The sequence below is a fragment of the Neotabrizicola paludis genome (genome assembly GCF_044142105.1).
Taxonomy (GTDB): domain Bacteria; phylum Pseudomonadota; class Alphaproteobacteria; order Rhodobacterales; family Rhodobacteraceae; genus Pseudogemmobacter.
In genome coordinates this window covers 1-52,780 of the sequence record NZ_JBGTYM010000002.1, presented here as the reverse complement: position 1 = coordinate 52,780, position 52,780 = coordinate 1, and the positions used below count along the sequence as shown (strand labels likewise).

Here is a 52,780-nt window from a genome sequence, read left to right as displayed (position 1 = left end):
GGTGATCGGCAATCATGAAAAGATGCAGGCCGAGACCTGGACGGGCCTGCGCGGTGACCTTTCGATCCCGGACCTGATCGGCGCGACCGAGAAGGTGCAGGTCAATGACATCATGTCGGTCAAGGAGACCGCCGGTCACCTGATCGACGGTTTCGGCCGGGTGCGCGCCTATGTGCAGGTCCAGAATGGCTGCGACCATCGCTGCACCTTCTGCATCATCCCCTATGGCCGCGGCAATTCGCGCTCGGTCCCCGCAGGCGTGGTGGTGGAGCAGATCAAGCGCCTGGTCGACAAGGGCTTTCAGGAAGTGGTGCTGACCGGGGTCGACCTGACCTCCTGGGGGGCAGACCTGCCTGGCCTCCCGCGTCTGGGCGATCTGGTGATGCGGATCCTGAAACTGGTGCCCGATTTGGCGCGGCTGCGGATCAGCTCGATCGATTCGATCGAGGCCGATCCGATGCTGATGCAGGCCATCGCGACCGAGCCGCGGCTGATGCCGCATCTGCACCTGTCGCTGCAGGCGGGCGATGACATGATCCTGAAACGGATGAAGCGCCGCCATCTGCGCGACGACGCCATCCGCTTCTGCGAAGAGGCGCGGCGCCTGCGGCCCGACATCGTCTTTGGCGCCGATCTGATCGCCGGTTTCCCGACCGAGACCGACGAGATGTTCGAGAATTCCCTGAAGCTGGTCGAGGATTGCGGCCTGACCTTCCTGCATGTCTTTCCCTTCAGCCCGCGCAAGGGCACGCCCGCCGCCCGGATGCCCCAGGTGCGCGGCCCGGCGATCAAGGCGCGCGCGGCGCGGCTGCGCGAAGCGGGGGCGGCGGCGCTGGCGGCGCATCTGGCGGGCCAGCAGGGCAGCCTGCACCGCATCCTGACTGAGACGCCGCGCCTGGGCCGCACCGAGCAATTCACCGAAGTGGTCTTTGCGGAAGATCAGCCCGAGGGCGTGATCCTGACCGCCAGGATCACCGGCAGCGCGGGCGAACGGCTGACGGCCTGACCAAGTGGCCCTGCGGCCCTAGGGCTTGCGGATCGTGTCGCCGGGTTGCAGCGTCGGCGTCAGCTCGATCACCTCGCCGCCGATCACGCCCCCCATCGAATCCGGCGGGCGCTTGCCCGCGATGATCTCGGCAGCGCAACGGCCGATTTCCAGACGGCAGGCATCCATCGTTGCCAGACGGCGCGGCAGGCCGTCGAGCAATTCCACGCCGTTGAAACCGGCAAGGCCGATCTTGCCCGGCACGTCGAGGCCCTGTTCCAGACAGTAAAGCAGCCCGCCTGCCCCGATCATATCGTTGGAGTAATAGAGGAAATCGACATCCGGCGTGCGTTTCAGCACGGCCTCTGTCATCTCTCGCCCCTTCAGAAGCGCCGAACCGCCGGAATAGTATTCGCGTTCGACCAGCGTGAGCCCCTCTTTGGCCAGCGCCTCTTCGAACCCTTCCAGACGCTTGCGCGCGCGATGATCGTTGGTGGGCATATGCGTGCCCAGAAAGGCGATGCGGCGGTAGCCGGCGGCGACGATCGCCTCGGCCATCTTGCGCCCCGCCCGGCGGTGGGAAATGCCGACGGCGCTGTCGACCGGGTCCCCGTCGATATCCATGATCTCGACGATGGGAATCCCGGCCTGGGCCAGCATGGCGCGCGAGGCGTCGGAATGCTCGATCCCGGCGACGATCATCCCCGAGGGGCGCCAGGACAGCATTTCGTAGATCACCTGTTCCTCACGGTCGGGTTGATAATTCGACACGCCGACCACGGGTTGCAGGCCGGTATCTTCCAGCACTTCGGAAATCCCGGTCATCACTTCGGGGAAGACCATGTTCGACAGCGAGGGGATGATGACGCCGACAAGGTTTACCCGCTGGCTGGCCAGCGCGCCCGCGATCTTGTTTGGCACATAGCCCAGCTTGCGCGCCGCATCGAGGACACGCTCGCGCGTGGCTTCGGACACGTCGCCCCGGTTGCGCAGCACCCGGCTGACCGTCATTTCGGAGACGCCCGAGGCTTCGGACACGTCGCGAAGCGTCAGGGTGCGGCGCGGATCTGGAGGCATTTTCGTCACGGTCACGCTTTCGCCGGGCAATATTCTTTCTTGTTAGCGCCAAAGGTCGCGCTTGTCCAAGCCCGTTTCTGCTGATAATGTTACCGCTAACAGCCGCAAGGCTGCGAAAGCCCCGCGCGGTCCTGCAAGCTCTCTCTCCAGGACGCAAGGGATTTGGGGGGAGTGGTGGGCCAAGAACACTCCCCCCAACCTTCCCAGTTGCAAAAGCCAGATGTTGCCTAACCGCGCCCTATTGTGCATGTAAGGCACGCGTGGCCCCGTAGCTCAACGGATAGAGCGTCCCCCTCCTAAGGGGAAGGTTGCAGGTTCAAGTCCTGCCGGGGTCGCCAGCAAGCCTAGAAATCCAGGTTCTCAACGTTCAGCGCATTCTGCTGGATGAAGTCGCGGCGCGGTTCGACCACGTCGCCCATCAGCTTGGTGAAGATGTCGTCGGCCTCGGCCAGATCGTCGATCTTGACCTGCAACAGCGTGCGGGCATCGGGATCGAGCGTGGTTTCCCAGAGCTGATCGGGGTTCATCTCGCCCAGGCCCTTGTAGCGTTGCAGCGACAGGCCCTTCTCCCCCTCGGCCAGAACAGATTTCAGCAGATCCATCGGACCATGGATCATCTGCTCGCGGTCGCGGCGCACCAGGCGCGAGGGCGCCTTGTAGGTGTCGCGATGGGGCGCGGCGATCTGTGCCAGACGGCGGCCTTCGCCCGAGCGCAGGATGGCGCCATCGAGCGTGCGCAATTCCTCGACCCCGCGCAGGATGCGGGAAAGGCGGATGCCGTGATCCTGGGTGATGCGGCCGTGCCAGCCGCGTTCAAACTCGACCGCCACAAGATCAAGCCGCCGCGCGACCTGATCGGCCACGGCCTGAAGATCGGCATCGGCGCGGCCCGGATCGAAGGCCCCCACCAGCGCCGCCTGTTCCAGAATCGGGCGCGGGTAATGGGTCGGGAAGGCATCGAGCACGCGGCGGAAGCTGCGCGCGCCCTCGATCACGCGGGCCAGGTCGAGCCCGGCGATTTCCTGACCATCGGCCAGCTTCAGCACGGCACCGTCGATGCCCTGTTCGACGAGGTAATCTTCAAGCGCGGGCTGGTCCTTGAGATAGACCTCGGACTTGCCGCGGCTGACTTTGTAAAGCGGCGGCTGGGCGATATAGAGATAGCCGCCCTCGATCAGCTCTGGCATCTGGCGGAAGAAGAAGGTCAGGAGCAGGGTGCGGATATGCGCGCCGTCCACATCGGCATCGGTCATGATGACGACCTTGTGGTAGCGCAGCTTCTCGATGTTGAACTCGTCACGGCCAATGCCGGTGCCCAGCGCCATCACCAGATTGCCGATCTCCTGGCTGCCCAGCATCTTGTCGAACCGGGCGCGTTCAACGTTCAGGATCTTGCCGCGCAGGGGCAGAATAGCCTGGTTCTTGCGGTCGCGCCCGGTCTGGGCCGAGCCGCCCGCCGAATCGCCCTCGACCAGGAAGATTTCAGACTTGGACGGGTCTTTCTCGGTGCAGTCCTTGAGCTTGCCGGCAAGGAAATTCACATCCAGCGCCGATTTGCGCCGCGTAAGCTCGCGCGCCTTGCGGGCGGCCTCGCGCGCCAGCGCCGCTTCGACGATCTTGCCGACGATCTGCTTCGCGGGGCCGGGATTCTCCTCGAACCATTCGGCCAGCTTTTCATTCACCAGATTCTCGACCGCCGGGCGCACCTCGGACGAGACCAGCTTGTCCTTCGTCTGGCTGGAGAATTTCGGGTCCGGCACCTTGACCGACAGCACGCAGGTCAGCCCCTCGCGCGCGTCATCGCCGGTGAAATCCACCTTCTCGCGCTTGGCGATGCCCGAAGTCTGGGCGTAGGCGGTGATCGTGCGGGTAAGCGCGCCGCGCAGGCCCGCCATATGGGTGCCGCCATCGCGCTGCGGGATGTTGTTTGTGAACGGCAAGACGGTTTCATGGTAACTGTCATTCCACCACATCGCCACTTCGACGCCGATGCCATTGCGTTCGCCCACCATATAGATCGGATCGCTCATCACCGGCTGCTTCGAGCGGTCGAGATATTTGACGAATTCGCGCACGCCACCTTCGTAGAACAGCTCGATCTTCTGCGGCTCGGCATGGCGTTCGTCTTCGAGCACGATCCTCACGCCGGAATTCAGGAAAGCCAGCTCGCGCAGACGGGTTTCCAGAACCTTGTAGCTGTAATCGAGGTTCGAGAAGGTGCCCTCGGGGATATTGGTCTTGGCCGAAGCCAGGAAGCGCACACGGGTGCCGCGCTTGCCCGGTGCAGGGCCGACCTCATGGACATGAACCGTGCACTCGCCATGCTCGAACCGGGCATGATATTCGGTGTCGTTGCGCCAGACCGAAAGCTCCAGCCATTCCGACAGCGCGTTGACGACCGAGACGCCCACGCCATGCAGACCACCCGAGACCTTATAGGCATTGCCGCCGTCATCGGTGTTGTTGAATTTGCCGCCGGCGTGAAGCTGGGTCATGATGACCTCAGCCGCCGAAACGCCCTCTTCGGGATGCATGTCGACGGGAATGCCGCGGCCATTGTCGAAGACGGAAACGGAATCGTCGGCATGGATCGTCACGACCACTTCGGTGGCATGGCCGGCCAAGGCCTCGTCGATGCCGTTGTCGACGACTTCATAGACCATGTGATGGAGACCCGAGCCGTCATCGGTATCACCGATATACATGCCGGGACGCTTGCGGACCGCCTCCAACCCCTTGAGAACCTTGATGGAATCCGCGCCGTATTCGGCGGGCTTGCGGGCGGCTTCGGCCATGCGTCGGGAACCCTTGTATTTGTGCGCGATTTATAGCGTCCCGGGCCGGGATTGTCACGCGAAGGACACAAGATTTTGTGTCAGAGGAAGGGGATCACCAGCCCGACGCAGATCAGCAAAATCCCCGATCCGACATTCATCCGCCGCATCGCCTGGGGGCTGGAAAGAAGCTGCCGGGCGCGGTCAAGAAAAAGGGCGAGGCCCAGGTTCCCGAGCATGGGAATGGCGGCAGAGATCGCGATGATCGCCACGATATCGGGCACGGTCAGCCGGTCCAGCGCGAAGAAGCCGGGCAATGCGCCCATGTAGAACAGGATGGCCTTGGGATTGCCGATCACGGCGGCGACGCCGACCGAGAATCCGGCCCAGAGGCCGGGTTTCGTCAGCCGGCTGTCGGCGCGCATCGTGGCGGCGGGCTTGCGGATCAGCATCACCCCCATGGCCAGAAAGATCGCCGCCGCGACCCAGCGCAGCAGCGAGAGGAAATCGCCATAGGCGCTTTCGATCCAGCTGAGGCCCAGGATCGCCGCCAGGGGCCAGATCAGATCGCCCAGCGCCACGCCCACGGCCAAGGGCCAGGCGGCGGCAAACCCGCCTGAAAGCGCGCGGGCGATCAGCGCCACCCAGACCGGACCGGGCACTGCCCAGAGCCCCGCCATGCCCAGGGCATAGAGGGCCAGTTCGTGCAGGGAAACACTCATGGCAGGGTCAGGCTGCCGTCATCGGCCAGGGGCCAGAACGGGTTCATCGCCACTTCCCAGACATGACCATCCGGGTCGGCCCAATAGCCGGAATAGCCGCCCCAGAACACCTTCTCCGGCGCTTTCAGCGGCGTGCCTCCGGCGGCCAGCGCGGCCTGATAGGCGGCATCAACCTCGGCCTCGCTGGCGAAATTCTGCGCCAGGGTGATGGCGCCCGTGCCCAAGGCGGCACCCGGACAGCCCTGATCGGCGGCAAGATCGCTGACTCCGAACAGGGCAAGGGCCGCGCCGTTCAACTGGAAGAAGGCAACGCCCTCTTGGCTTTGGCCATGCTCGGCCCAGCCCAGCCGCGCGTAGAAAGCGCGGGAGGCGGCCAGATCCGCCACGCCAAGGGTGATCAGGGTCACGCGCTGAGGGGTCATTCATGCACCAAAGACAGGCCATCGCCCGCTTCGGCGACGGTGAAGCTTTGCCCGCGGGACCCGAGAGAGTCAAACAGCGCCGCTTCGGTTCCGGTCATCAGGGCCTGGGCGCCAAGGGCCGCGATCTCGTCAAACAGCGCGGCCCGTCTTGCCGGGTCGAGATGGGCCGCGACCTCATCCAGCAGCAGGATCGGCGCGGCGCCGGTCTCGGCCTTGAGCGCGCGGGCATTGGCGAGGATCAGCGACAGGAGAAGCGCCTTCTGCTCTCCGGTCGAGGCCTGATCGGCGGGCATGTCCTTGGTGGCATAACGGGCCGCCAGATCGGCGCGATGGGGGCCAAGCAGTGTACGCCCCGCCGCAAGGTCGCGCCTGCGGTTCTCGGCCAGCGCAAGGGCCAGATCGGCCCCCCAATCGTCGGGATGGATCAGCGCCAGATCGGCCCGGGGAAAGGCGGTCTCGGCCCCGTCCTGCGCCGCTGCGAGCCGTGCCAGCGCGGCGCGACGATTGGCGTCGAGCTGCAAGCCGGCTTCGGCCATCTGCGCCTCGAGCGCGCCATACCAGCGCGGATCGGCGATCTCTTCCTTCAGCAGCCGGTTTCTTTCGCGCATCGCCTTGTCATAGGCCAGCGCCGCCTCGGCATGGTCGGGAAAGAAGCTGAGCACCGTGCGGTCGAGAAAGCGCCGCCGCCCTTCGGCCGCCTCGATCCAGAGCCGGTCCATCGCGGGCACCAGCCAGAGCACACGCGCGAGCCGCCCCAGCGCAATCTGGGTTGCGGCCTTGCCGTCGATACGGACCTGACGCGCCTCATTCCCTTCGGCAAAGGTCTCGATCTCATGCGCAATGCCGTTTCCGAACAGTGATGCGGAAATCTTCCAGCCAATCGCCTCGGGCCGTCGCGACAGCTCGTCGCCGCTGGCGCGGCGAAAGCCCCGGCCGGGCGACAGCAGCGACACCGCCTCGAGAATATTGGTCTTGCCCGCGCCATTCGGCCCGACAATCGCGACCGGCCGCCCGTCGAACGAGAGCCGCGTCGCGCGATGACTGCGGAAATGCGACAGAGTCAGCGAGGCAACCGAAAGCCCCTTCATCTTCTGTTCCCAAATATCCCACGGGGGTCCGGGGGTGTGAAACCCCCGGGCGTCGTCATACGCGCATCGGCATCACGACATAGACTGCCGACGTGTCATTGCCTTCGCGCATCAGCGTCGGGTCGCCCGAGGAATTGAACAGGAAGACGGCATTCTCGCGATCGACCTGGCTTGCGATTTCAAGCAGATACTTGGCGTTGAAGCCGATCTCCAGGCGCTCGTCGCCATAGGCCACGGCCAGCTCTTCCTCGGCAGCGCCGCTGTCGGGCGCATTGACCGACAGGATCAGGCGGTCCTCGTCGAGCGACAGTTTCACCGCGCGCGAGCGTTCCGAGGAAACGGTGGCCACACGGTCGACCGCCTTGGCGAATTCGCTGGCATCCACTTCGAGCCGCTTGGAATTGGCGGTCGGGATGACGCGGCTGTAATCCGGGAACGTGCCGTCAATGACCTTGGAGGTCAGCACGATGGCCGGCGTGGCAAAGCGAATCTTCGTTTCGGAAACCGAGACGGCGATCACGGCCTCGTCGTCATCCAAGAGCTTGCGCAGTTCGGCCACGGTCTTGCGCGGCACGATCACCCCCGCCATGCCATCGGCGCCCTGCGGCAATTCGGCGTCGATCCGGGCCAGGCGGTGGCCATCGGTCGCGACGCAGCGCAGGACCGGACCGGCCTCGCCCGTCGCGACATGCATATAGACGCCGTTCAGGTAATAGCGGGTTTCCTCGGTCGAAATGGCGAATTTCGACTTGTCGAACAGCCGCCGCAGAACCGGCGCCTTGGCCGAGAAATTCGTGGCATATTCCGACGTCGCCATCACCGGGAAATCTTCCTTCGGCAGCGTGGCGAGGCTGAAGGTCGAGCGCCCGGCGGTGATGGTCAGGCGGCCCGAAGCCGCATCTTCCGACAGGTTCACCAGCGCGCCATCGGGCAGCTTGCGGACGATTTCATGCAGCATCACCGCCGAAACGGTGGTGGCGCCCGGACGCTCCACCATGGCGGGGGCGCGGTCCACGACTTCGATGTCAAGATCGGTGGCCCGGAACGAGACCGTATTGCCCTCGGCCTCGATCAGCACATTGGCGAGGATCGGAATCGTGTTGCGGCGCTCGACCACCGACTGGGCCTGAGCCAGCGCCTTGAGAAGCGTGCCGCGTTCGATCGAGAGTTTCATCGTCTTTCCCCCTGCCGGTCCCCAGGCAGGGGGGTGCCGACATTTACCCGGCAACCACCGGTTCACATGCGTTTTGACGGACTTTGAGAGGCTTTCCGGGCAGCGTCAAGGCCAGCCCTGCCCTAGCCTTGCAGCAGCCGCTTCAGAAGTTGCAGATCGTCCGCAAGCTGGCTGTCCGTGGCCATAAGTTCCTCGATCTTGCGCACGCCATGCATGATCGTGGTGTGATCGCGCCCGCCGAACCGGCGACCGATCTCGGGCAGCGACCGGCTGGTCAGCTGCTTGGCGAGATACATCGCCACCTGGCGCGGCCGGGCAATGGTGCGCAGGCGCTTTGGCCCGACCATGTCGGACAGGCGGACATTGTAATGCTCGGCCACCTTGCGCTGGATTTCCTCGATCGTCAGCTTGCGGTCCGAGGCGCGCAGGATATCGGCCAGGCATTCCTGGGCGAGATCGAGCGTGATCTCGCGCCCGACCAGCGAAGCGAAAGCGTAAAGCCGGGTCAGCGCGCCTTCGAGCACGCGGACATTGGTGGTGATGCGATGCGCAAGGAATTCCATCACCATGGGCGAGATGGCGAGGCCCTTATACTGGCTGCGGTAGAAATCGGCCTTCTGCTGAAGAATGCCCAGGCGCAATTCGTAATCGGTCGGATGCAGGTCCACGACCAGGCCGCATTGCAGGCGGCTCTTGATGCGGTCTTCCAGATCCTTGATCTCGCCCGGCGCGCGGTCGGCGGAGATCACGATCTGCTTGTTCTGGTCCACCAGCGCGTTGAAGGTGTGGAAGAACTCTTCCTGCGTCGAATCCTTGCCCGCGATGAACTGCACGTCATCGACCATCAGCACATCGACCGAGCGGAACAGCGACTTGAAATCCATCACCTGCTTTTCGCGCAGGGCCTGGATGAAGCGGTACATGAACTGTTCGGCCGACAGATACAGGACCCGCAGGTCGGGGCGGCGAAGCTGCAACTCATGCGCGATGGCATGCATCAGGTGGGTCTTGCCCAGGCCCACGCCGCCATACAGGAACAGCGGGTTGAAGGTGACCGGCCCACCCTCGGCCACGCGGCGCGCGGCGGCATGGGCCAGCTCGTTCGGCTTGCCGACGACGAAGCTGTCAAAGGTGAAGCGCTGGTCCAGCGGTGCGCCGGGGGTTTCGTCATCGGCGGCAGGCCGCGCGGCGCGCGCCGGCAATGCCGCCGCCGTGCTGGCAGGTTTGCGCAGCGGCGCTGCGGCGGTGGCGGCCCGGCCGACCGCAAATTCGATGCGCTCGACCTCGGCCCCCGAGGTCAGGAGCTGGTTGCGGATATGATCGGAATAATTGCGCTGGACCCAATCGCCGTGAAACGAGGTGGGCACTTCGAAACGCGCTACGCCATTGCGCAGCTGCGAGAGTTTCAGGGGCTCGATCCAGGTGGTGTAATTGTTCTTGCCCAGACGGCCGATCAGTCCTTCGCGAATCTGGCCCCAAGTTTCGTTTGTCATTCTTTCCAGACCTGTCATCCGCCTCTTGCCGGGTCATTGCCCGGCTTGTCGCATATACGCGGTCTGCCAGCACCCGATGGTCGCCGCGACAGACCGGAATCCGCTGCGGGCCTCAGGGCCCACTTCGCAATGGAGGCACAAACATATCGCCGCCAGCCCACAAGGGTTGGCGAGTCTATGCAGACGGGTCCGCGCGCAGGCGCGCCGAATTAACCCATTGTTCGCAAACCATGATCCGACTTCCCGGCTGGCAGTCCGTGTCTATCGTTTTCAGATCCTGGTCTGCGACCACCTGTCCCCCAAGACGAAGTGAATCGCAGGGAGACGCTAGCAAGCCTGTGCAGCCAACCGCAACCGAACATCTCGCTTGACACAATTCCGGGCAAAGCGAATCCGCGTCCATCGGCAAATTCGCAACGGCGCGCAGATCGCCATGGCGGAAGACGCGCGCAAAAGACGAAAAAGGGCGCGCAGATCGCGCGCCCTCTCAGGATTTTCGCTTTCCGGTCTTGACCCGCACACCAGCGAAGGGCGCAGGGGCGACTCGGGTAGAGATCAGGCCTTGGCGGCGCCCAGCGCCTTCACGCGCGAGGCCAGACGCGAGATCTTGCGCGACACGGTGTTCTTGTGCAGCACGCCCTTGGTGACGCCACGGGCCAGTTCGGGCTGGGCCGCCTTGAGCGCCTCGGCGGCGACGGTCTGGTCGCCCGAGGCCAGCGCCTCTTCGACCTTGCGCAGGAAGGTGCGGATGCGCGAGCGGCGCGCCTTGTTCACGGCATAACGCGCTTCGGACTGGCGGGCGCGCTTCTTGGACTGATCGGTATTGGCCATCTGGGTCGTGATCCTTGAGTGTTCAAATCGGTCGCACGAAAACCCCAAGGCCCCCAACCGTCCGGTCGGAGAATCATCACGCCTATAGCGGGCCCACGCGCATGTGGGCGGCGCTATAGGCCAAGCCCGCCGGAAAGGGAAGCCTTTATCAGCGGTCGCGGAATTGCGGCTGGCGCTTTTCCAGGAAGGCGGCCATGCCCTCGGCCTTGTCCTCGGTCGCGAAGGAGGCGTGGAACAGGCGGCGCTCGAACAGGATGCCCTCGGTCAGCGAGGTTTCCTGGGCGCGATTGACCGCCTCTTTCACCAGCATGGCAGTGACGCGGGATTTCTCGCCGATCTTCTCGGCCACTTTCAGCGCCTCTTCGACCAGGGATTTGGCCGGGAAGACGCGGGACACAAGGCCGCAGCGCTCTGCCTCGGCCGCATCCATGAACCGGCCCGTGAGGTGCATGTCCATCGACTTGGACTTGCCGACGAAGCGGGTCAGGCGCTGGGTGCCGCCCATGCCGGCGACGATTCCAAGATTGATCTCGGGCTGGCCGAATTTGGCGCTGTCAGCGGCAAGGATGAAGTCGCACATCATGGCCAGCTCGCAGCCGCCCCCCAGGCAATAGCCGGCGACGGCGGCGATGATCGGCTTGCGCGCCCGCAGGATGGCTTCGGATTCGCGGGTGAAGAGATTCTCGGTGAAGGCCTCGGAAAAGCCCTTGCTGGCCATTTCCTTGACATCGGCCCCGGCGGCGAAGGCCTTGTCCGAACCGGTGATGACGATGCAGCGCACCTTGTCATTCTGGTCGGCGGCGGTGACCGCATCGGCCAGATCGCGCATGAGCTGCGTGTTGAGCGCATTGAGCGCGTCGGGCCGGTTCAGCCGGATCAGGGTGGTGTAATCCACGATCTCGACGATCAGGGTTTCATAGGCCATCCGTCATCCCCCGGCGGTTTTGTCCGACTCCTACCAGTCCGCGCCGGGAAGGCAAGTCAACGCTGGCAGGTGGGGCAGTAGAAGCTGGAACGGCCGGATTGCACGATGCGCGCCACCGTGCCGCCGCAGCCGGAGGTGACGCAGGGCTGGCCCTCGCGGTCATAGACCCGGAAGACATGCTGGAAATAGCCCAGCTCGCCATCAGCCTGGCGATAGTCGCGCAGGGACGACCCGCCTGCGGCGATGGCCTCGTCCAGCACGTCGCGGATGACGGGCGCAAGCGCGGCGGCCTGCGCGGCGGTCAGATCGCCCGCAAGGCGCTGCGGCGCGATTCCGGCGCGGTACAGCACTTCGCAGACATAGATATTGCCCAGGCCAGCGACGAGATGCTGGTCGAGAAGCGCGGATTTTATGGGCGTGCGGCGGCCCGCAAGCGCGGCGGCCAGAAAGGCGCCGTCGAAGGCGTTGCCCAGAGGTTCCGGGCCCAGCTTGGCCAGAAGTGGATGCGCCTCGGCGGTATCGGTCGCCATCAGGTCCATCGCGCCGAAGCGGCGGGCATCGTTGAAGGTGACGCGGGCGCCGCCCTCGATTTCCAGCACGACATGGTCATGCTTTTGCGGCGCAGGGTGGTCGTGGTGGAAATCGCCCAGCATCGTGCCCGAGACCAGCATCCGCCCGGACATGCCAAGATGGATCAGCAAGGTCTCGGCGGTGGAGAGATCGGCAAGGATGTATTTCGACCGTCGCCGCAGCGCCAGCACCCGCGCCCCGGTCAGCCTTTCGGCCATGCGATCGGGCAAGGGAAAGCGCAGGTCGGGGCGGTTGACCCGCGCCTGCGCGATGACGCGGCCTTCCAGCACCGGGGCAAGGCCACGGCGGACCGTCTCGACTTCGGGCAGTTCGGGCAATCAGACCTCGCGCAGGGCTTTCTGCGCAGCTTCACTCAGAAGCCGGTGGCCTACAACATACTTATGCGCGGTGACCCGCCTGCCGCCCCGGAAGTGAAAGGTCAGGAGCCAGGGATCACGGTCGGTCAGCGCCTCCAGATCGGTCCAGAGAAAGGTTCGCTGTCCGAATGACCAGCGCGGCAGCGAAATCCTGCGGGCGTCGTAGCGGATTTCATACAGCCAGACATGCAGGGTCTGGAAGGCAAGGATCAGCAGGATCGCGGTCAGCGGCGAGACGAAGGGCGCCGCCATCTCGGCGCCCAGCCAGAGGCACAGGGCCAGCGCGCCCGGAAACAGCAGCCGCAGCCCCAGCGAGGCGCGCAGGCGGGTTTCGCCCAGCGTATGGTCGGGTTGCGCCCCCATGCCCAGAAGCGAAAGGACACGCGGAAGGAAGGCACCGTCGCGCAGATCGCCCATCCCCGGCGCAAGTCCGGGCGCGAAGCGGCCCTTCAGTACGATGGCCAGCACCACAGAAAGCAACATGGCGGCGATCGCGGCCAGCGCGCGCCAGCCGAGTTCCCGGAAGAAAGCCTGTATCTCTGCGTCCACCTGGCCCCCGGCGCGACAGTTTGCGGTTTCCTTTGCCCCGCGCCGGGCGCTATACCCCTGCGCGATGGCAATTTTCGGGCATGGGCGCGCGATGGCGGGCGAAAACGACAGAACCACCCATTTCGGCTTTCGCGACGTGCCCGAGGCCGAGAAGGCAGGCATGGTGCATGGGGTCTTTTCCTCGGTCGCCTCGAAATACGATCTGATGAATGACCTGATGTCGGGCGGTGTCCATCGGCTGTGGAAAGACGCCATGATGGACTGGCTGGCCCCGCGCGACGGCCAGCGCCTGCTGGATGTCGCGGGCGGCACCGGCGACATCGCCTTCCGCTTCCTGAAACGCGCGCCGGGCGCCAGCGCCATGGTCTGCGACATGACCGAGGCCATGCTGGTCGAGGGCCGCAAGCGCGCTGAGGCCGGGCAGATGGCCGAAAGGCTGGGCTGGGTGACAGGCGATGCCATGGCGCTGCCGTTCCGGTCGGGCAGTTTCGATGTCTACACGATCTCTTTCGGGATCAGGAATGTGACCCGCATCGCCGATGCCCTGGCCGAGGCGCATCGCGTGCTGCGGCCGGGCGGGCGGCTGATGGTGCTGGAATTCAGCCGCATCCCGAACGATCTGATGCAAAAGGCCTATGACCTCTATTCCTTCAACGTCATCCCGGCCATGGGCCAGGCGGTGACCGGCGACCGCGACAGCTATCAGTATCTGGTCGAATCGATCCGCAAGTTCCCCGATCAGGAAAGCTTCGCCGCGATGATCCGCGCGGCGGGCTTTGCCCAGGTCAGCTATCGCAACCTGACCATGGGCGTCGCGGCGCTGCATTCGGGCTGGAAGATCTAGGCGATGCGCGGCCCGCACAACATCTGGCGGCTGATCCGCACGCTCGCGACGCTTGAACGCAGCGGCGCGGCGGGCGTGGTGCTGGAAGCCATGGAGGCGCCGCGCGCGGTGCGGGTGGCGGCGCGGGTGATGGGCTGGCCCTTCGCCTGGCTGGGGCTGAAGGGCGACCCGGCGCTGCCGCCGGTGACGCGGGCGATCACCGCGCTTGGCCCCGCCTATATCAAGTTCGGCCAGATCCTTTCGACCCGGCCCGATATCGTGGGCGATGAACTGGCCGATCAGCTCAAGGTTCTTCAGGACAAGCTGCCACCTTTCCCCACCGCCATCGCGCAAGCGACCATCGCGGAAGAGATCGGCGCCCCGGTCGAGACGCTGTTCTCCGAGTTTTCCGAGCCGGTCGCCGCCGCCTCGATCGCCCAGGTCCACCGCGCGCGGCGGGCCGATACGGGCGAAGACGTTGCGGTCAAGGTGTTGCGTCCCGGCATCGAGCGCGCCTTCCGCAAGGATATTGACGCGTTCTATTTCGCCGCGCGCTGGATCGAGATCCTCGCCCCCTTTTCGCGCCGCCTGCGCCCGGTCGATGTGATCGCGCATTTCGAGGGCGTGGTGCTGGGCGAGCTGGACCTGCGGCTGGAATGTGCCTCGGCCGCCGAGTTCGCCGCCAATACCGAGCGCGACGAGGGATTGGTGGTGCCCAGACCGGTCTGGCCGCTTTCTGGCCGCCGGGTGCTGACCATCGGCTGGGCCGAGGGGATCGGACTGAACGAGGTCGCCGCGATCGAGGCGGCCGGAATCGACCGGGTGGCCCTGGGCCACAGGGTGCTAACCCTGTTCCTGCGCCATGCGCTGCGCGACGGCTTCTTCCATGCCGACATGCATCAGGGCAACCTGAAGGTGGCGGCGGATGGCAGCCTGATCGCCTATGATTTCGGGATCATGGGGCGGATCGACGAATATACCCGCCGGGTCTATGCCGAGATACTGATGGGTTTCATCCGCAAGGATTACCGCCGCGTCGCCGAAGTGCATTTCGAGGCGGGGTACGTTCCGGCCGATCGCGACATCGACGAGTTTGCCCGCGCCCTGCGCGCGGTGGGCGAGCCGATCTTCGGCATGGAGGCGAGCCGCATCTCGATGGCGCGCCTTCTGGCCTATCTGTTCGAAGTGACCGAGCGTTTCGGCATGGAGACGCGCACCGAGCTGATCCTGTTGCAGCGCACGATGGTGGTGGTCGAGGGCGTGGCGCGCAGCCTGGACCCGCATCTGAACATGTGGCAGGTGGCGGGCCCCGTGGTCGAGGATTACATCCGCAGCCATGTGGGGCCGATGGCGGTGATGCGCGATCTGGCCCAGACGCTGCGGGTTCTGGCACGGTTCGGGCCGAAGCTGCCCGCGTTGACCGAGGCCGCGCTGATCCGGGCCGGGAATCCCGACGTGTCAGCCCGTCCGGCGCCCGGGCGGGGCTGGTTCTGGCCTGCCATCGGCGGGCTTGCACTTTTCGTGCTGGGCCTGGCCCTGGGCGAGTTGCTTTAGCCCGCCTGCGGGCTGCGCAGGGCGGTGATCGCGGTGGCGCTGACCTCGATCTTGCCATCGAAGACCAGTGAAACGCCGCCATTCGCGCCCCGCGCTTCGGTGATATGGCCGTAATATTCCATCGGGTCTTCGCCCAGAACCTCGCCATTGCGGCGGCTTTCCAGCGACAGCTTGTAGCGCCCCTCGGGCAGCGGGTTGCCCTGCGCATCCTGTCCAAACCAGTGATAGGGTTCGGTGCCGAAGGGCAGAGCTTCGCGCGCGACGAGCTTGCCTTCGACATCGCGTACCACAAGCACGACCTGATCGGCGGTGGCGCGCGGATTGGGCGCCAGTTCGACCGGCTGGCCCGTATACCAGACATCGGCGGCCGCCCGCGCCTCTTGCCCAACCCAGCCCGCAAGCTGCGACATGCCCATGACCGAGAATTGCGCCGAGAGCGCCTGGAGCAGCTGGTTGGTCTGGACCTGCTGCTCGACTCCCGAAAAAGTCGCGAGCTGCACGGCGTAATCGGTGGAATCGATCGGATTCAGCGGGTCCTGATTCTGCATCTGCGTGGTGAGCATCTTCAGGAAAGTGGTGAAATCCGACGAGATCAAACCCTTGGCGGCGCTGCTGCCCGCAGGGGAAGACGAGGCGGTATAGCTGGTGGAGACATCCATTCTGGAACCTCAGATGCGGAGATAGAGACTGTTTGCGCCCCCGATTGGTGGGCGGGACGGTGCGAGCGGGGGATCGGCGGCGCGCGGCGCGGGCGGGGCATCGGCGGGCGGCGCCATGGCCTGCCCCGGCTGCCAGCCCGGCTGCCCGCCTTGCGGCTGGCCCTGCCCGGCCCAGCGCCCGAAGCTGAGGTCCAACTGCTGAAACCCCGCCGCGCGCAGATCGCTGACCAGCCGGTCGGCATGGCGGCGCATGAGATCCAGCGTGTCGGGCCGCTCGGCGCTGAGGGTGAGGATGGCCTGATCGCCTTCGGTCCGCAGATCGATGCGCACGGCGCCCAGTTCCTCGGGCGAGAGGCGCAGCTCGGTCATGCCCGGCCGCACGGTGGCGGCGGCCTGAGCCAGCTGGGCAAGGACCGGCGCGACGTGGGGGGGCGGCGCGACCAAGGGGCGCGGATCATGCGGGGGTGCAAGGGCGACCGGATGCAGCAGCAGCGCCCCGGGCGAAGGACCGGGATCCGCGCGCGGCGCAAGGGCCGGATCTGGCGGGTTCGGCCCCGGATCGGCAGCGAGAGGTTTCGCAGGCAGGCTGTGCCCCGCGCGCGGGACGCGCTTCTGCGGCCCGACCTCGGGCGGCTCAACCCGGGCGAGGCGGGAAATCGGCAGAACCTGCGTCTCTGGACGGATCGGGTCCCGGGTCAGGACCGGATGGGACAGACTCGTCTCTGTGAACGCAGTTTTTGTATTCATCAGATCGTCCGGGCGGGGCATTTCTGCCGGATTGTCCGGCGCGACCCCGGGCGGAAAGGCGGTCGGCGACATCGCGTTCAGGAATGCCAAAGGCGGGGCGCCAGTCTGCCCGGCTGCCGCAGCAGCGGCGGCGGGACCGGTGTCTGATGGCAGGGCCAGGACCAGCGGGGGCATTGGCGCGCGAATAGACGGTGTCGGCACGCCGTCGGCAGGGGCGGACGAAATCTCCGAAGGAAGCGGTGAAACCTGCGGCGGATCGGGGCTCGCAGTGCTGCGGAGCCGCCATTCGGCGCCGGTTGATGCCCGCGGCGCGGGCTGCGGCACCGGAACGGCGGGTGGCTCCGGGCCGTCTGCCGGCGTGGCGGCGGCAAGCGGCGCTGTGACCGGAAGGGCGACGGGAGTTTCCGCCTCTGGCACCACCAGCGGCACAAGAGAAACCAGCGGATCGGCTGGGACCGACAGCGGCTTGTCCGACAGGGGAATCGGAAGGGCCGGGATATTGGAGCTGGAGCCACGCGGCACCGCGGAGGGAGGCGGAAGCACGCTGGAATCAGTCTCTGTTGCCGCGAAAACTGCCTTTGGTAAGGCGGGCGAAGGCGGCACAGCCGGCAAGGGCAAGACAGGGACCGCAACGGCAAGTGCGGCGGCGGGGAGCGGCAGTGCCGCCGTATCCCCGGCGGGCTGATCCGTCCGATCAGCCTTGTCGCCCGGGTCGCCCGGCATGCCCTTTGGTCTTGGCGGCGCCACCACGCCCGGTCGGGCGAGGCTGGCCAGCAGGGCAAGAAAAGCCCCTGCCGGATCAGCGGTTCCAAGCTCGTCCGATCCGGGAAGGACGGGCGCCGGGGCGCTGGCCAAAGGAAGGATGAGGAGCGGGTGCATGGGCTGCGACTTCTGCCGGGGACGACCCTGTTCTGCCCCGGCGGCGGTTACAGATTTCTTTACTGCCACCGGAGAAGACTGTGGAAAATGCAAACGATCCAAGGAAGCCTCCGATGGACAGCCCGACCCTCCCCGCCGCCACAAACCCGGGCCCGCGCCGCGATGCGGTGCTGATGCGCAAAGCGCAGGAGCTTGAGGCCAATTTCCTGGCCGAGATGTTGGGCCATGCCGGGCTGGACTCGGACCACGAAGGCACATTCGCGGGCGGCATCGGCGAGGAACAATTCTCCTCTTTCCTGCGGGCCGAACAGGCCAGGCTGATCGTCGCGCGCGGCGGAATCGGGCTGGCGGAGACCCTGTTCCGCGCCATGGGAGGTGGCGGAGATGGCGGAGCTTGAGTCGCTGCTCGATTCGGCCCGGGACGCGCTGCTCGCGGGCGATATCCTGAAACTGGCGGCGCTTGCCGACGCGCTGGAGGCGGCGGCTTCGCCCCGCGAGCCAGCGGCGCTGCGGCGCAGCCGCGACAAGGCCGCGCGCAATGCCGCGCTGCTTTCGGCCGCGATGAAGGGCCTGCGCGCGGCCCTGCGCCGGGCCGAGGAACTGACGCAACCTGACCGTTTCTCGACCTATGATTCAAGCGGCAGGCGCGGCGCCTTGCTGGCCTCGACGGCTCCGGTGCGGCGCGTCTAGGGCAATTCTCGGCTCTTTGGCTCAAATCCGGCGCAGTTCGGCACGGTTTGGCAAGGTTTGATTCAGGGTTTGTTAGCCGCGTCGATGCATGCTGCCCCGGCATTCCAGCTCAGGGAATGGCGCCCTCGGGGTCTCCGATGCGGGCAGGGACAGAAGGACGAAACAGCCGCCGCAGGCGGCGCTTTGTTCCCGCACAAAAGTGCCGGGGAAGGAAAGGGAAGTCTACATGTCGTCCATTCTGACGAATACAAGCGCCATGGTCGCCCTTCAGACGATGAAGGGCATCAACATGAACATGAATCGGGTGCAGGCCGAGATCTCGACGGGCAAGGCCGTGGGATCGGCCAAGGACAATGCGGCAGTCTGGGCCATCTCGAAAGTGATGGAATCCGACGTCAAAGGGTTCAAGGGCATCGCCGACAGCCTGGCGCTTGGCTCCTCGACCATTTCCGTGGCCCGTCAGGCCTCGGAATCCGTGACCGACCTTCTGACCGAGATGAAGGGCAAGATCGTTGCGGCCCAGGAAGACAATGTCGACCGGGTCAAGATCCAATCCGACATCGACAAGCTGGTCAGCCAGATCAACACGGTGGTCGGTTCCGCCCAGTTCAACGGGCTGAACCTTGTCAATGGCTCGCAATCCACGGTCGATATCCTGGCCTCGCTGGACCGCAGCTCGACCGGCGTCGCCGCCTCGTCGATCACGATCAACGCACAGGACCTCTCGACCGGTGGCTATGTCGCCAATGACGTGTTCTCGGCCTCGACCGGGGGCACGATCTCGACCGATGCCGACACTTTCGTCCTGACGCTCGATCAGGGCGGTGGCACAGACGACATCACCATTGCCGATGGCACCAATGCCTGGGTTGCGGGCGACCGCATCTCGATCCGCATCGGCAACCGCGAGGCGTCTTACACGGTCACCCAGAACGATGTCGACGCCAGCAATGCCTCGCTGGCCTCGACGGTGCCCGACATGATCGCGGTGGGCCTGAAGAACTCGATCGACGCACTCGGGATCACAGGCCTGACGGTGAATTACGACAGCGCCAACCCCGGTCAGCTGGCCTTTGTGAACGACGGCGCCGTCGACCTTTCGGTCTCGGGCCAGTATCGCAATGCCGGTTCGGGCGGCCTGGGCGCGCTGGACACGATCGACGTTTCGACGGCTTCGGCGGCCGACCTGGCGCTGGGCTCGATCGAAGCGATGCTCCAGACCTCGATCGATGCCGCGGCCGAATTCGGCTCGGCCCAGACCCGGATCGATATCCAGTCGGATTTCGTGGGCAAGCTGTCGGATGCGCTGACCTCAGGCATCGGAACGCTGGTCGATGCCGATATGGAAGAGGCCTCGGCCCGTCTGCAAGCGCTGCAGGTGCAACAGCAGCTTGGCATCCAGGCGCTGTCGATCGCCAATCAGCAGCCGCAGAACCTGCTGTCGCTGTTCCGCTAAGGCGACAAAGGCCGGGGCCTTCGGGCCCCGGCCCCTTCCCCGTGATCGTCCTCAGCAGCGGAACCGCCCGACATGTCCCCCTATGCTCATACCCCCCCTTCCCAGACCGCCTATGCCCAGGCAGCCGCCGCGCCCATGCGCACGCCGCGCGATGCGGAATATGATGTGATCGCCCGCATCACCCGGCGGCTGAACCAGGCCAATGCAAGGCGCAAGCAGGATTTTCCGGCCTTCGTCGCCGCGCTTTGCGACAATGAAAGGCTGTGGTCCACCCTCGCCGCCGATGTGGCGGACGCGGGCAATGGCCTGCCGCCGCAATTGCGGGCAAGGATCTTCTACCTCTACCGCTTCACCGCCGCCCATGGCCGCAAGGCGCGCAGCGGCGCGACCGGGGCCGAGGTTCTGGTCGAAATCAACACGGCCGTGTTGCGCGGCCTGCGCGGCGACGGGGCGGCGGCATGAGCGGCCTCGTCCTGAAACTGGGCCCGCATGAGCGCGTGCTGATCAATGGCGCGGTGATCGAGAATGGCGACCGCCGCTCGAAACTGGCGATCATGACGCCCAATGCCAATATCCTGCGGCTGCGCGACGCGATCCACCCCGAAGAGGCGACGACCCCGGTGCGCCGGGTCTGCTATGTGGCGCAACTGGTGCTGTCGGGCGATGCCGATGCCGACGATACCCGCCAGCAGCTGCTGCGCGGGATCGAGCAGCTCAGCCAGGTGCTGACCGACCCGGACAGCCGGACCCTGCTGACCCAGGCCAGCCAGGCCGTGATGGCCGAGCAGCATTACCAGGTGCTGAAATGTCTGCGCGGCCTTCTGCCACGGGAGGAGCGGCTGCTCGCCGCCGGCCGCGCATGAGCTTCCAGCCGGTCTTGCCGCTGACCGGCTATGCCGGCTGGACCTTCCTCAAGCGCACCAAGGCCACGCAGCAGGCGGCGATGCAGGCCGACAGCACGCAGAAACGCGACGAAGACTATTTCCGCGCCAGGATCGGCACGATCAAGACGGCGAAAGGCCTGGTCGCGGACCGGCGCCTGTTGAACGTGGCGCTGACGGCCTTTGGCCTGCAGGATGACATCTCCTACAAGGCCTTTCTCGAAAAGATCCTCGAGGGCGGTACGCTGTCGGGCGACGGGTTGGCCAACAAGCTTTCGGACAAGCGCTATTTCGAGTTCTCCAAAGCCTTCGGCTTTGGCGACTATGCGGTGCCGCGCAACCAGATGTCGGATTTCCCCGACAAGATCCTGGCCCTGTACCACCGCCAGGGCTTTGAGACCGCCGTTGGGGCGCAGAATGACAGCTACCGCCTGGCGCTGAATGCCGAACATGCGCTGGCCGATATCGCCACCGGCAGCGGCGGCGTGAACACCAAATGGTTCAGCATCCTGGGAAGTGCGCCGCTGCGCGAGGTGATCCAGGGCGCGCTTGGCCTACCGTCAAGCTTTGCCTCGATCGATCTGGACCAGCAGCTCAAGGTCGTGAAACAAAGGGCGCAGGCGGTGTTCGGCAGCAGCGACCCCGCCACATTCGCCCACCCGGACCAGGTGGACAAGCTGGTCCGCAGCTACCTGATCCGGACCGAGATTACCGGGACCGGCCAGCGCCACAGCCCGGCCTCGATCGCGCTGCAGATCCTGGGCGCCTGAGCCAGCAACAGACCTGCGAAACGCCGCGCAGCCCGCGATGCGCGGGCGGGGTCAGGCGCCAAGGCAGGCCCTCAGCCGCGCGAAACTGGCGGGTGGCCCCCCCGCGGGCGCATCTTCGGCCAGATATCCGTCGAGCATCGGGTAAAGCCGGATCGCCCGGTCGATCAGCGCATCGCTGCCCGGCGCATACAGCCCGGCCTGGATCATCATCTCGGCGCGGTCATAGGCGCCCAGCACCCGCCGCGCTTCGGCGATCTGGGAATTCTCGGCCTCGCTGGCCGCGCCGGGCAGCGCCCGCGAAACCGAGCGCAGAAGATCGACCGCCGGATAGCGCCCGCGTTCGGCAATCTTGCGCTCCAGCACCACATGCCCGTCCAGCGTGCCGCGCAGGATGTCGGCCACCGGCTCCTCCATATCGGAGCCGGCGACCAGCACGGAAAACACCGCCGTGATGTCTCCTTGCCCCGCTGCCCCCGGCCCCGCCCGCTCGGCCAGGCCCATGATCGCATGCGAGGTCGAGGGCGGATAGCCGCGCAACGAGGCCTGCTCGCCCGAAGCCAGTGCCACTTCGCGATGCGCCTCGGCGAAACGGGTGACGGAATCGACCAAGAGCAGCACATGCAGGCCCTGATCGCGGAAATATTCCGCCATCGCCATGGCCGACAAAGCGCAACGCCGCCGCATCAGCGGCGACTGGTCGGAGGTCGCGGTCATCACCACCGAACGCGCCATGCCTTCGGATCCCAAGACGCGCTCAGTAAAATCGCGCAGCTCGCGGCCGCGTTCGCCGACCAGCGCGATCACCGCAATATCCGCCGCGACGCCACGGGCGAACTTGGCCAGAAGCGAGGATTTCCCCACCCCCGATCCGGCGAAGAGACCGATCCTTTGCCCGCGGACCAGGGGCAGCAGCGTGTCAAAGACCGCGATTCCGGTCGAAAGCCTTTCACCCAGCGCGCGTCGCCCGGCCGCCGGGGGCGGCGTGCCGGTCATGGCGCGGCGCTGCGTGCCGGGCAGGAGCGGGCGGCCGTCGAGCGGCTTGCCGAAAGGGTCGACGATCCGGCCCAGCCAGCTGCGATCCGGCGCGATGGTTGCAGGGCCCAGCCGTTCGACCCGGCTGCCGATGCGCAGGCCTTCGGGATCGTCCTCGGGCAGGACGACCGCGCCCCGGCCCGAGAGATGCACGATCTCGCCCCCCAGAGGCCCGGCCCCGGTTTCGGCGAGGACGCGTTCGCCCAGGGCCGCGCGCGACAGCCCGGTCACAAGAAAGGTGCCGCGCGTCGATTCCGCCACCCGGCCGATGTCGCGGGCGGTCTGGATCGTCGCGATTTCCGCCTGCAGGGCATCGAAGACGCCGGTCACCGGATTCCCTCTTTGTTCGCCAATTACGGTTTCTAAAGGAATCACCCTTAAGCCTTGGTGAAGCAGATCGAGGGAGAAGCCCCGATGTTCGAAAAGCTCGAATTGACCAGAATGGCGCAATCGCTGGCCGCCCATGCCGGGGCGCGGATCGGGGTAATTGCCCGCAATGTCGCCAATGCCGATACGCCCGGCTACAAGGCCCAGGACCTGCCCGACTTCGCCTCGGTCTATGCAGGGCAGTCCCTGCCGATGCGCGCCACAAGACCGGGCCATCTGGGCGGCCAAACCCTGCTTGCCGCTGGCGAGACGGTGGAATCGGGCGGCGCGGAATCGCCAAACGGCAATTCGGTTTCGCTGGAAAAGGAAATGGTGAAATCGGTCGAGGCGCGGCAGGAGCATGAAATGGCCCTCGCGATCTATCGTGCCACCTCCGAAGTGATCCGCGCATCGCTCGGCATCCGGCGCTAGGGGGCGACAGATGAACGATCTTTCCACATCGCTTGCTTTCGCGGCCTCGGGGATGGAGGCGCAGGCCAACCGGCTGCGGCTGGTCTCGGAGAACATCGCCAATGCCGATACGCCCGGCTATCACCGCAAGCTGGTGACTTTCGAAAACGCGATGGAGACCGGCCTGGTCAAACTGGGCGATGTGCGGCTTGACCGCACCGATCTGCCCAAGATCTACGATCCCGGCCATCCGATGGCGGATGCCAAGGGCTACTATGACGGCTCGAATGTCGACATGGTGATCGAACTCGCCGATGCGCGTGAGGCGCAGCGCTCCTATGAGGCCAATCTTCGACTGTTCGATCAGGCGCGGCAAATGACGCAAAGCCTGTTCGAGCTTCTGCGGCGCTAGGGGGCAACCGGAATGGATGTCAGAACCTCGCTTGTCGCGCAGAGCTATGCGCAGGCCAGAACGGCCGCGGCGCCCAAACCCTCGGAAAGCGGGGGCGGTGGTTTCGCCCAGCTGGCGGAGAATTTCGTCGATGCGCTGGCGAAACATGAACAGACGGCCCGCGCCGCGATGACCGGCGGCGCGGACCCCCATGCTCTGGTCGAAGCCCTGGCCTCGTCGCAGCTGGCAGTGGAAACCGTCGCCACGGTGCGCGATCGCGTGGTCGAAGCCTATCAGGAAATCCTGAGGATGCCGATATGACCGAGAACGCCTTTTTCGACGTGCTGCGCCAGGGGCTTTGGGTGGCGGTGACGATCTCGGCGCCCCTGCTGATCGTGGCGCTGGTGGCCGGGGTGGTGATCGGGCTTTTCCAGGCCCTGACCTCGGTGCAGGAGATGACGCTCACCTTCGTGCCCAAGGTCGCGGCGATGCTGGCGGTGTTCTGGGTTTCGATGTCCTTCATGTCGGGCGCGCTGGTTTCTTTCTTCAAGGATCTGGTGATCCCCATGGTCGCGGGGGGCTGACCATGGATGCCGCAGGCTATGTCGCCCTTGGCCGCCAATCGGGCCTGATGCGCGAGATGCAGACCGTGGCGAACAATATCGCCAATGTCTCGACCACCGGCTTCCGGCGCGAAGGCGTGGTCTTTTCCGAATTCATCGACAGGCTGGCGAACGAACCCTCGATCTCGATGGCCTTCGCCACCGGCAAGGTGGTCGACCTGTCGCAGGGCGGCGTCGAGATGACCGGCGGCAGTTTCGACTTCGCGATCCAGGGCGACGGGTTTTTCCAGCTCCAGACGCCCGCCGGCAACCGGCTGACCCGCGCCGGGGCCTTCACCCCCGATCCGAACGGGCTTTTGGTCACGGATGAGGGCTACAGCCTGCTCGACGCGGGCGGCGCGCCGGTCTTTGTGCCGCCGGGGGCGAAGATCGCTGTGGGCAGCGACGGCACGCTCTCGGCCGATGGCGCGGCGATCGGGCAGATCGGTCTGTGGCAGCCGGTCGATCCACTGAAGCTCTCTTATGTCGGCGGCACGATGTTCGATGGCGGCGAGATTGAGCCCGCCGAGGGCGCGACGGTGATGCAGGGCTATCTCGAGGACAGCAATGTCAACCCGGTGACCGAGATCGCCCGCATGATCGAGGTGCAGCGCGCCTATGAGATGGGCCAGAAATTCCTGGATGCCGAGGATAGCCGCGCCCGCAATGTCATCCAGACGCTGGGGAGATAGCGATGAAGGCGCTGTACATCGCCGCCACGGGCATGGCGGCCCAGCAGATGAAGGTCGATGTGGTGTCGAACAACCTCGCCAATATGTCGACCACCGGCTACAACGCCCGTCGCGCCGATTTCGCCGATCTGCATTACCAGCAGGTCACCCGCCCCGGCACGGTATCCGCCACCGATGGCACGCTGCTGCCCACCGGGGTGCAGATCGGCCTTGGCGTGCGCCCCTCCTCGGTTTCGGTCGTACTGGCGCAGGGCACGCCGACCCTGACTGGCGGCGATCTGGATGTCGCGATCGAGGGCAATGGCTATCTTGAGGTCACGCTGCCCTCGGGCGCCTCGGCCTATACCCGAGATGGGGCGCTGAAACGCTCGCCCGACGGGCTGATCGTCACCTCGGATGGCTATCCGGTCGTCCCGGGCATCACCATCCCGGCCGATGCCCGCTCGGTCGCAATCAATGCCCAGGGCGAGGTCTATGCTTATTTCGACAATCAGGTGCAGCCCCAGCTGCTGGGCCAGTTCACGCTTGCGGATTTCGTGAATGAAAAGGGGCTTGAGGCGATCGGGTCGAACAATTTCCTGGAAACCACCGCCTCGGGCGCGCCGATTGTCGGCGTGCCCGGCACCGATGGGCGCGGCACGCTGCGGCAGGGCTATCTTGAGGAAAGCTCGGTCGATCCGGTGCGCGAGGTGACCGAACTGATCAAGGCCCAGCGCGGTTATGAACTGAACGCCAAGGTGATCACCGCCGCCGACCAGATGCTGGCGGCCACCACGCAGGTGCGCTGATGTGGCGGGCGGTCGGTCTAGTCCTGCTACCCACACTGACCAGCGCGGAAAGCCTGGTCGCGGCGCGCATCATCCCGGCGCAGGGCCAGATCGCGGCGGGCGACGTGATGCTGGTCGATGCCGAGATCCCGGGCGCCGTGACCAGCGCCGCCGCCGCCATCGGGCTTGAGACCCGGGTGGCGATCTATCCGGGCCGCCCGGTGCTTGCCGCCGATCTTGACCCGCCCGCGCTGGTGGAACGCAATGGCATCGTCACGCTGATCTACCAGTCCGGCACTCTGACCATCCGCGCCGAGGGCCGCGCCCTGCAACGCGCCGGCCCGGGTGAAAGCGTGCGGGTGATGAACCTTGCCTCGAAAGCCACCGTCACGGGCCTGGTCGCGCCCGATGGCACCGTCATTGTCGGAGGAAAGTCTTGACCCGCCCCATTCGCACCCTTTGCGGCCCGATCCTCGCCGCCACGCTGCTGGCCGGTTGCGAAAAGCTGGACATGGTGGGCCGCGCCCCGCCCTTTTCGCCGCTGGAGGGCAGCAACCAGCAATATGCGCTATACTCCACCAACCTGCCCGAAACCGCCGGCCCAGACACACCCGGCGAGGCTTCTTCGCTGTGGTCGGGCAATGACGATTCGCTGCTGGGCGACCGGCGGGCGGCGCAACGCGGCGATATCCTGACCGTGGTGATCGAGATCAATGACAGCGCCGCGATCAAGAATACCACCGGCCGCAACCGCAGCAGCAAAAGGACCATGGGCATCCCGCAGCTTTTCGGCATTCCGCAGCGCCTTGATACAGGCGCGCCCACTGGTTCCAGCATGGCGACGGCGCTCGATACCAGCGGCGCCTCGACCTTCTCGGGCACGGGCAATGTGACCCGGTCGGAAACCCTGACGCTGCGGGTGGCCGCCACCGTGGTCGAGGAATTGCCGAATGGCGTCTTGCGGATCGAGGGCCAGCAGGAAGTGCGGGTGAACAACGAGCTGCGCGAACTGGTCGTCACCGGCTATGTCCGCCCCGCAGACATCTCGCGCCAGAACGAAATCACTTATGACAAGATCGCAGGCGCGCGGATTTCCTATGGCGGGCGCGGACAGATCTCGGATTTCCAGCAGCCCGGCTATGGTCAGCAGGTGGCTGACATCGTGCTGCCGTTCTGACCATGCTGCGGCTTGTGATCCCCCTTGTTCTGGCGCTGCTGGGCCTTGGGGCCGGCATCGGGGCCGGGCTTTTCCTGCGCCCCGCCGCCGAGGAAGGCGCCCTGCCCGCGGAAGAGGAACATCCCGCTGCTGATCCCGAAGCTATGCCGGATTATGTCAAGCTGAACAACCAGTTCGTCGTGCCGATTCTGGAAGGCGGCCGCGTCGCCTCGATGGTGGTGATGTCGCTGTCGCTTGAGGTCGAGAAGGGCAAATCGGAAGAGGTCTATGCGCGCGAACCCAAGCTGCGCGATGCCTTCCTGCAGGTGATGTTCGACCATGCCAATGCCGGCGGGTTTCGCGGTTCCTTCACCGATGGTTCCAATCTGGTCATGCTGCGGCAGGCGCTGAAGGAAAAGGCCGTGGGCATTCTGGGCCCGATGTGCAGTGACGTGCTGATCACCGAGATTGCCCGGCAGGACAGCTAGCGCGGCGCCTTCGGGTTGCGCGCGTAGATGCGGCGGTCGATCGCGGCCAGTTCGTCCAGCGGACGCCCCGCTTCGGTCGCGGCGCGGCGCAGCGCCAGAAGATCGCCGCCGCGCCGGGCCCGCCACAGGCGCAGGCGCGGCAGGGGCGACCAATGCTGGCGCAGCCGGGCCAGACCCGCCGACGTCGCCTCGGGCGCAAGCCGCAGCGCCGCGAGCGCCAGGGCGGCAAGACAGGTCGCCACGGCTACACCCGTCAGCGCCAGGACCTGCGCCCCACCGATGCGCCCCGTCGGCACCTGGCCGGTGAAGAAGCTCGCATAACCGATGGCCAGGGCCGGAATTTCGACCCTGGACAGCTGATGGTTCACCGTATCGAAAAACGGGATCGGTACGGGGTCGAGCATCCCCGGCTCACCGGTATGAGGGCGGAACTGCCAGGTCCAGACCGCCTGCGCCACCGGCCCTTCGTCGGTCAGGATCAATTCGCGCTCGACCGGGGGCGCGAAGGTGATCAGCCAGTTCTCCGACACAACCGGGCGCGGCGGCAGATGTTCGGGCAAAGAGCCCAGCGCCCGCAGCGTGACTTTGCGCACCACCACCTCGCCATCGGCCAGATGGGCGGCATCGGTCGACAGTTCATCGGTCAGTTCCACCCGCGCCGCCGCCATATGCCAGCCATGCAGCGGCGGGAACTCGCCCACCGACAGGGCCAAGGGCGGCGCGGTCACCACCGTGTCCAGCCGCTGGCTTGCGCTGTCGATGATGGTCAGCTCATGCCGCACCGGGCCGAAATGCAACAGGCCCGCCCGCTTGGGCCAGATCGCCATATGCCGTTCCATCACGATCCAGGGCAGGCCGTCGATCATCTCCTCACGCCAGTCATCCTGCCGGGTCTGAACCCAATCGAAGGCATCGGTCGGCGGGATCTGCAACCGCTCAAGCGCGATCTTGCGATTATAGACGGCGCGGATGGTGATGGCGACCATCTGGCCGACGACCAGCCGGTCGGTCGGGCTGTCGGCGGTGATGGTCAGGGTCAGATTGCCCTCGGCCGCGGCCGGGCCGACCAAAAGAAGGAACATCAGAAGCCAGCGGATCACCATGGCTCCACTTCCTCGGCCGCAGTCAGGCCCATCGAGACACGGCGGTCATGTTCCGCCGCCAGACGCAGCCGCAGGAACAGGCCCGGATCATCGGGCAGGCTTTGCAGCCACTCGGCATCGGCCACCCGCTGCCCGGCATCAAGCTGGCGACCCAGCCGCTTGATCTCGTCCACCGGCGATCCGCCGGGCGTGGCGATGGATTTGGCGGCGATGCGCCCGGCATTGTTCGCCTCGCCCTGAACCTGCGGCGCAAGGGCGGCCACGATGTTGCGGTTCTCTCGCGCGGCGCTGTCGGCGGGATTGGCGAAAAGCACGGCGTCGAAATAGGCGCGCGACAGGGCATAGTCCCCCGTCGCGGCCAGCGAGAGGCCGCGATTGTAGGTCGATCCGCGCCCGGCCTTGCGGAAGGCGTCATCCGCAGCGGCATAGTCACCCGCCTGATACAGCGCCACACCCTGCACCGACGGATCGGACAAGAGCGGCGCAGCAAGACCCGGCAGGCCCAGGATCAGCGCCGCCTTGGCCAAGGGCTGGCCACCGGCAAAGATCAGGGCAGCGATGCCCGTGCCCAGAAAGGCAAGGCGGAAGGCGGTCATCTTTGCCTCCGGAACAGGGGAAAGAGGATCAACAGGGCAAGGGGCAGCAGGAAGGGGCCAAGGTCTTGAAAGGCAAGGCCGGCCTCGGGATCCTGAACCAGAAGCGCCACACGACGGGCGGCGATCTGCTGGGCAAGCTCTGGGGCCTGGCCCGAGGGCAGCGCCGCGCCCTGCCCCGCCTTAGCCAGCGCGGCAAGGCCCGCCGGATCGGCGGCGGGCGCGCCTTCCGAGGCGCGCGGCAGGGTCAGCGCCCAGACCCTTGCCCCATCGCTGGCCAGCCGCGCCGCCTCTTCCGCCGCCCTGGCGCCGCTGCCGCCGCCATCCGAGATCAGCACCAGATCGGCACCTCTGATCCCCGTCTCGCCGCTGCCGAACATGTCGCGCGCCATCGACAGCGCGATGTCGGGCCGGCTGCCGACCACGGGCATCGTGTCCTGCCCCAGAACCGCGATCAGCCCGCGCAGGGTTTCGGGATCGCTGGTCGGGGCCGAGGCCAGATAGGCATCGGCCGCATAAAGCATAAGCCCGACAGGCCGCCCTTCAGCCCCGTCCAACAGCATCGAGGCCGCTGCCTGCGCCTCGCCCAGAACCTTGGTGTCGCCGACGACCGAGGGCGAAAGGTCCATCACCAGGATCAGCGGGTCAAGCGCGCGCAGGCTGACCGCACCGGGGCGCAGCAGTGCGGGGCCAGACAGCGCGGCGGCCAGAATGGCAGCAGCGGCAAAGGGCAAAAGCACGGCCCAGCCGCGCACACCCTGTCCGATCAGGCCAAGCCGGCGCAGAGCCACCATCATCTCGGGCGTGACGACCCCTGCCCAATCTCCCGCGAACCGGCGCTGCCAGGCCCACAGCCCTGCCGCCAGCACGGGCAAAAGCGCCAGAAGCCAGAGCGGGCGCAGAAGAACCATCTCGCCGCTCATGCCCGCCGCCCCAATCCCAGCGCCAGCACAAGGACCAGCCCCGCCGCCCCCGGCCAGACCCAGAGCGGGCGCGGAACAGCAACCGGCGGGCGGGTCGAAGGGTTGGGTTCCAGCCGATCCAGCTCTTCGGCCATCGCGGTCAGGTCGTCGGTCGTGCGTACGCGAAAGGTCTGGCCGCCCGAGGTCCGGGCAATGTCGCGCAATGTGGCCAGATCCACCGCGTCGCGCGCGCCGGGACGGGTTTCCAGGTCCTCGGGGCCCAGCGCGATCGTATGGATGCGCACGCCCTTTTCCGCCGCCAGCTGCCCGACCTGCACAGGGTCCAGCCGCCCCGAACTGTCGCGGCCATCCGAGAGAAGCACGATCACCTTGGACGGCGCGGCCTCGGCCAGACTACGCTTGAGCGCGAGGCCCAGCCCTTCGGCAATGGCGGTTGAGCGCCCGGTCAGGCCGATCTGCGCCTCGTCTAGCGCGCGGGCGACGGCGGGCAAGTCATGGGTCAGCGGCGCAGCGACATAGGCGGCGTCGGCAAAGATCACCAGACCGATCCGGTCGCCCTGCCGGGCGCGGATGAAGGAGGTGGCGACGCGCTTGACCGCGGCCAGACGGGTGACCGTCTCGCCATCCAAAGCGAAATCCGGCGTCTCCATGCTGCCCGACATGTCCAGCGCGATCACGATGTCGCGGCCCGAGGCGCTGCGGTCGGTCACCATGTCGATGCGCTGCGGCTGGGCGGCGGCAAGGCATAGGCAGGCCCAGGCCAGCGCGGCCAGCACCAGCCCGCGCCAGGCGGCAGGACCATGGGCCGGGCGGGCGGCGGCGGCGATGCCATCGGGCAGGGTCAGGACCTGTCCCTGTGCCGCACGCGGGGGCAAAAGCCGGGCGAGCAGCGGCAGTGGCAGCGCCAGAAGCGCCAGCGGCAGCGCAAGCTCGATCATCTCGCCCTCGCGCGCAGGATCAGAGCCTCGATCCGGCCCGGGTCGCCCGGCTGGCCCGCGTAAAGCGCGGCGCGCTGGTCCTCGGGCAGCGTGCCGCCGGTTTCCGACAAAAGCCGCGCCAGGGCCAGAAGCCTTTCCTGGGGTGGCAGGCGCGCGGCGCGTGCGATCAGGGCGGCGGGGCGAGGCGGGCGGGTGCGCGGCCGCAACAGAGGGCCAAGAATGGTCAGAAGCAGCGCCGCCAGAACGAAGCCCAGGCCCATGGCGGCCAAGACATCGTTCCACCCGAGTGCCGCAAATTCCTCGGGCAGCCGGGGCGGGTGAAGCTGGGCAACAAGGTCTTCGAGGGTCATGCGATATCTCCCGAAGCGTCCAGACGGCGCACGTCCACTCCCGGCAGGGCAAGCCTTGCGGCACGGGCGGCGCGCAGGGCGGGCAAGTCGTCGAAACGGGCAAAGGCCGGACCTTCGGGGCCGTCATGCGGCAGGGCGCGGGCCGGCGGGGCGCATTCAAAGGCATCCTCGACCAGGATCAGGCGCAGCGGCCCACGCAGGCGCATCGCGGCAAGGGCCGCATCCAGCCCCGGACCGGGCGTGTCCAGCCCCGTGGCCAGCACAAGCCCCGCCCCGCGCGGCGCCTGCCGCATCGCCGCCATCAGCTCGGGCGCAAGCTCGCGCACCGGACCGCGATGGGCAAGCGCCGCCTCATGCGCGCGCTCCAGGCACCCCGCCACCAGCGCCATGCCGCGATGGCGCGGGCGCGGCGCCTGCACCTGCGGCCCGGCATCGGTCAGCGCGACCACGCCCACCGCGCCACCTTCCAGAACCGCCCGCCAGCCCGCAAGGGCCAGGGCCTCGGCCGCCGCGACCGAGCGCAGGCGCCCGCGCGTGCCCCACAGCATCGGGCGGCGGAAATCGGCGATCAGCAAAAGGCTGCGCTCGCGATCCTCATGGAAGCTGCGCACATGCGGGCTGCCGGACCGGGCAAAGGCGGCGGCGTCGATATGGCGGGGATCGTCGCCTTCGCTGAAGGGGCGGATCTCGCGGATCTCATGCCCCTGCCCGCGCCTGCGCGTGGCGGTCGCGCCCGGCCGTTCGGCCAGGCTCGCAGCCTCGGCCCCAGCGCGCAGGGCCGCGCCCTCCAGCGCCATCAGCCCAGCGGCGCCGAAATGCGCCGGATCACCAAGGCCGGACATGGGACAGAAGCCGGGCGATTAGCGCCCGCGACGAAAGCCCTTCGGAGGTCGCGCGCCAGCCGGGGATCAGCCGGTGCGACAGGACATCGGCGGCCAGCGCCTCGACATCTTCGGGCAGGGCATGATCGCGGCCCAGAAGGGCGGCGCGCGCCCGGGCGGCGGCGGCGAGCGACAGCGATCCGCGGGGCGAGACAGCATGGGCCACCAGCCCCTCCAGCGGCCCGGCTGGATCGCGCGTGGCGACGACCAGCCGCACGATGAAATCCTTGAGCGCAGGCGCAAGGAAAACCCCGGCCACCGCCCGCCGCGCCGCGCGGATCGCCGTGCCGGGCAGGCGCGTCGCGGGCGGCGGCGGCTCGGTCAGCGCCTCGCCCTCGACCAGATCGAGGATGGCGCGTTCCGTTCCGGCATCGGGCAGGGCAAGGTCGAGATGCAGAAGGAAGCGGTCAAGCTGCGCCTCGGGCAGCGGGAACGTGCCCTCATGCTCGATCGAGTTCTGCGTCGCCACCACCATGAACGGGTCGGGCAAGGGACGCGTCGTGCCGCTGGCGGTGACCTGCGCCTCCGCCATGGCCTCCAGAAGCGCAGATTGCACTTTGGGCGGCGCCCGGTTGATCTCGTCCACCAGGACCAGCTCATGGAAGATCGGACCGGGCAGGAAATCGAAACCGCCGCTGTCGGGACGGAAGACCTGGGTGCCGGTGATGTCCGACGGCATGAGGTCGGGCGTGCACTGGACGCGGGCGAAACTGCCCGCCAGCCCCGCTGCCAGCCGCTTGACCGCGCGGGTCTTGGCCAGGCCCGGCGGCCCCTCGATCAGCACATGACCGCCGACCAGAAGGGCCGTGATCAACCGTTCAACCAGAACCTCGTGCCCGACCAGCCCCTGCCGCATATGGGCGGCCAGTTCGGCCACGGGGGCCAGATCGGCCAGGCCCACAGCGGCATCGCCGCTTCCATCCATCGCCACGTCGCTCCTCCCCGATCAACGTGCAAGTCCGGGCAAGACTGGCAGGGAAAGCGGCCCGAGGCCAGCACGGCGGCGTCAGACTTAAGGATGACCGGGCCCGGGAGCCGCCGCTAGAAGCACAGCATCTCGGCTTCGGCCTGGGCGCGGCGCAGATCGGCCAGGATCGTGCGCATGGTGGGGGCGCCACGGAACATCGCCCCGGCCTCGCCGGCGCCCTGGCGCATCCGCAAGACGGTCTCGGCGGAAACGTAATCGTCATAGGGCAGGATCGAAGCGATCTGGTCGATCGAGCAGGAGCAGCGGATCAGCGCATCCTGCGACTGGCCGTTCACCGCCATGCAGCCGAAGACATATTCGGCCCGCGCTTCGGTCGGGTAGTCATTCGCCAGCATCTCGGCCGCTGCAGGCAGGGCAAAGGCCAGCGAAAGACATGCAGCGCGCAGGATCATGGCGTCTTCTCCGGGATAAGCCGCAGGATCTCAGTATAGCCGCCCGCGCCGCCACCGGTATCGGCCTTAAGTTCGATGAGGCGACCTGGCTCAGCAGGATCGAAAGTGATCGACAGGGCCAAATCGCCAAAAGCCCCCAGGCGCGCCCTGTTGGCGTCTTCGGCAAAGGGATGCAGGGTCAGGGTCTGCGGCCCGGTCCCTGCGGCCAGTGCCGCGCCTCCCAAGGCCTCGCGCATGCGGTTGCGGATGTAGAACGGGCTGCCACCGGTCTCAGCGGCGATCACACGCACGGTGTTTTCCAGAAAGAACAGCAGGACCGGGTTCGGCCCCCCGGCGGGAAAGGTGATTTCGGGCTGGGCCGTGCCGTCTTCAAGGCGCCTGAGCACCAGCTCTGTCCCGCCCGCGCCAGGGGCAAGCCTTGCTGTCAGGCTGCCCTCCACGATGCGCTGCGGCAGGGGCGTGGCCTCCTGCCCCGGCACCGGTTCGGGGCGCGGCGGCAGGTTGCGGGTCAGGCTATAGGCAAGACCGGCCTCTGGCATATCCGACAGGGTGCCGGGCGCCATGACCAGATCGCTGAAGCTCCCCGCCGCAAGCGGTGGCGCCAGCCAGATGGCAAGACTGGCCGCCAGCAGAGCCGCCCTTATGGTCTTCATTCGCTTTCCTCCAGCGCCAGCACAAAGCCGCGCCCGCGCAGGGTGCGCAGGTTCAGGCCATAGGGCGCGAAATTGCCAAGCTTGCGGCGCAGATAGCCAAGATAGACATCGACGACATTCTCGGTCGAACCGCCGTGTCTTGCCCAAAGCTCGTCGAAGAGATCGCCCCGCGTCTGCAATTGGCCGGGCCGGGCGATCAGCGCCACCAGCAATTCGCCCTCGCGTTCGGTCAGGATCACCGGCCGATTGACACCGGTGACCGTGCGGGTGGCGGGATCATAGCTCAAGCGACCCAGGCCTACAGGCGCCATGCGCGGCGCGGCGCGGCGCAACTGCACCTCGAGCCGGGCGAGAAGCTCGGAAAGGTGGAAGGGTTTCACCACATAATCCTGCGCCCCGGCCTCAAGCCCCTCGGCCCGATCCTCGACCCGCGACAGGGCGGAAAGGATGATCGCGGGGATGCGGTGCCCCTGCGCGCGCATGCTGGCCAGAAGCGTGGCGCCGCTTTCCTCGCCCAGCATCATGTCGATGATCGCGGCATCATAGCCTTTGCGCAGGTCGGACTCGGCCTGTGTCACGGTCTCGGCCCAGCCGGTCGCATGTCCGGCGGCGCCAAGACCCCGGATCAGCAGCGAGGCGATATCTGGATCGTCCTCGACGATCAGGATGCGGGCCATGGCACCTCCTCCCACAGGGGCAGTTCCAGACGCAGGCCAAAGCCGGGCCCGGGTTCGGGCACAAGGGTGCCGCCCGAAGCCTCGGCCACCCAGCGCGCCAGCGCAAGACCAACCCCAAAGCCGCCCGCACCAACCGCGCCGCGGGCGAACCTGGCGAAGATTTCTTCCTGTTTTCCGGGCGGCAGGCCGGGGCCGGTGTCGGAAATCTGGATCGTCGCCTGCCCGTCCTGGGCACGGCCTGACATGCGGATTTCCGCGCCGCGCCCGGCATATTTCGCGGCATTCTCGAAAAGCCCGGCAAAGACCTGCCGCAGCCAGTCGGCATCGCCGCGCACCGGCAAGGGCGGCAGCTCGAGCCGCGCCGTCACGCCCGCGCGCTTCAAGACCGGGGCAAGATCGGCCAGCGCGGCGCGGGCCGCCTCGGACAGATCGACACGGTCCTGCGCCAGTTCCAGATGACCGCTTTCCGACCGGGCGATGCGCAGCATGTCCTCGATCCGGCGGAACAGGCGCTGCGCCCGCGTACGGATCGTATCAAAGGCAGCGCGGGCCTCAGGGTCGGGACTGGCATGGCCCAACTCGGCCTCGCCCAGAATCACGGTGAGGGGCGTGCGCAACTCGTGCCCCACATCCGCAAAGAAGCGGCGGCGGGTACTGTCGATCCCTTCCAGCCGCGCATTGGCGGCCGAAAGTTCCGCCGTCCGCGCAGCCACGATGCCTTCAAGCCTCGCGTAATCCTGCTCCAGCCGCGCCCGGCGGCGGTCGATCCGGGCCGACATCTGGCGCAGCCGCGCAACCATCAGCCCCAGCTCGTCATGTCCGCCCGCCCCGGCGGGCAGCCCGCCCATCGCAAGCGCCTCGGCTTCGGCTGTCACGCGCCCCAGTCGGGCGAAGAGCGGCCGGAAAAGCCAGAAATACAGCAGCACGAGAAGAAGCGGCGCCGCCAGCGCCACCGTCACCGCCCCTGCCAGAAGCGGGCGGCGCAAGGCTTCCATCACGGTCAGGGCGGCCTCGCGGCGGCGGGCTTCCTGATCGGTCTGCGCCGCGATCACCGGCGGGACCTGGGCCGCGTAAAAGGTCACCGCCCCCTCGGCCCCCGGCGTACCGGGCGGCGCGGCGGCAAGGGCCGCGTCCAGTTGCAGGAATTGCGCCCGCAGCCGGGCGGGCGTCACGCTTTGACGCGCGCGCCGGGTGGCCTCGGTCGCGTCGGGCGCGGCGGCGACATCCTCGGCCACCAACCCGTCGAGCGCATCCAGGGCGCCAAGAACCAACCCATCCTCGGGCCGGCTGCCCGCCGTGAGCCAGCCCAGCATCCATTCATTGACCCGCATCGACAGCGTGCCATAGGCCTCGATCCGGCGCTGTGCGGCCATGGCTTCTTCGGCCAGTGCGCGGGTATGGATCAGGCCGTAGGCCGTCATCCCCGCCGCAGCCACCGCCAGCAGTGCCAGAAGCCCGGCCCCGAGTGACAGCCGCGCGCGCAGGCCGAAACGTCCGGTCACGGCTGGGCCAGCGCCGCCCGCATGGCGCGGCGCAACTCACCCTCGGCCACGGGCTTTTCCAGGATCTCGATCGCCAGCCCGCCCGCCTCGCCCTTGATCGCCTGGGCGCTTTCGGCCGAAACGATCAGCGCAGGCAGGCCCTGCCCCAGATCCTGGCGCAGCAGATGGATGGTCTGCAACCCGGTCTCGTCGCCATCCAGCCGGTAATCGGTCAGCAAGAGGTCGGGCCGCGTGCGCGCCGCCGCATCCCGCGCCGCACGGATGCCCGCCACCGTCTGCACCTCCATCCCCCAGCCGCCCAGAAGGAAGCCGTAGGCATGGCGCATCACGGGATCATTCTCGACCACCAGCACGCGGCGCCCCGAAAAATCGCTTATCTCGCCACGTCTGCGCGGCGCGATCGCCTGACGAGGCGCCGCCACCCCCTGATACCGCGCCAGCCGCACCCGAAAGCGTGAACCGCGCCCCTTTTCCGAACGCAGTTCCAGCGCATGACCCAATTGCTGGCAGGCGCGCTGCACGATCGAAAGACCCAGCCCGGTGCCCGGCTGGTCCGAGCGCGACAGCCGCTCGAATTCCTGGAAGATGCGCTCCTGATCCTTGACAGCAATCCCCGGCCCCTGATCCAGCACTTCAAGCCAAAGCGCATCGCCCTGCCGCCGCATGCCCACCAGAACCTTCTTTCCCGTGGTGTATTTCAGCGCGTTGGTGATCAGATTCTGCGCGATCTGGCGCAGATAGACCGGGTCGCTTTCCACCGTCGCGGCCGAAGCGACGAAGCGCAGATCGATGCCACGGCTGCTGGCCAGAGGCTGCATGTCAATGATCAGGCGGCGGAACAGCCGGCTCAGCGCCATGGGCGCCGGGTTCATGCGGAAGCTGCGGCTGTCGAACCGGGCAATGTCGGACAGGGCGCGGATCAATTCTTCGGCGGAATCGAACGTGGCGGTCAGATGCGAGACCAGATCGCGCTGCAACGTGTCGCCCTGAAGGTCGGCCAGTTCCGACAGATGCGACAGGAACAGCTTAGCGGCGCTGAGCGGTTGCAGAAGGTCATGGCTTGCCGCGCGCAGGAAACGCGATTTGGCACGGTTCGCCTCATCCGCCACTTCGCGGGCCTGGGCCAGTTCGGCATTGATCTTGGCAAGGTCCGACAGCGCCTGTTCCAGATCGCGGTTGCGGGCCACGACCTCGCGCTCCAGGACGGCAGTGGCCCGGGTCAGGGCATAGGCCGATCCACGGGTCTCCTCGATCCGTTCCAACCGTTGCATCAGCGCCTGGTTGATCCGCTCCAGCTTGGCGATGGCGCGGTCCTTGTCATCGCTGTCGCGCAGCATCAGGGCGCCCCCGCAACGGCGACATCGCGGTCAAGGATCGCGAGACCGACGAAGGTTTGGTTCACATGGATGCCGCCATGCTGTTCGCCATAGGTGTTGAAACCCGCGATACGGTGGTCGCGGCACAGCTGCGCGACGGTCGCCTGCTCGCCCGCATGTTCCACCGCGATCCGGCGCAGGATGCAGTCGAAACCCAGCACCAACTGCGCCGGTCCCAGCGCCTCCATCCGCTTGCGCAGGCCTTCGGTCAGGCTTTCGGGACGACCGATCGTAAGGATCGCCCCGGTCTGGATCGAGGACATCAGGGACAGCCCGCCCTCGGGCGTGACCCCGGCGATGGCCCGGACGAAATGACGCCCGGCCGAACGTTCCAGCAGCGGGTTTTCGGCAAAGGCATGGGGGCCAAGCGCCCGGCCGGTATAGCCGATCAGGCGGGCATATTCTTCGGCGGCGGGTTCGGCATTGATCTCGCGGATCACGCGGTTGTCGGGATCGGCATCGGTGACGATCATCTTCTCGCCCACCGGGACGAAATGGTCGAAGACCACTTCCTCGATGGCGAATTGCGTGTCGATCAGGCAGAAGATCGCGCTTTCATCCTGGGTCTGGCCGTTCAGCGCCAGATGGGTGCGGCCAAAGCGCAGACCGTCGGCCGCCGATCCGCCCAGCACCAGCAAGCCGGGCAGCGTTGCGTCGACCGTGGTCGTCACCAGCTCTTCGCGCCCGCTCATCCCGTCGATCAGCAGCAGGCCAAAGCGCGAGCGGCCGGCGGCAACGGGCATATCCTCGGCCAGACCACGCAGGGCGCGCATCCAGTCCAGCGCCGCGTGCTGACGCAGGCGCGACAGCCACAGCGCGCGGGCGTGAAAGGCGGCGGCGGACAGCGAGATGGCGATGACCCTGTCATCGTCATAGCCGTCAAAGGCGAAACCTCCGGCCGAGGAACAGGCCAGGACCAGGGCTTTGGAGCCAAGCCGTTCGGACAGAAGACCGGAGAGCGGCTCGACCATGGTGCCATCGGCAGCAAAGACAAGCACCAGGGCCGGCGGATCATCGGCAAAGGCCGTCGCCAGATCGCGCGCCATGTCCTGCACCGCCCCACATGCGGTTGCGACGCGGGCACGAGGGTGCAGCGGCCGGTCCATCAGCGGTTGAACAGGCGCGCTTTGTTGGCCAGAAGCGCGGCCTGGGTGCGGTTGCGCACGTTGATCTTGTGCATGATGGCGGCGATATGGGTCTTCACCGTGGCCTCGGTGATCGACAGCTCGTAGCTGATGATCTTGTTCGGGCGGCCCTGGCAGATCTGGCGCAGGATCTTCATCTGCTGCGGCGTCAGCGAGGCGAAGTTCTGGATCAGGGCGGCCATTTCCTCATCCTCGTCGACCTCAAGCTCATGGCCCTCGGGCAGCACCATTTCGCCCGCCCACATGCGGCGGAAGGCATCGACCAGCTCGCTGCGCGGCAGCGATTTCGAGATATAGCCCCGCGCCCCCGCCGCCACGACCGACGAGACCATGGCCGGGTCGATTTCCGAAGAGATCACCGTGATCGGGCCACGCGGCACCTTGTTGCCCAGACTGACGACACCCTCGATCCCCTGCACATCGGGCAGATTCAGGTCCAGCACGACGGCATCAGGCGGGCCTTCGGCCTGCACGCTGTTTTCGGCGGCGGCAAGGCTCCAGGCAATACGAACGCGGCGCAGGCCGAAGGCATGGGTCAGCGTGACGGAAAGCGCCTCGGCCATCAGCGGATGGTCATCGACGATCAGAACATCGCGCACCTGCGCCTCGCGCGGCGATACCTGGCCGGGGCGGGCAACGTCACTTGCGCCCTGCCGGACGGGACGGTGGTCCATGAGATTTCCTCCCCTCATGATTGCGTCGGGTCCCCCAGTCTCCGCCGCAGGGGAATGTTAGGCCAAACCCGGGGCGAAGCGAGAGAATTCTTGGCTGACGCTTGGTAAATCGGTAATTTCGGCAAGGGTTTGCCGGGGTCATCACGGTGCCCCCCCAAGATGCGCCGCGATTGCGCGGCCAAGCGCGAAGGCACGTTGTTCCAGGATCACCGGAACCTCGCAGACATAGGTGAGCGACTGCTGCCGGTCTTGGAAGATTCGGGTCGCCCAATCGAGTTCCGCCTCAGCCTTGTCGATCGCGTCAAAGTCGGGCGGATCGGCGGCCTGCAACGCATCGAAACGATGGCGGATGTCCAGAATCTGTTGGTCCAGCGCCTCCTGCTTGTGGGCATAGCGGGTGATCCCGGCCATGACCTTGTTGCGGCGCGTCTGGATATGGTCGAAGGCGGCCAGGAACAGAGCCTCGATCTTGGCCGGATCATGGTTTGCGGCGAAATCCGCGATCATCGTCTCGGCCTCGGCCATGTCGGTGCGGCGCAACGCGATCACCTGCGCCACCGCCTGCACTTCGGGGTCCTTGGTCAGGGCCTCGGCCTCGACCCCCGGCGGCGTGGCGGGCCAGAGCTGGCCCACCGACAGGGCGGGCTGGCGGCGCTGGATGCAGGGCCAGTCGGGATCGGTCGATCCCCCCGCGAGGGCCGGGGCGGCGACAAGAGCAAGAAGTGCGGCAAGCCGGATCATCAGGAGGCTCCCCCTTTCCGGCCGCGCCAGAGGCCCTTGGCCGGATCATACATGAAGACGGTGCCGCCGAAGAAGGCGGCGGTACAGCCCAGCGTGACCGCCAGCGACAGCGGATCGAGCTGGCCATAGAGCGCGAAACGCACCAGTTCGACGGCATGGGTGAAGGGGTTGAAGCTGCAGATTTGGTACAGCAGCACCGAAGATTCCCGCATCCGCCACAGCGGGTAAAGCGCGGAGGAGGCGAAGAACATCGGGAAGATCACGAAGTTCATCACTCCCGCGAAATTCTCCAGCTGTCTTATGGCCGAAGATATCAGCAGGCCCAGCGACCCAAGCATCAGCCCGGCCAGGATCAGCGCGGGCAAGACGGTGAGGTAGCCCATAGCGGGCGGGCGGATGCCCCAGGCATAAGCGATCAGCAGGAAGGCATAGACCTGCGCGACCGCGACCAACACGGCGGATAGCAGCTTTGCGCCCAGCAGGAACCAGCGCGGATAGGGGCTGACCAGCAGGCTGCGCATCGCCCCAGTCTCTCGGTCATAGACCATGGAGAGCGACGATTGCATCCCCGAGAACAGAAGGATCATCCCGCAGAGGCCCGGGGTCACATAGACCTCGTACAGGACATAGGTCTTGTAGGGGGGGGTGATCGACAGGCCAAGGACCGAGCGGAAGCCGGCGGCGAAGATGAAGAGCCAGACCAGGGGCCGCACCAGCGCCGCGACAAAGCGCTCGCGCTGCTTGGCGAAACGCAGGAATTCCCGGGTCGCAATGCCGGAAAGCGCGATGGCCCAGCCCTTCATGCCGCCGCTCCCGTGAGCGTGAGGAAGGCCTTAGCCAGAGGACCGTCGCCCGCCAGGGCAGCAGCCTGCCCATCGGCCAGAACCGCGCCCTTGTGCAGGACGACGACATGGTCACTTGGCTCAATCTCCTCGAAGATATGCGTCGCCCAAAGGGTCGAGACGCCTTCCTCGGCGATCAGCCGCCGAACCAGCGCCGAAACCTCATGCCGGGCCCGCAGGTCAAGGCCGGCGGTCGCCTCGTCCAGAAGCAGAAGTTGCGGCCGGTGCAGAAGCGCGCGGGCAATCTCGGCCCGGCGCTGCTGGCCGCCCGAGAGGGTTGCGGCCTTGACTCCAGCCTTGTCCGACAGGTCGACCAGCGCCAGCACTTCGGCAATCCGCGCCCGTGCCGCCTTGCCGCCAATCCCGTGCAGCGCCGCGTGATAGGCAAGGTTCTGCTGCAGGGTCAGGTCGCTGTCCAAGGCCCGCGACTGGAAGACGACGCCCAGCCGCGCGAGCGCCTGCGAGGGCTGGCGGCGGGCATCGAAGCCAGCAACGGCGATTGTGCCGGACGTGCTGTCATATAGTCTTGTGATCAGTGAAAAAAGCGTGGTCTTGCCGGCGCCATTCACCCCCAGAAGCGCGCAAAAGGCCCCGCGCCCGACCGTGAAGGACACGTCGCACAGGGCCTCGATCCGCCCGAAACGGTGGCTGACGCCCTGGATCAGAAGGGCGGGGGCCGCAGCGGCCCCCGAAGCGTCGATCATTCCTTGCGTCGCTCCTTTTCGGTGAAATCGGCATTGAGCTTGATGTCATACTGGCCATCGGCGCAGATCACGTCATCCAGGTCGAAGCTGCCATCCTCCTCAACCTCGATATTGGCGCTGTCCACCTCGCAGGTCATCGCAGCGAGGGCAGCGTCGATACTGGTAATCTGCTCGGGTGTCACCTCCGCCTCGGCCCAGGCTGGGGCGGCGAAACCGGCGATCACGGTGGCAAGGACAAGTCGTCTCGGCATGGGTTGCTCCTGTCTAGCGGATGTTGAACTCGGCGCGCTGGCTTTGGCCATCTGTTCCGGGGATCGACAGCGCGAAGCTGCCGGGCATGACGGCGATGAAGCTGATCTCGGCCTCGCCCGCATTGTCGAATTCCATCGAATGCACGCCCATCGGGCGGATCTCGATGCCGTTTATAACGATTTCGTTGATCCAGATCGCGCGGAAGAAATCGCCGCCAGACAGGGCAAGTTCCGCAGATCCATCGGCCACGATCTTCATCTTGTAATAGCCGCCGGATTTCAGGTCGTAGGGCTTCTCGGCCACCGGCTTGCCCGAAGCGAGCGTCAGCGGCGGCAGTTCGACCCGGTTGGCCTTGCCCATCAGCCCGGCAAAACCATAGTCGAACTGCTGCGCCGCAAGCGGTGCCGCCGCCAGGGCCAGCATCCCGGCCAGAACCAGTTTTTTCATCGTCATCCCTCCTGCGATGTCTTGACGGCCACGACGCCCCAGGGCTGTTCGCCCACCGGGATCGACACGGTCACCGTGTCGCTTTCGGTGTCGATCACCGAGATGTCGTTGGAATTGCCGTTCGTGGTGTAAAGGAACTTGCCGTCGGGTGAGAAGCCAAGCTGCCAGACCCGCTGGCCGACCAGCAGGTAATCGGTGATCTCAAGGCTGGCCACGTCGATCACCGCCACTCGGTTCGCCGGGCCAAGCGCGACATAGGCCTTGGCCCCGTCAGCGGTGACGCGCAGGCCCACGGGTTGCAGGGCCTCGGGCAGCACGCCCTGCACCTCGAATGTCAGCTTCTTGACAATCTCGTTGGTCGCGGTGTCGATCACGCTGACCGTGCCGCCGATTTCGGCCGTGACGAACAAGAGTTTGCCGTCCGGCGTGTATTCGGCGAAACGCGGGCGGCTGTCGACCAGCACATTCGCGACGATTTCATAGCTGGTGGTGTCGATCAGATGCGCCATGTTGGTGGTCTCGGAAGTGTTGACCACAATCTTGCCATCGGGCGACACGCCCATCCCTTCCGGCTCAACCCCCACCGGCACTTCGGCCAGCACCTGCCGCGTGTTCACATCGACCACGGTGACGATGTTGTCATCCTCATTGGCGATGAACAGCGGATTGCCCGATGGGTGCAGCACGAACAGCTCCGGGTCGGGCCCCGAGGGCAGCGACGGCAGCTCCTCATAGGTGCTGCTGTCATAGACCCGCACCAGATTGTCGTCCGAGGCGCAGACATAGATATGCTTGCCATCGGGCGAAGCGGTTATGCCGCGCGGGCGTTGCAGCCCCTCGATCGTGTGGATCACCTCAAGCGTCGCCGCATCCAGCACGGTGACGGTGTTGCCCTTCTCGTTCGACACGAAAATCTTATCGGCCAGTGCAGGGCTTGCGGCCATGCTCAGCAGGACGGCGGACGTGAGGAAGGCGGGGGGCAGTCTCATTTCTGGCACTCCGTCTCGGGCCGGTCGATGCCCAGCGTGTCAAGCTGGCTGACCTGGTGAAGATATTCGTCCTGCGGGCTGACCGAGGCGACGACATTGCCCGCCACCAGAAGGATCGGCTGGCGCAACTGGCCATCCCAGTCGCGGAAGGTCAGCTTCTGCCCCTTGAAGGCGGCAAGGTCGAAGGCGTCGGACAGGATGAAATCGTGCATCGTGTTGAAATCGCCGCCCTTGGTGCGCATCGCCGCCTCGCCGATCACGCGCAGCGCCATCCAGGCTTGCAGGTCTTCGGACCGCGCGAAGCGCCCTGCCGCTTTCTCGAAGCGGGTCTGGAACTGGGTCGCCCCCCAGGCCTCGAACACGCCCGACCAGCTTGCAGGCACCAGCCCAGCGGACCCGGTCACCGGTCGCGCGTCCCAGGTGTGATAGGGCAGCCAGGCGGCAAAGACCCCGGCATGGTCGGCGGCGATGATCACGTCATGCGCGGGCAATTCCTGGGTGAAGACCGGCATCTGCTTTTGCACCTGCACATGGCCGGTATCGGTGCGCCGCGCGCCGCCTGTGTCGACATAGACCCGCTCTTCCACGATGGTCAGCCCGAATTTCTCGGCCGAGCGGCGATAAGAAGCGGCAAGCGCCATGTCTTCGGCATGGCTGCCCTCGATCATGACCACCTCGTCCCAGCGTTTCAGCGCCAGATATTGCGCCAGCGCATCGGTCAGCATGGCGTCCGAGGGCGCGACATGCAGCAGGTTTGCCCGGCAGTCCTTGCCGCGCAGAACGTCATCGGTGGCCAGTGCATTGAACACCAGCGCCCGGTCCCCGGCCAGATCGGCCAGTTTCACCGTCATCGCGGCATCGGCCAGCGTGACGATATAGGTCACCCCGGAATCCAGGATGCGCTGCAATTCGGCTTCGGCCGTCTCGGGCGAGACCACGATGTCTTCGGTCACGAAGGTCTGGCCCACGAAGGCGCCCGTGGTGGAATTGTCGGCCGTGCCCAGATCAGCCCCGGCAAAGCCCAGATCCTTGGGCGGAAGATCGGCGCGAGAGATCGGCATCGGTCCCGGCGCATCGACCCGGATCACCGCCACGCGATATTCCGTGCCTTCGGCCAGGGCCGGGCCGCAGAGGCAAAGAAGTGCCAGTCCGCACAGGCTGCGCGTCAGTCCTTTCATGATGTCCTCCCTGCGGTCATTCAGGCATGGACCCGCCGAGGGGCAAAGCGTTATTCGTTAATAAGAAGATCATAAGCAAATGATTTCAAACGGTATAGTACTTTTGGCTGATTACCTTTTCTGCGCTCGGGGCCGCATTCTAAGTGCACGGACCGAACAGAGGTGGCGGGGAGGAGCATGAGGATGCGGAAGATTTTTGTCGCGCTGGCGGGAGTGCTGGCGCTGATCGCGGGGCTTGGCGGACCGGCGCAGGCGCATGGACCCTCGCGGCTGAAGACCGACCAGACCGTAACGCTGAACGCCAGCGCCGCCGATGTCTGGGCGGCGATCGGATCATTTGAGCAGATGGACTGGCTGCCCGGCGTGGCGAAGATCGAGGCCACGGGGAACGAGAAGGGCGCGACCCGGACCCGGACGCTGGCGGATGGGACCGTGGTACAGGAAGAACTGCTGAAGCTGGACCCGGCCAAAATGGCCCTGTCGGTGCGGCTGACCGAGGACAACCTCGCCTATGTAAAAGCCACCAATTACGCACTGCATCTGACCGTGAAGGACGAAGGCGGCAAGGCGGTGGTCGATGTGAAGGGCGCCTTCTACCGTGCCTTTCCGCAGAATGACCCGCCCGCCGATCAGGATGACGCGGCCTCCACCGCCTCGGTCGAGGCTCTGCATCAGGGGCTGATCGACGCGCTGGTGGCGCGGTTCGGCGCGGGCGGATGATCAGGCTGGCCGCCCTGCTGCTGATGGCGGGGGCGGCGCGGGCTGATATCGCGGCGATCACCTCGCAAAATGCCGGAATGCTGACTTTGGTGCAGACTGAAAGCCTTGAGGTGCTGGCCAGCGCGCCCTTGCCGGGCAAGCCGGCGGCGGTGGCCATGGATGCGGCACGCGGGCGAGTGATGGCGGTGGCGGTTGAAACTGGGCGTCTTCATATATTCGATCTGGCAGGAAAACCCCTTGCCGAATGGCCGATCGTCGGCGCGCCTTTCGGGCTGGCGATACGGCCCGGAGTCGGCACCGCGCTGATAACGGATCAGGCGGACGCGGTGTTGCGCGAGATCGACCCGGCGACGGGGAAGGAACTGGCGCAATGGCGCACCGGCGCCCTGCCCTCCGGCGTTGCCGAGGGCGGCGGCGTGATCGTCGTCGCGAACCGCGACGGCAATTCGGTATCGGTGATCCGGGGCGACGCGGTGCAGGAGATCGCGGTGGGCCAGCATCCGTTCGGTGTGACGCTTCTGGGGAACCGCGCCTTCGTCACGGATGTGCTGTCGGATCAGGTCAGCGTGATCGACCTGGCCGAAGGCCGCGTGATCGCCACCATCCCCACCGGCGAGCGGCCCTACGCCACCGCCTTCGCCGCCGGGCGGGGCTTTGTGACCAACCAGTATGATGAAAGCCTGACTGTGTTTGACGCGCAAAGCCTGAAGGTGCTGGGGCGGATCGAGACCGACGAATACCCCGAAGGGATCGCCACGACGGCGGAGGGGCAAGTTCTTGTCGCCAATTGGTTTTCCGACACGCTGCAAGTGATTGATCCGGTCGCGATGCAGGTGGTGGACAGGCTGGACATGCCCGAAGGTCCGCGCGCCTTTGGGGCCTTTACCGGGGTGGGGACGGGCGCGCCCTAGGCGACGGCCTGAACCGTGTAATCCTCGGTTCCATCCCAGATCAGGTCCCAGCTTGCGCCGGGGCGGACATTCTGGATGGCGTGGGGCTCGAAACAGACAAGGCAATCGCCGCCTGCGGGGGCGCGGACGGAAGGGTAGATCAGCCCGCGCGCGCCGTCGCGGCGCAGGGATTCGGCCAGAGCCTGACCGGCGGGATAGCCCTGCGCCGGGTCGGGATGCAGCGCGGGATGGGAGGGTTCGTCACGCAGATCCTCGAAGTTGCCGATGAAATCGGCCAGCAGTTCGACATAGCGGGCGCGATCATGGTACCAGCCGGTGAAGGACAGTTCCCGCGTGCGGTGAAAGGCCACTTCCGACACGGAAACCAGCACGTCCCACGCGCAATACCAGGCCCCGCGTGTGGGCGGGTTGAAGCGGTTGCCCCCTGCGCGCGTGTAGGTGAAGGCGGCGTTGACATGGCTTTCGCCGTAAAGCCGCAAGTCGCGGCTGCGGCGTTGCCAGGCCAGTTCGCGCGGGTCCAGATGCGGGCTGCGGCCCCGCTCGGCCTGCATCCTTGCGCTGGTCATCGCCTCAATCCCCGCAAGGATTTCAAGCTCTTCGTCGCTGTCCACCAGGCCGCGGAGCGCCGGGGGCTTGTGATAGGTGGCGGGGATCAGGCGGACAAGGCCGCGGTCCGAAAGGTCGGTGCGCCTCATGCGCCGCCCCGCAGCGCGTCAAGATGGCTGCGGATGGCAAGGATCTGCGGCAGACCGCCGTCAATCGCGGCATCGACGGGGCGGGCGCCGCCGAACAGGGGGCCGCTGTTCGGGCGGGTGATCCAGCCGCGCGACAGAGGGGCGGAGAAGTAAAGCTCAAGCGCCTTGTAGATGCCGATCACGGCCGAAAGGCGCAGCATCTGGTCCTTGGTCAATTCGCCCGCGAAACCGGGTTTGCGGGCGCGTTTCCAGGTGCTTTCCGACATGTCGGCCAAGGCGGCGGCTTCGCGCAGCGCCAGACCCCAGGCCTCTGCCACGCGGGCATAGGCCTTGAGCGCGACCTCGGCGATGCGTTCGGGCGCGGGATCGGGGCGGGGCTGGACAATGGCAAGGGGCATGGTGCCCTCCTGGCGCTGGAGACAGGCTCAAGATAGGTCATATGATCCAAAAGTAAAGGCCATATGAACAAATCGGCCCCAGATGCGCGCTCAGGGGGCTTTGAGCGCCTTGCCATAATCATCGACAAGGGGCACGCCGGCCTCGCGCAGAATGGTGTCAATCTCGGCCTGGTTGCGGCGGATCATGCTGTTCAACTCGCGCTTCCAACTGTCCTCGCCCGCCCGGACGCCCATGGTGATGCGGAAGAACAGGCGCGGCGTGTCCGGCTCGTTGAGAAGCGGTATCACCTTGAGATCAGGGAATTTCTTTGCCATCGGACCGGCAATCGGACCCCACATCAGCGCGCCGTCGGTGACGCCGTTTTCCACATCGCGCAGCATGTCGCCGCCCGGATCCTCGACCCTTCGGTCGGTCATCAGGTCATAGGGTTTCGCAAGCTTCATCAACCCCAGCCGCGCGACATGGGTCGCCGGGGGCGAACCTGCCACCACGCCCAGCTTGTGGCCCTGCAGGGCGGGATCGGCCAGCTGCGTGACACCCGCCAGATCACTGTCGGCACGGACCACGAGGACATGGGTCGAGGTGTAATAATGGTTGGTGTTGAGCACCAGTTCATCGCCTTGGGCGAAACCGATCACCACATCGCATTTGCCGGCGGTCAGCGTCTGGCGGACGAAACCGATGACCTGCGGAAACCACGTATACTTCAACGGCACGTCCAGCTTGTCGGCGAAAAGCTGGGCGATCGCGTTTTCGAAGCCCGAGCCGTCCTGCATGGACAGCGGCGCATTGGCCGGGTCGGCGCAGACGCGAAAGGCGGTGCGGTCGACCAGATCGGCCACCTGCGCCCCTGCCGGCGCGGCAAGGGCGGCCAGCAGGGCCACGGCCAGCGCGCGCATCTCAGCCCCCCATGCAGGCGGCTTCGGCGGCAGTGTAAGCCTCTGTCTTGGCTTCCTTTTTCGCCGGACGTCCGCGCGGGATCGCATCCGTCCCGCGGGCGCGAAGATAGGTGTAGATGTCGTCGAGGTAGCACATGACATTGGGGTTCACGCCAAAGGCGGGCATGACCTGGTTCTCGGCCGAACCCACCTTCTGGCGGCCCGAGGCGACGACGCCGACGAAATCGTAATAGTCCATCGTCATCGCCGAATCCTTCAGCGCCGGGGCATAGGTCGAGCCTTCGCCGTCGGGGCCGTGGCAGACATGGCATTCGGCATGATAGCGGCGGAAGCCAGAGAAGGTGTTCCAGTCGACCGTGCCATCGGCCTCGATCTTGAAGGTGGGGATATCGTCGGAATTGAACCAGCGCACGCCGTCATTGCTGGCCGCCTCGGTGTTCGGCGGATCGGCGGCAAGGGCGGTTCCGGCAATTGCAAGGGCCAGCAGCGGCGCGGCCATGAGGGACGCGGTTCTTTGCATGGGTCTCTCCTCCCAAAGAGTTTGACGCAAGCCTAGTCGGCAGCGCCCGTGCAGCAATTCAAACTTTAGTTTGGACGGGCGCGGGCGGGGGTCAAAGCGCCGGAAACACGTGATTTTCACGGTCTTGCCATCGTCTTCCAAATGTCTTCCGAACGTCTTCCGGCTGTGTCTTCCGCCACCATGGCCCCACAGGACGGAAAACGCCGCCCCTGATCGGGGCGGCGCTGGTGATCTGGAATGGGCCGTCGGATCAGTCCGGGACCGCGAAGACGGTCAACTGGCCGCCAAGAGCCGTATAGTCGGACAGGGCCGCGTAGCCGCCCACCGCACCCAGGCCGTCATTGGCATTGGTCAGACCTGCCGCAAGGCCGATGCCCGCCCAGCCGCCGACACCCGAGAGCACGCCGACATATTGCTTGCCGCCGGATTCGTAGGTGAAGACGTTGCCGATGATGCCCGAAGGGGTCTTGAACTTGTACAGTTCCTTGCCCGTCTCGGCATCGACCGCCTTCAGATAGCCCTCAAGCGTGCCGTAGAACACGACGCCGCCCGCCGTCGCCATGGCGCCCGACCAGACCGAGAACTGCTCGGGCAGCGACCAGACGATTTCCCCCTTGCGGGCATCCCAGGCGATGAAGTTGCCCATGCCGCCATGGCTGTCGGGCGCCGGGAACATCGACAGCGTCGCGCCGACATAGGGCTGACCGGCGGTATAGCTGACACGGAAGGGTTCATAATCCATGCAGACATGGTTGGTCGGCACGTAGAAAAGACCCGTCACCGGCGAGTAGGTGGCGGGCTGCTGGTCCTTGGACCCCAGCGCCGCCGGGCAGATGCCGGTGGAGTTCACATCCTCGCCATTCTGTTCGGTCGAATACTGCGCCACGACCTGCGGCCGGCCATATTGGTCGGAATTAGGGTCCATGACGACCTCGGTCGCCCAGTTGACGGCAGGGTCATACTTCTTGGCCACCAGAAGCTCGCCCGTCTCGCGGTCAAGCGTGTAGCCAAAGCCGTTCCGGTCGAAGTTCACCAGAAGCTTGCGCATCGTCCCGTCGATTTCCTGATCGACAAGGATGTTCTCGTTGATGCCGTCATAATCCCACTCGTCATGCGGGGTCTTCTGGTAGAACCACTTGGCCATGCCGGTATCGGCATCGCGCGCCATGATGGTCATCGACCATTTGTTGTCGCCCGGGCGCTGGCTGGGGTTCCAGGTCGAGGGGTTGCCGGTGCCGTAATAGATCAGGTTCAGCTCGGGGTCATAGGTGGTCCAGCCCCAGGTCGTGCCGCCGCCGATCTGCCACTGGTCGCCTTCCCAGGAATTCAGCGACGAGTCGGCGCCGATCGGCTTGCCGAGAACCATGGTCTTTTCCGGGTCGACCAGCATTTCGGCATCGGGGCCGGTGGAATAGGCGCGCCAGGCCAGCGAGCCGTCGGCGATGTTATAGGCGGTCATGCTGCCGCGCACGCCGTATTCGCCGCCCGATATGCCGACCAGAACCTTGTCCTTCACCACGGTCGGCGTCGCGGTCGAGGTTTCGCCCTTGGCCGGGTCGCCGTTCTGCACCGACCATTTCACAGCACCCGTAGCCGCATCCAGCGCGACCAGCATGGTGTCGGCCTGCGACAGGAAGACCATGCCATCGGCGAAGGTCAGGCCGCGGTTGACCGTGTCGCAGCACATCACGCCGATCACGTCGGCATTCTGCTGCGGGTGATACTTCCACAGGATCTTGCCGTCGTTCTTGAGATCGAGCGCATAGACATTGTTCGGGAAGGGCGTGTGCACATACATCACGTCGCCCACCACGAGGGGCGAGCCCTCATGGCCGCGCAGCACGCCAGTCGAGAAGGTCCAGGCCACTTGCAGCTTGGACACATTGTCCTTGGTGATGCCGGTGAGTTCCGAATAGCGCGTGCCGGCATAATTGCCGAGCTGCATGACCCATTGCTTGGGATCCTTGGACCCGGCCATGGCCGAGTCATTTGCGAAAACCGGCAGCGCGGAGGTCAGCATCAGCCCCGCGACAAGCCCCAGAAGTCCCTTCTTCATCGTCATCCTCCCTGATGCGCGATTGTCGAACACAAGCGCCCGCAACCCTTCCTGTCCTCCTCGGGGGTGATCGGGCGCTTCTTATTCCGTTCTTATCAAGCGACCCGGAAGCCTGTGTGTCAACGAAGCCGGGGGCATGTTCAGCCCAAAGTATGAGCCGCGCGGCGGCCCGGGCGTGCCGGGCGGAAAGTCAGGAAAAACAAGGCCGCGCCCCGGGGAAAGGGCGCGGCCGGTCAGCAGATGGAAAGGCTTTTCAGAAAGCGCGGTCAGGGCGCGGGCGTGGGCTCGGCCGCCGCGGCGCCTTCGGGATGCAGCGTGATCAGATAGGCCACGACATCGGCACGTTCCTCGGGCTTTTTCAGCCCGGCGAAGGTCATCTTGGTGCCGGGCACCATGCCCTTGGGATCGGCGAGGAACTTTTCGATCTCTTCCGGCGTCCAGACATGGCCCTCGGCGCCCAGCTTGGCCATGGCCTCGGAATACTGGAAATCGGGGAAGGTGCCGGTCTGGCGGCCGACGACATCATGCAGATTCGGCCCCGGCTTCTTGGGCGCATCCGGCGCGATGGCATGGCAGGCGAGGCATTTCTTGAACACCTTCTCGCCCTTGGCGGCATCGCCCTCGGCAAGGGCCGGGGCGGCGGCGAGGGCAAGAAGGGCAACGGCAAGGGCGCCGCTGAGGGGGCTGGACATGGTCTCCTCCGTGAAACTGTCTGGCTGAATTGTCGGGCGTCGTGTCATCCGGCTTGCGCGAGCTGTTCCGCATGGAAGCGGATGTGATCCTCCATCACGCTGGCGACGTAGAAGTAGCTGTGATCATAGCCTTCCAGAAGCCGGAAGCGGAAGGGCTGGCGGCGAAGCGCCGCAGCCTGGACCAGCGCTTCGGGTTTCAGAAGATCGAGAAACTGGTCCTTTGCGCCCTGATCGACCATCACCGGGCCGGGATAGCCGCGCGATTCCATCAGAAGCGTGGCGTCATGGTCCGCCCATTTCGCCTCATCCGAGCCGAGATAGGCGGCAAGCTGCTTGCGCCCCCAGTCGCTGCGGGTCGGGTTGGCAATCGGCGAGATGGCGGACAAGGCGCGATAGGTTCCGGGATGGGTCATGCCGATCGTCAGCGCGCCATGGCCGCCCATGGAATGGCCGGTGATGCCCTGGCGCGAACGGTCGAGCGGCAGCTGGGCAAAGACCAGATCGGGCAATTCGTCGACCACATAATCCCACATGCGGAAATGCGGCGCCCAGGGGGCCTCGGTCGCGTTGACATAGAAGCCCGCACCCTGGCCCAGATCATAGGCCGGATCATTCGCCACCGCCTCGCCGCGCGGCGAGGTGTCGGGGAAGATCACCGCGATCCCCGCCTCGGCCGCCCATTTCTGCGCACCGGCCTTGGTCATCGCATTCTCATGCGTGCAGGTCAGGCCCGAGAGATACCAGAGCACCGGCACCTTCTCTGCCTTCGCCTTGGGCGGCAGGTAGACTGCGAAGGTCATGTCGCAGCCGCAGACATCGGAGGCGTGGGAATAGACCCCCTGCACGCCGCCGAACGCGCCATTTTCCGAAAGGGTCTTCATTCTGCCTCGTCTGGCCTTGCGGCGGGTGCCGGGGGTTTCACACCCCCGGGGCCCCGTGGGATATTTGCGAACGGAAGAAAGCCGAGAAGGACCGGACCTGTCTTCCGGTCCCGGACATCCTCAAGGCGCGAGCCATAGCCGCGCCGCTGGTTCGGGCGGCCATGGTGAAGGGGCAAGGCGCCCCCCGGGCTGGTTCAATACACGACGACGGCGCGGATGGACTTGCCTTCGTGCATCAGGTCGAAGCCCTTGTTGATGTCCTCGAGCTTCAGCGTGTGGGTGATCATCGAATCGATCTCGATCTTGCC

Annotated in this window: 62 protein-coding genes, 1 tRNA gene and 1 pseudogene (1 of these 64 cut by a window edge); 21 read left to right on the top strand and 43 right to left on the bottom strand. The window is 66.2% G+C overall.

Annotated features, from left to right (window positions below):
* A protein-coding gene (gene mtaB / locus ACED67_RS05355) for a tRNA (N(6)-L-threonylcarbamoyladenosine(37)-C(2))-methylthiotransferase MtaB (RefSeq protein ID WP_395540540.1) crosses the window boundary here: on the top strand, nt 1-1,006 show its 3' portion. It extends 266 nt beyond the left edge of the window; 1,006 of the gene's 1,272 nt are visible here — the last part of the coding sequence; its start codon lies beyond the left edge, outside the window; the stop codon is at nt 1,004-1,006.
* An 18-nt stretch (nt 1,007-1,024) separates the two neighbouring features.
* On the opposite strand, the gene ACED67_RS05350 is transcribed toward mtaB, so the two are convergent.
* Entirely contained in the window at nt 1,025-2,062 is a 1,038-nt protein-coding gene (locus ACED67_RS05350) for a LacI family DNA-binding transcriptional regulator (protein WP_395541135.1), read from the bottom strand.
* A gap of 262 nt (nt 2,063-2,324) precedes the next feature.
* Here ACED67_RS05350 and ACED67_RS05345 point away from each other — a divergent pair.
* Nucleotides 2,325-2,400: transfer RNA gene (locus ACED67_RS05345), tRNA-Arg, on the top strand.
* A 6-nt stretch (nt 2,401-2,406) separates the two neighbouring features.
* Here ACED67_RS05345 and gyrB read toward each other — a convergent pair.
* The 10 genes from gyrB to ACED67_RS05295 all read right to left on the bottom strand — a co-directional run bounded on the left by gyrB (nt 2,407) and on the right by ACED67_RS05295 (nt 12,987).
* On the bottom strand, nt 2,407-4,857 hold the full coding sequence (gyrB, locus tag ACED67_RS05340; protein ID WP_395540538.1) for a DNA topoisomerase (ATP-hydrolyzing) subunit B: 2,451 nt from the start codon (nt 4,855-4,857) through the stop codon (nt 2,407-2,409).
* A gap of 80 nt (nt 4,858-4,937) precedes the next feature.
* Nucleotides 4,938-5,558, bottom strand: a complete 621-nt coding sequence (locus tag ACED67_RS05335; protein WP_395540536.1) for a LysE family translocator — start codon at nt 5,556-5,558, stop codon at nt 4,938-4,940.
* Complete coding sequence (locus ACED67_RS05330) at nt 5,555-5,980, bottom strand: VOC family protein (RefSeq protein WP_395540535.1); 426 nt, start codon at nt 5,978-5,980, stop codon at nt 5,555-5,557. Before ACED67_RS05330 ends, ACED67_RS05335 begins: the two co-directional genes overlap by 4 nt.
* A complete protein-coding gene (recF, locus tag ACED67_RS05325) occupies nt 5,977-7,068 on the bottom strand; it encodes a DNA replication/repair protein RecF (protein WP_395540534.1) in 1,092 nt (363 codons plus the stop codon). Before recF ends, ACED67_RS05330 begins: the two co-directional genes overlap by 4 nt.
* Before the next feature lie 55 nt (nt 7,069-7,123).
* Entirely contained in the window at nt 7,124-8,242 is a 1,119-nt protein-coding gene (gene dnaN, locus ACED67_RS05320; RefSeq protein ID WP_395540532.1) for a DNA polymerase III subunit beta, read from the bottom strand.
* Between the two features lie 122 nt (nt 8,243-8,364).
* The gene (dnaA, locus tag ACED67_RS05315) at nt 8,365-9,735 is read right to left on the bottom strand and encodes a chromosomal replication initiator protein DnaA (protein WP_395540531.1); all 1,371 of its coding nucleotides are present in this window, start codon (nt 9,733-9,735) and stop codon (nt 8,365-8,367) included.
* Nucleotides 9,736-10,290: 555 nt separating this feature from the next.
* The gene (rpsT, locus tag ACED67_RS05310) at nt 10,291-10,566 is read right to left on the bottom strand and encodes a 30S ribosomal protein S20 (RefSeq protein WP_395540530.1); all 276 of its coding nucleotides are present in this window, start codon (nt 10,564-10,566) and stop codon (nt 10,291-10,293) included.
* A 148-nt stretch (nt 10,567-10,714) separates the two neighbouring features.
* Complete coding sequence (locus ACED67_RS05305; protein ID WP_395540529.1) at nt 10,715-11,491, bottom strand: enoyl-CoA hydratase; 777 nt, start codon at nt 11,489-11,491, stop codon at nt 10,715-10,717.
* A gap of 56 nt (nt 11,492-11,547) precedes the next feature.
* Complete coding sequence (gene mutM, locus ACED67_RS05300) at nt 11,548-12,399, bottom strand: bifunctional DNA-formamidopyrimidine glycosylase/DNA-(apurinic or apyrimidinic site) lyase (RefSeq protein WP_395540528.1); 852 nt, start codon at nt 12,397-12,399, stop codon at nt 11,548-11,550.
* On the bottom strand, nt 12,400-12,987 hold the full coding sequence (locus ACED67_RS05295) for a hypothetical protein (RefSeq protein ID WP_395540527.1): 588 nt from the start codon (nt 12,985-12,987) through the stop codon (nt 12,400-12,402).
* Nucleotides 12,988-13,078: 91 nt separating this feature from the next.
* On the opposite strand from ACED67_RS05295, the gene ubiE reads away from it, so the two are divergent.
* Together ubiE and ubiB are read left to right on the top strand one after the other, a co-directional pair.
* Nucleotides 13,079-13,831 (top strand): bifunctional demethylmenaquinone methyltransferase/2-methoxy-6-polyprenyl-1,4-benzoquinol methylase UbiE, encoded by a 753-nt coding sequence (ubiE, locus tag ACED67_RS05290; RefSeq protein WP_395540526.1) that lies wholly within the window; start codon nt 13,079-13,081, stop codon nt 13,829-13,831.
* Nucleotides 13,832-13,834: 3 nt separating this feature from the next.
* Nucleotides 13,835-15,364: a 2-polyprenylphenol 6-hydroxylase gene (gene ubiB / locus ACED67_RS05285; protein ID WP_395540525.1), complete on the top strand. Its 1,530-nt coding sequence runs from the start codon at nt 13,835-13,837 to the stop codon at nt 15,362-15,364.
* On the opposite strand, the gene ACED67_RS05280 is transcribed toward ubiB, so the two are convergent.
* Entirely contained in the window at nt 15,361-16,023 is a 663-nt protein-coding gene (locus tag ACED67_RS05280) for a flagellar hook capping FlgD N-terminal domain-containing protein (protein ID WP_395540524.1), read from the bottom strand. The genes ubiB and ACED67_RS05280 overlap by 4 nt on opposite strands.
* A gap of 9 nt (nt 16,024-16,032) precedes the next feature.
* On the bottom strand, nt 16,033-16,770 hold the full coding sequence (gene fliK / locus ACED67_RS05275) for a flagellar hook-length control protein FliK (RefSeq protein ID WP_395540523.1): 738 nt from the start codon (nt 16,768-16,770) through the stop codon (nt 16,033-16,035).
* Nucleotides 16,771-17,762: 992 nt separating this feature from the next.
* Here fliK and ACED67_RS05270 point away from each other — a divergent pair.
* The 6 genes from ACED67_RS05270 (at nt 17,763) to ACED67_RS05245 (ending at nt 21,446) form a co-directional block, all read left to right on the top strand.
* Nucleotides 17,763-18,047: a rod-binding protein gene (locus tag ACED67_RS05270; RefSeq protein WP_395540522.1), complete on the top strand. Its 285-nt coding sequence runs from the start codon at nt 17,763-17,765 to the stop codon at nt 18,045-18,047.
* A complete protein-coding gene (locus ACED67_RS05265; RefSeq protein WP_395540521.1) occupies nt 18,034-18,339 on the top strand; it encodes a hypothetical protein in 306 nt (101 codons plus the stop codon). Before ACED67_RS05270 ends, ACED67_RS05265 begins: the two co-directional genes overlap by 14 nt.
* 226 nt (nt 18,340-18,565) lie before the next feature.
* The gene (locus ACED67_RS05260) at nt 18,566-19,795 is read left to right on the top strand and encodes a flagellin N-terminal helical domain-containing protein (protein ID WP_395540520.1); all 1,230 of its coding nucleotides are present in this window, start codon (nt 18,566-18,568) and stop codon (nt 19,793-19,795) included.
* Between the two features lie 72 nt (nt 19,796-19,867).
* On the top strand, nt 19,868-20,257 hold the full coding sequence (gene flaF, locus ACED67_RS05255; RefSeq protein ID WP_395540519.1) for a flagellar biosynthesis regulator FlaF: 390 nt from the start codon (nt 19,868-19,870) through the stop codon (nt 20,255-20,257).
* The gene (gene flbT, locus ACED67_RS05250; protein ID WP_395540518.1) at nt 20,254-20,658 is read left to right on the top strand and encodes a flagellar biosynthesis repressor FlbT; all 405 of its coding nucleotides are present in this window, start codon (nt 20,254-20,256) and stop codon (nt 20,656-20,658) included. The genes flaF and flbT overlap by 4 nt, the downstream gene beginning before the upstream one ends.
* A complete protein-coding gene (locus ACED67_RS05245; protein WP_395540517.1) occupies nt 20,655-21,446 on the top strand; it encodes a DUF1217 domain-containing protein in 792 nt (263 codons plus the stop codon). Before flbT ends, ACED67_RS05245 begins: the two co-directional genes overlap by 4 nt.
* A 51-nt stretch (nt 21,447-21,497) precedes the next feature.
* Here ACED67_RS05245 and ACED67_RS05240 read toward each other — a convergent pair whose 3' ends face one another.
* The gene (locus ACED67_RS05240; protein ID WP_395540516.1) at nt 21,498-22,808 is read right to left on the bottom strand and encodes a FliI/YscN family ATPase; all 1,311 of its coding nucleotides are present in this window, start codon (nt 22,806-22,808) and stop codon (nt 21,498-21,500) included.
* Nucleotides 22,809-22,892: 84 nt separating this feature from the next.
* On the opposite strand from ACED67_RS05240, the gene ACED67_RS05235 reads away from it, so the two are divergent.
* From ACED67_RS05235 to ACED67_RS05195, 9 genes are read left to right on the top strand one after another with little or no spacing between them, the layout of a single operon-like run.
* Nucleotides 22,893-23,276 (top strand): FlgB family protein, encoded by a 384-nt coding sequence (locus ACED67_RS05235; protein WP_395540515.1) that lies wholly within the window; start codon nt 22,893-22,895, stop codon nt 23,274-23,276.
* 10 nt (nt 23,277-23,286) lie between these two features.
* Complete coding sequence (flgC, locus tag ACED67_RS05230; protein ID WP_395540514.1) at nt 23,287-23,667, top strand: flagellar basal body rod protein FlgC; 381 nt, start codon at nt 23,287-23,289, stop codon at nt 23,665-23,667.
* A gap of 12 nt (nt 23,668-23,679) precedes the next feature.
* Entirely contained in the window at nt 23,680-23,967 is a 288-nt protein-coding gene (fliE, locus tag ACED67_RS05225; protein WP_395540513.1) for a flagellar hook-basal body complex protein FliE, read from the top strand.
* Nucleotides 23,964-24,230, top strand: coding sequence for a flagellar biosynthetic protein FliQ (locus ACED67_RS05220; RefSeq protein WP_395540512.1), 267 nt, complete (start codon nt 23,964-23,966; stop codon nt 24,228-24,230). Before fliE ends, ACED67_RS05220 begins: the two co-directional genes overlap by 4 nt.
* A gap of 2 nt (nt 24,231-24,232) precedes the next feature.
* Nucleotides 24,233-24,940: a flagellar hook-basal body complex protein gene (locus ACED67_RS05215; protein ID WP_395540511.1), complete on the top strand. Its 708-nt coding sequence runs from the start codon at nt 24,233-24,235 to the stop codon at nt 24,938-24,940.
* Between the two features lie 2 nt (nt 24,941-24,942).
* Nucleotides 24,943-25,728: a flagellar basal-body rod protein FlgG gene (flgG, locus tag ACED67_RS05210; RefSeq protein WP_395540510.1), complete on the top strand. Its 786-nt coding sequence runs from the start codon at nt 24,943-24,945 to the stop codon at nt 25,726-25,728.
* Complete coding sequence (gene flgA, locus ACED67_RS05205; protein ID WP_395540509.1) at nt 25,728-26,147, top strand: flagellar basal body P-ring formation chaperone FlgA; 420 nt, start codon at nt 25,728-25,730, stop codon at nt 26,145-26,147. The genes flgG and flgA overlap by 1 nt, the downstream gene beginning before the upstream one ends.
* The gene (flgH, locus tag ACED67_RS05200) at nt 26,144-26,884 is read left to right on the top strand and encodes a flagellar basal body L-ring protein FlgH (RefSeq protein ID WP_395540508.1); all 741 of its coding nucleotides are present in this window, start codon (nt 26,144-26,146) and stop codon (nt 26,882-26,884) included. The genes flgA and flgH overlap by 4 nt, the downstream gene beginning before the upstream one ends.
* 2 nt (nt 26,885-26,886) lie before the next feature.
* The gene (locus ACED67_RS05195) at nt 26,887-27,351 is read left to right on the top strand and encodes a flagellar basal body-associated FliL family protein (protein WP_395540506.1); all 465 of its coding nucleotides are present in this window, start codon (nt 26,887-26,889) and stop codon (nt 27,349-27,351) included.
* Here ACED67_RS05195 and ACED67_RS05190 read toward each other — a convergent pair.
* From ACED67_RS05190 to pedA1, 21 genes are all read right to left on the bottom strand, one after another.
* Nucleotides 27,348-28,454: a hypothetical protein gene (locus ACED67_RS05190; RefSeq protein ID WP_395540505.1), complete on the bottom strand. Its 1,107-nt coding sequence runs from the start codon at nt 28,452-28,454 to the stop codon at nt 27,348-27,350. The two genes, ACED67_RS05195 and ACED67_RS05190, sit on opposite strands and share 4 nt — an antisense overlap.
* On the bottom strand, nt 28,448-29,050 hold the full coding sequence (locus ACED67_RS05185) for a hypothetical protein (protein ID WP_395540504.1): 603 nt from the start codon (nt 29,048-29,050) through the stop codon (nt 28,448-28,450). Before ACED67_RS05185 ends, ACED67_RS05190 begins: the two co-directional genes overlap by 7 nt.
* Entirely contained in the window at nt 29,047-29,970 is a 924-nt protein-coding gene (locus ACED67_RS05180) for a VWA domain-containing protein (RefSeq protein ID WP_395540503.1), read from the bottom strand. Before ACED67_RS05180 ends, ACED67_RS05185 begins: the two co-directional genes overlap by 4 nt.
* Nucleotides 29,967-30,908, bottom strand: coding sequence for a VWA domain-containing protein (locus tag ACED67_RS05175; RefSeq protein WP_395540502.1), 942 nt, complete (start codon nt 30,906-30,908; stop codon nt 29,967-29,969). Before ACED67_RS05175 ends, ACED67_RS05180 begins: the two co-directional genes overlap by 4 nt.
* The gene (locus ACED67_RS05170; RefSeq protein ID WP_395540501.1) at nt 30,905-31,258 is read right to left on the bottom strand and encodes a hypothetical protein; all 354 of its coding nucleotides are present in this window, start codon (nt 31,256-31,258) and stop codon (nt 30,905-30,907) included. Before ACED67_RS05170 ends, ACED67_RS05175 begins: the two co-directional genes overlap by 4 nt.
* Complete coding sequence (locus ACED67_RS05165; protein ID WP_395540500.1) at nt 31,255-32,100, bottom strand: DUF58 domain-containing protein; 846 nt, start codon at nt 32,098-32,100, stop codon at nt 31,255-31,257. Before ACED67_RS05165 ends, ACED67_RS05170 begins: the two co-directional genes overlap by 4 nt.
* Nucleotides 32,084-33,064 (bottom strand): AAA family ATPase, encoded by a 981-nt coding sequence (locus tag ACED67_RS05160; RefSeq protein ID WP_395541134.1) that lies wholly within the window; start codon nt 33,062-33,064, stop codon nt 32,084-32,086. The genes ACED67_RS05165 and ACED67_RS05160 overlap by 17 nt, the downstream gene beginning before the upstream one ends.
* Nucleotides 33,065-33,180: 116 nt before the next feature.
* A complete protein-coding gene (locus ACED67_RS05155) occupies nt 33,181-33,519 on the bottom strand; it encodes a hypothetical protein (protein ID WP_395540499.1) in 339 nt (112 codons plus the stop codon).
* On the bottom strand, nt 33,516-34,172 hold the full coding sequence (locus ACED67_RS05150; RefSeq protein WP_395540498.1) for a hypothetical protein: 657 nt from the start codon (nt 34,170-34,172) through the stop codon (nt 33,516-33,518). Before ACED67_RS05150 ends, ACED67_RS05155 begins: the two co-directional genes overlap by 4 nt.
* Nucleotides 34,169-34,849 carry a response regulator transcription factor gene (locus tag ACED67_RS05145; protein ID WP_395540497.1) on the bottom strand — a complete coding sequence of 227 codons (681 nt, stop codon included), beginning with the start codon at nt 34,847-34,849 and terminating at the stop codon, nt 34,169-34,171. The genes ACED67_RS05150 and ACED67_RS05145 overlap by 4 nt, the downstream gene beginning before the upstream one ends.
* Nucleotides 34,834-36,351 carry a sensor histidine kinase gene (locus ACED67_RS05140; protein ID WP_395540496.1) on the bottom strand — a complete coding sequence of 506 codons (1,518 nt, stop codon included), beginning with the start codon at nt 36,349-36,351 and terminating at the stop codon, nt 34,834-34,836. Before ACED67_RS05140 ends, ACED67_RS05145 begins: the two co-directional genes overlap by 16 nt.
* Nucleotides 36,348-37,688 (bottom strand): ATP-binding protein, encoded by a 1,341-nt coding sequence (locus ACED67_RS05135; RefSeq protein WP_395540495.1) that lies wholly within the window; start codon nt 37,686-37,688, stop codon nt 36,348-36,350. Before ACED67_RS05135 ends, ACED67_RS05140 begins: the two co-directional genes overlap by 4 nt.
* Entirely contained in the window at nt 37,688-38,773 is a 1,086-nt protein-coding gene (locus ACED67_RS05130) for an FIST N-terminal domain-containing protein (protein ID WP_395540494.1), read from the bottom strand. Before ACED67_RS05130 ends, ACED67_RS05135 begins: the two co-directional genes overlap by 1 nt.
* A 59-nt stretch (nt 38,774-38,832) precedes the next feature.
* On the bottom strand, nt 38,833-39,546 hold the full coding sequence (locus ACED67_RS05125) for a response regulator (RefSeq protein ID WP_395540493.1): 714 nt from the start codon (nt 39,544-39,546) through the stop codon (nt 38,833-38,835).
* A 141-nt stretch (nt 39,547-39,687) separates the two neighbouring features.
* Nucleotides 39,688-40,287 carry a BAR domain-containing protein gene (locus tag ACED67_RS05120; RefSeq protein ID WP_395540492.1) on the bottom strand — a complete coding sequence of 200 codons (600 nt, stop codon included), beginning with the start codon at nt 40,285-40,287 and terminating at the stop codon, nt 39,688-39,690.
* Nucleotides 40,287-41,090: a lanthanide ABC transporter permease protein PedC gene (gene pedC, locus ACED67_RS05115; protein WP_395540491.1), complete on the bottom strand. Its 804-nt coding sequence runs from the start codon at nt 41,088-41,090 to the stop codon at nt 40,287-40,289. The genes ACED67_RS05120 and pedC overlap by 1 nt, the downstream gene beginning before the upstream one ends.
* Complete coding sequence (pedB, locus tag ACED67_RS05110; protein WP_395540490.1) at nt 41,087-41,833, bottom strand: lanthanide ABC transporter ATP-binding protein PedB/LutE; 747 nt, start codon at nt 41,831-41,833, stop codon at nt 41,087-41,089. Before pedB ends, pedC begins: the two co-directional genes overlap by 4 nt.
* A complete protein-coding gene (locus ACED67_RS05105) occupies nt 41,830-42,084 on the bottom strand; it encodes a PepSY domain-containing protein (protein ID WP_395540489.1) in 255 nt (84 codons plus the stop codon). Before ACED67_RS05105 ends, pedB begins: the two co-directional genes overlap by 4 nt.
* A 13-nt stretch (nt 42,085-42,097) precedes the next feature.
* Nucleotides 42,098-42,532 (bottom strand): cupredoxin domain-containing protein, encoded by a 435-nt coding sequence (locus ACED67_RS05100; protein ID WP_395540488.1) that lies wholly within the window; start codon nt 42,530-42,532, stop codon nt 42,098-42,100.
* Between the two features lie 2 nt (nt 42,533-42,534).
* Nucleotides 42,535-43,521: a PQQ-dependent catabolism-associated beta-propeller protein gene (locus tag ACED67_RS05095; RefSeq protein ID WP_395540487.1), complete on the bottom strand. Its 987-nt coding sequence runs from the start codon at nt 43,519-43,521 to the stop codon at nt 42,535-42,537.
* Nucleotides 43,518-44,699: a lanthanide ABC transporter ABC transporter substrate-binding protein PedA1 gene (pedA1, locus tag ACED67_RS05090; RefSeq protein ID WP_395540486.1), complete on the bottom strand. Its 1,182-nt coding sequence runs from the start codon at nt 44,697-44,699 to the stop codon at nt 43,518-43,520. The genes ACED67_RS05095 and pedA1 overlap by 4 nt, the downstream gene beginning before the upstream one ends.
* 183 nt (nt 44,700-44,882) lie before the next feature.
* Between pedA1 and ACED67_RS05085 the strand changes: the two genes are divergently transcribed.
* Both ACED67_RS05085 and ACED67_RS05080 read left to right on the top strand, forming a co-directional pair.
* A complete protein-coding gene (locus tag ACED67_RS05085; RefSeq protein ID WP_395540485.1) occupies nt 44,883-45,419 on the top strand; it encodes an SRPBCC family protein in 537 nt (178 codons plus the stop codon).
* The gene (locus ACED67_RS05080) at nt 45,416-46,330 is read left to right on the top strand and encodes a YncE family protein (RefSeq protein WP_395540484.1); all 915 of its coding nucleotides are present in this window, start codon (nt 45,416-45,418) and stop codon (nt 46,328-46,330) included. The genes ACED67_RS05085 and ACED67_RS05080 overlap by 4 nt, the downstream gene beginning before the upstream one ends.
* Here the strand turns inward: ACED67_RS05080 and ACED67_RS05075 are convergent.
* The 8 genes and pseudogenes from ACED67_RS05075 to ACED67_RS05040 all read right to left on the bottom strand — a co-directional run.
* Entirely contained in the window at nt 46,327-47,025 is a 699-nt protein-coding gene (locus ACED67_RS05075) for an RES family NAD+ phosphorylase (RefSeq protein ID WP_395540483.1), read from the bottom strand. The genes ACED67_RS05080 and ACED67_RS05075 overlap by 4 nt on opposite strands.
* The gene (locus ACED67_RS05070) at nt 47,022-47,423 is read right to left on the bottom strand and encodes an antitoxin Xre-like helix-turn-helix domain-containing protein (RefSeq protein WP_395540482.1); all 402 of its coding nucleotides are present in this window, start codon (nt 47,421-47,423) and stop codon (nt 47,022-47,024) included. Before ACED67_RS05070 ends, ACED67_RS05075 begins: the two co-directional genes overlap by 4 nt.
* 90 nt (nt 47,424-47,513) lie before the next feature.
* Nucleotides 47,514-48,323, bottom strand: coding sequence for a substrate-binding domain-containing protein (locus tag ACED67_RS05065; protein ID WP_395540481.1), 810 nt, complete (start codon nt 48,321-48,323; stop codon nt 47,514-47,516).
* A 1-nt stretch (nt 48,324) separates the two neighbouring features.
* A complete protein-coding gene (locus ACED67_RS05060) occupies nt 48,325-48,843 on the bottom strand; it encodes a c-type cytochrome, methanol metabolism-related (RefSeq protein ID WP_395540480.1) in 519 nt (172 codons plus the stop codon).
* Nucleotides 48,844-49,093: 250 nt separating this feature from the next.
* Nucleotides 49,094-50,899 (bottom strand): methanol/ethanol family PQQ-dependent dehydrogenase, encoded by a 1,806-nt coding sequence (locus ACED67_RS05055; protein WP_395540479.1) that lies wholly within the window; start codon nt 50,897-50,899, stop codon nt 49,094-49,096.
* A 266-nt stretch (nt 50,900-51,165) separates the two neighbouring features.
* On the bottom strand, nt 51,166-51,591 hold the full coding sequence (locus ACED67_RS05050) for a c-type cytochrome (protein ID WP_395540478.1): 426 nt from the start codon (nt 51,589-51,591) through the stop codon (nt 51,166-51,168).
* 44 nt (nt 51,592-51,635) lie between these two features.
* The gene (fghA, locus tag ACED67_RS05045; protein WP_395540477.1) at nt 51,636-52,472 is read right to left on the bottom strand and encodes an S-formylglutathione hydrolase; all 837 of its coding nucleotides are present in this window, start codon (nt 52,470-52,472) and stop codon (nt 51,636-51,638) included.
* A 194-nt stretch (nt 52,473-52,666) separates the two neighbouring features.
* A pseudogene (locus ACED67_RS05040) lies at nt 52,667-52,780 on the bottom strand (S-(hydroxymethyl)glutathione dehydrogenase); the annotation flags it as partial.

What these genes read in the sequence shown, in the direction of transcription:
- ACED67_RS05350 (WP_395541135.1), bottom strand. Translation starts at nt 2,062, where the DNA reads ATGCCTCCAGATCCGCGCCGCACCCTGACGCTTCGCGACGTGTCCGAA.
- gyrB (WP_395540538.1), bottom strand. Translation starts at nt 4,857, where the DNA reads ATGGCCGAAGCCGCCCGCAAGCCCGCCGAATACGGCGCGGATTCCATC.
- ACED67_RS05335 (WP_395540536.1), bottom strand. Translation starts at nt 5,558, where the DNA reads ATGAGTGTTTCCCTGCACGAACTGGCCCTCTATGCCCTGGGCATGGCG.
- ACED67_RS05330 (WP_395540535.1), bottom strand. Translation starts at nt 5,980, where the DNA reads ATGACCCCTCAGCGCGTGACCCTGATCACCCTTGGCGTGGCGGATCTG.
- recF (WP_395540534.1), bottom strand. Translation starts at nt 7,068, where the DNA reads ATGAAGGGGCTTTCGGTTGCCTCGCTGACTCTGTCGCATTTCCGCAGT.
- dnaN (WP_395540532.1), bottom strand. Translation starts at nt 8,242, where the DNA reads ATGAAACTCTCGATCGAACGCGGCACGCTTCTCAAGGCGCTGGCTCAG.
- dnaA (WP_395540531.1), bottom strand. Translation starts at nt 9,735, where the DNA reads ATGACAAACGAAACTTGGGGCCAGATTCGCGAAGGACTGATCGGCCGT.
- rpsT (WP_395540530.1), bottom strand. Translation starts at nt 10,566, where the DNA reads ATGGCCAATACCGATCAGTCCAAGAAGCGCGCCCGCCAGTCCGAAGCG.
- ACED67_RS05305 (WP_395540529.1), bottom strand. Translation starts at nt 11,491, where the DNA reads ATGGCCTATGAAACCCTGATCGTCGAGATCGTGGATTACACCACCCTG.
- ubiE (WP_395540526.1), top strand. Translation starts at nt 13,079, where the DNA reads ATGGCGGGCGAAAACGACAGAACCACCCATTTCGGCTTTCGCGACGTG.
- ubiB (WP_395540525.1), top strand. Translation starts at nt 13,835, where the DNA reads ATGCGCGGCCCGCACAACATCTGGCGGCTGATCCGCACGCTCGCGACG.
- ACED67_RS05280 (WP_395540524.1), bottom strand. Translation starts at nt 16,023, where the DNA reads ATGGATGTCTCCACCAGCTATACCGCCTCGTCTTCCCCTGCGGGCAGC.
- fliK (WP_395540523.1), bottom strand. Translation starts at nt 16,770, where the DNA reads ATGAATACAAAAACTGCGTTCACAGAGACGAGTCTGTCCCATCCGGTC.
- ACED67_RS05270 (WP_395540522.1), top strand. Translation starts at nt 17,763, where the DNA reads ATGGACAGCCCGACCCTCCCCGCCGCCACAAACCCGGGCCCGCGCCGC.
- ACED67_RS05265 (WP_395540521.1), top strand. Translation starts at nt 18,034, where the DNA reads ATGGCGGAGCTTGAGTCGCTGCTCGATTCGGCCCGGGACGCGCTGCTC.
- ACED67_RS05260 (WP_395540520.1), top strand. Translation starts at nt 18,566, where the DNA reads ATGTCGTCCATTCTGACGAATACAAGCGCCATGGTCGCCCTTCAGACG.
- flaF (WP_395540519.1), top strand. Translation starts at nt 19,868, where the DNA reads ATGTCCCCCTATGCTCATACCCCCCCTTCCCAGACCGCCTATGCCCAG.
- flbT (WP_395540518.1), top strand. Translation starts at nt 20,254, where the DNA reads ATGAGCGGCCTCGTCCTGAAACTGGGCCCGCATGAGCGCGTGCTGATC.
- ACED67_RS05245 (WP_395540517.1), top strand. Translation starts at nt 20,655, where the DNA reads ATGAGCTTCCAGCCGGTCTTGCCGCTGACCGGCTATGCCGGCTGGACC.
- ACED67_RS05235 (WP_395540515.1), top strand. Translation starts at nt 22,893, where the DNA reads ATGTTCGAAAAGCTCGAATTGACCAGAATGGCGCAATCGCTGGCCGCC.
- flgC (WP_395540514.1), top strand. Translation starts at nt 23,287, where the DNA reads ATGAACGATCTTTCCACATCGCTTGCTTTCGCGGCCTCGGGGATGGAG.
- fliE (WP_395540513.1), top strand. Translation starts at nt 23,680, where the DNA reads ATGGATGTCAGAACCTCGCTTGTCGCGCAGAGCTATGCGCAGGCCAGA.
- ACED67_RS05220 (WP_395540512.1), top strand. Translation starts at nt 23,964, where the DNA reads ATGACCGAGAACGCCTTTTTCGACGTGCTGCGCCAGGGGCTTTGGGTG.
- ACED67_RS05215 (WP_395540511.1), top strand. Translation starts at nt 24,233, where the DNA reads ATGGATGCCGCAGGCTATGTCGCCCTTGGCCGCCAATCGGGCCTGATG.
- flgG (WP_395540510.1), top strand. Translation starts at nt 24,943, where the DNA reads ATGAAGGCGCTGTACATCGCCGCCACGGGCATGGCGGCCCAGCAGATG.
- flgA (WP_395540509.1), top strand. Translation starts at nt 25,728, where the DNA reads ATGTGGCGGGCGGTCGGTCTAGTCCTGCTACCCACACTGACCAGCGCG.
- ACED67_RS05195 (WP_395540506.1), top strand. Translation starts at nt 26,887, where the DNA reads ATGCTGCGGCTTGTGATCCCCCTTGTTCTGGCGCTGCTGGGCCTTGGG.
- ACED67_RS05190 (WP_395540505.1), bottom strand. Translation starts at nt 28,454, where the DNA reads ATGGTGATCCGCTGGCTTCTGATGTTCCTTCTTTTGGTCGGCCCGGCC.
- ACED67_RS05185 (WP_395540504.1), bottom strand. Translation starts at nt 29,050, where the DNA reads ATGACCGCCTTCCGCCTTGCCTTTCTGGGCACGGGCATCGCTGCCCTG.
- ACED67_RS05180 (WP_395540503.1), bottom strand. Translation starts at nt 29,970, where the DNA reads ATGAGCGGCGAGATGGTTCTTCTGCGCCCGCTCTGGCTTCTGGCGCTT.
- ACED67_RS05175 (WP_395540502.1), bottom strand. Translation starts at nt 30,908, where the DNA reads ATGATCGAGCTTGCGCTGCCGCTGGCGCTTCTGGCGCTGCCACTGCCG.
- ACED67_RS05170 (WP_395540501.1), bottom strand. Translation starts at nt 31,258, where the DNA reads ATGACCCTCGAAGACCTTGTTGCCCAGCTTCACCCGCCCCGGCTGCCC.
- ACED67_RS05165 (WP_395540500.1), bottom strand. Translation starts at nt 32,100, where the DNA reads ATGTCCGGCCTTGGTGATCCGGCGCATTTCGGCGCCGCTGGGCTGATG.
- ACED67_RS05160 (WP_395541134.1), bottom strand. Translation starts at nt 33,064, where the DNA reads ATGGATGGAAGCGGCGATGCCGCTGTGGGCCTGGCCGATCTGGCCCCC.
- ACED67_RS05155 (WP_395540499.1), bottom strand. Translation starts at nt 33,519, where the DNA reads ATGATCCTGCGCGCTGCATGTCTTTCGCTGGCCTTTGCCCTGCCTGCA.
- ACED67_RS05150 (WP_395540498.1), bottom strand. Translation starts at nt 34,172, where the DNA reads ATGAAGACCATAAGGGCGGCTCTGCTGGCGGCCAGTCTTGCCATCTGG.
- ACED67_RS05145 (WP_395540497.1), bottom strand. Translation starts at nt 34,849, where the DNA reads ATGGCCCGCATCCTGATCGTCGAGGACGATCCAGATATCGCCTCGCTG.
- ACED67_RS05135 (WP_395540495.1), bottom strand. Translation starts at nt 37,688, where the DNA reads ATGCTGCGCGACAGCGATGACAAGGACCGCGCCATCGCCAAGCTGGAG.
- ACED67_RS05130 (WP_395540494.1), bottom strand. Translation starts at nt 38,773, where the DNA reads ATGGCGCGCGATCTGGCGACGGCCTTTGCCGATGATCCGCCGGCCCTG.
- ACED67_RS05125 (WP_395540493.1), bottom strand. Translation starts at nt 39,546, where the DNA reads ATGGACCACCGTCCCGTCCGGCAGGGCGCAAGTGACGTTGCCCGCCCC.
- ACED67_RS05120 (WP_395540492.1), bottom strand. Translation starts at nt 40,287, where the DNA reads ATGATCCGGCTTGCCGCACTTCTTGCTCTTGTCGCCGCCCCGGCCCTC.
- pedC (WP_395540491.1), bottom strand. Translation starts at nt 41,090, where the DNA reads ATGAAGGGCTGGGCCATCGCGCTTTCCGGCATTGCGACCCGGGAATTC.
- pedB (WP_395540490.1), bottom strand. Translation starts at nt 41,833, where the DNA reads ATGATCGACGCTTCGGGGGCCGCTGCGGCCCCCGCCCTTCTGATCCAG.
- ACED67_RS05105 (WP_395540489.1), bottom strand. Translation starts at nt 42,084, where the DNA reads ATGCCGAGACGACTTGTCCTTGCCACCGTGATCGCCGGTTTCGCCGCC.
- ACED67_RS05100 (WP_395540488.1), bottom strand. Translation starts at nt 42,532, where the DNA reads ATGAAAAAACTGGTTCTGGCCGGGATGCTGGCCCTGGCGGCGGCACCG.
- ACED67_RS05095 (WP_395540487.1), bottom strand. Translation starts at nt 43,521, where the DNA reads ATGAGACTGCCCCCCGCCTTCCTCACGTCCGCCGTCCTGCTGAGCATG.
- pedA1 (WP_395540486.1), bottom strand. Translation starts at nt 44,699, where the DNA reads ATGAAAGGACTGACGCGCAGCCTGTGCGGACTGGCACTTCTTTGCCTC.
- ACED67_RS05085 (WP_395540485.1), top strand. Translation starts at nt 44,883, where the DNA reads ATGCGGAAGATTTTTGTCGCGCTGGCGGGAGTGCTGGCGCTGATCGCG.
- ACED67_RS05080 (WP_395540484.1), top strand. Translation starts at nt 45,416, where the DNA reads ATGATCAGGCTGGCCGCCCTGCTGCTGATGGCGGGGGCGGCGCGGGCT.
- ACED67_RS05075 (WP_395540483.1), bottom strand. Translation starts at nt 47,025, where the DNA reads ATGAGGCGCACCGACCTTTCGGACCGCGGCCTTGTCCGCCTGATCCCC.
- ACED67_RS05070 (WP_395540482.1), bottom strand. Translation starts at nt 47,423, where the DNA reads ATGCCCCTTGCCATTGTCCAGCCCCGCCCCGATCCCGCGCCCGAACGC.
- ACED67_RS05065 (WP_395540481.1), bottom strand. Translation starts at nt 48,323, where the DNA reads ATGCGCGCGCTGGCCGTGGCCCTGCTGGCCGCCCTTGCCGCGCCGGCA.
- ACED67_RS05060 (WP_395540480.1), bottom strand. Translation starts at nt 48,843, where the DNA reads ATGCAAAGAACCGCGTCCCTCATGGCCGCGCCGCTGCTGGCCCTTGCA.
- ACED67_RS05055 (WP_395540479.1), bottom strand. Translation starts at nt 50,899, where the DNA reads ATGAAGAAGGGACTTCTGGGGCTTGTCGCGGGGCTGATGCTGACCTCC.
- ACED67_RS05050 (WP_395540478.1), bottom strand. Translation starts at nt 51,591, where the DNA reads ATGTCCAGCCCCCTCAGCGGCGCCCTTGCCGTTGCCCTTCTTGCCCTC.
- fghA (WP_395540477.1), bottom strand. Translation starts at nt 52,472, where the DNA reads ATGAAGACCCTTTCGGAAAATGGCGCGTTCGGCGGCGTGCAGGGGGTC.